The sequence below is a fragment of the candidate division KSB1 bacterium genome (assembly GCA_024655945.1).
Taxonomy (GTDB): Bacteria; Zhuqueibacterota; Zhuqueibacteria; order JANLFK01; family Oleimicrobiaceae; genus Oleimicrobium.
On the sequence record JANLFK010000004.1, the window covers coordinates 1 to 57,336 of the forward strand.

The window sequence follows — 57,336 nt, forward strand, 5'->3', positions numbered from 1 at the left end:
CCGGGGGGTGTTGCAGAGCCTGTGGCGACGATTGCAGCGAGGCAGCGGTTCAGTCGAGAGTCTCGCGCCAATACCCTGCAATTTTCCCAAAAAAACACTTGACAGAAATCGCTTTTTTTTACCTTACGGCCCAGACGGTGCGCCCCCGGGCCGCCAGTGGCGCTTTGCTCGTTTGGTATGCTTCTCGGGCTACGGACTGGGAGCCAGGTTACACTCGGGTGCAATGTTTTGGGCATTGTAAGGTCGCTCGAGGAAGAAACGCCTCCAGCCTAGTGTGCCAGAGCTTCAGGAGCTCGAGAACCGTATCGCCCAGTTGAGGAGCCGAGGTTGCCCCAGTGTCCCATTGCAAGCTCCCACTGCAATAGCTAGGGAGCGATGCCGATGACCTCACATGCGACGCGTGTGGTCTTCCGCACGGTGAACCGTGCGTTTCTTGCTCTCTGCGGCCTGGTTGCACTGGCAGTGGTTCTCGTCACGGGAATCTATGCACTGCGATCAAGGCCCTTGCGGCCGGTGAGCGATCTGCCGCAGCTGGGCATTGCCATCGGTTCGCACCTCCAGGCTGTAGGCATCGACGTGACGACGATGCCGGCACCGTATGGCGTGGTTGTGTTCCTCCAGCAGGGATCAGAGGCCCAGGTTCCCGGGCTCTCGGCTGCCCTGGACACGCTGAGCAGAAAAGGCCTGGCAGTGTATGTGGCGGCACCAAATGGCATAGCCGCAGACGGCGTCGCTACCCCAGGGGTGCATTTCCTTCGAAAGGTTCCCCTCCGGGCTCGCGAAGCTCTTGGCTTTTCCGCCGGTGAGAGCGGCTTTGTGGTTTTTCAGAGGACAGGGGCTCTGTGTTGGCAAGCTTTCAAGACGCGTGGAGTCGACTTGCTGCGCCGGCACCTCCTCCGTATCCATCCACCCTCGGCTTGGGGAGAGGAAACGGCACCTGATACAGGGTTGTGGCCAGCTTCCGAGGAAGAATTGGCCTCCTTCCCCTTCGACAGCCTCCTCCACAGTGCGCCTCGTGTTGACTTACACTTGGACCATGTGCCTAGGGGCAGATTGCGGGTGATCAGGACCTTGGGGGACAAAGACAAACCTCCGCCTGGAGAGCCGGTGTTCGCCCAACCGATGGCCGTAGTAGTTGACCCCCAGGGGCGGGTGTTGGTCCCTGACCCCCAACACCATTCGGTTTTTGTACTCTCACCCAACGGCGACCTGCTCAAGGTTCTGGGTGGCCCGGGAGAAGGGCGGGCGAAATGGGCAGCCCTGTTGGCGTGGGCATCCGTGCCGACGGCGGGGTCGTTGTCGCTGAAGTTTGCTGCCGCTTGCACGAGTTTACGCCACAACTGCGCTACCGGCGCACCTTCCACTGGCCCGTTGAAATTCTCCAGTTGAGTGGCAAACAGTTCGCTGTGATTGGGTCTGTGGCATTGGTAACACTACCCCCACTCCCTCCTGCCCGCACCGACGTGATCCACTTGTTCGCGTTGGCCAGTGCAGAGCCGCGTCCGGTTGGCTCGTTTCTGCCCTACGCCACACCCCGCAGGTCGTTCAAAGAGCCGAGCCTGCAGCGAGGAGCCGTCTCTTCGCGAAACATAGTGGTGTTTGCCACCCACGCCAACCGGTATGTTGCCCTCTCCAGGGCAGGTGAGCCGCAACTGGTATTCTTGGACCTCCAACAGAGGCGTGCACGCAGGTTTGTGCTTAGGGGAAAGGCTGTAGAGACTGTACCTAAGGGGGACACCCCTGGTCCTCCGTATGCAGTGGTCCAGGTGGTAAAGGATATTGCCTTTGACCCCGGAGGAAGAATATATGTGCTCGTGAGGCGATACGGGATCCTGATACTGGACCCTGGTACACTCGGGCGCGCATGGCTGTACACGCGCGCCGCCCCGACGGAACTCGACGCGCAGCTTGCGGACTACTATGGAGTGGCTGCTTCCAATGACCAGGTTTACCTCGTCTCCCCAGGCCTCGCCCAATTGGCCATTTGTTCTTGTGAGGGACTTGAGACCAAGGGCTAACCAATCCCGCAAGCGGAAGGAGGACAAACGCCATGATTCGCCGTTCAACTGCACGGGTTGTGCTGCCCATTGTGGTGGCTCTGTCCATCCTGGTCGGCCTGCTACTGCCCACCCCCAGAATGAGTTGGGGTCACGGCGGCGGTGTATGGACAGGCGTGAAGTTCTGTGAAGGGACTTCAATGCACAAGTGGGGGTGTCGAACCGGAGGGTGTGCCTGCGTCAGCTACATGGGGGAGTGTTTCTGTTTGGCCGGTTGCCATAGGTGCGGGTGCATCAGCCTTGAGATGGTCTGGGTCGACGAGTGCCCGGGTGCCCCGATCTATATGGCCTGATGGAGTCACTTTCATGCTTCGGTGCCAGGGGTGTAGCCTGCAAGGGTGCAGGCATGGGAGGGCGAGCACGGGGGTCGCTGCGCCATTTCTCGCACTAGCGGCGCGATGTTATCCTGGCTCCGGGTGTACGGCCAACCTTGCGGCACGGGAAGACGGCCACTGTGGCAGCGCGCATCCTTGTTGAACCCGCTGACCTGGCTCTTTGCCCTTGCCTTGCGCCGCCTTCGTCCGGTCTGCGGGTTCATTTGCCGCCGAACACTGCGATGACCTCCCAGGCCGGCCCTATAGCCCGAGGAGCTGGAGATGCGGCACGCAGAGGGGCGAGATAGGAGCGCATGACCGCCGCTAAGGAGGCCCCCTTGTGGCAACCAAAGCAGCCCTACCCTAACCAGCGAGTACGGGGCCAATGCTGTGCACGTCATTGTGGGGCGTGAGGCCGCGAGAGTTGTACACAAGGCACTCAGCCACACCTGTTCCTGCGCGAACTCCCGCCATGTCGCGGTCTTGCCGAATCCCGTCGAGCAGACTCGCGCCGAGCATTAGCGCATAGTGGGGCAGGAGGCTTGGTTCGCGCGGCGTGCTGCGGCGTAGACGAACATCGCCAAACAGGAGGCCTCAAGGTCAGAGTCTGGCTTGGCCGGCACCTCATGCCACAGGCCCTCGGCCCGCTGACAGCTGGTTACGGCGAGCTTGTGCCGCCAAGCCAAATAGAGCACCCTTTTGCGCCGCTGATGCCGTTGGAGTAGTTGGACCGCAGCCCCCACCGGCCCGGTAAGTGGCCGGCCGTTTGCCGCCAGTGGGTTGCACTGCAGCCCGTCGCCCCCCAGTCCTCCAGTTCTTCCGTGGTCAACAGCCGCCCGAAAGGGTACGTGCACGTCGCCTGTGTAGCAGGCCGACAACAAGACGGACCCGAGACCAGCCCGGGTCACCTCGCTCCGTAGGGCTGGTGTCGCGCGTTCGCTCCGAATCCCACTGAGCCCCGCCAAGGCGCGCACTACCTCTGCAGGTGTTTGCTGAAGAAGAGCAGGTGGTACTCAAGGGCGTTGCTCCAGTACGCCCACGTGTGGGCACCCGGCCGCTCGGTGTAGTCATGCGGGATCTTCAGCTCTATCATGCGGCTGTGCATTTGACGGTTGCTATCCAACAAGAAGTCGTCCATACCGCACTCCAGGAAGATGGCTTTGTTCCGGCCGGCCAGGCGACTGCAGAGGAACAGGGCGGAGTTTTCCTCCCACAGGCGTGGTGCCTGCTCGTATTCGCCCAACACATCGGCGAGGCCAGCGCGGCGGGCCGCAGGAGTGAGGGTCATGGCGCCGCTCAAGCATCCCGCTCCTGCGAAACGCTCGGGGTACTTTGCCAAAAGAGTGAAGGCCCCATGACCACCCATGCTCAGGCCGCAGAGGAACCTGCCGGTGGAATCGGCGATCGTGCGGTAGTGCGCGTCCACATGGTCGACGACCTCCTTGGCAATGTAGGTCTCGTATTGCGAGTCCTTGCGCAAGGGGCTGTCGAGATACCAGCTGGCGTAGCCCCCGTCCGGGCAGACCAGAATGAACTGGTAGCGGTCGGCCAACGGCTTCAGGTCAGCCTTGGTCGGCCAGTCGCGATAGGAGCCGCTCCACCCATGGAGGAGATAGACCACAGGGAATTTCTCCTGGCTCGTGAGATAGCGTTCCGGGAGAACGACCACCGCTTGCGCCGCTTTCGCCATGGCAGGACTGAAGATAGCCACCGTATCCACCTGCGCCGCCTCGACACGAACGGCGAGGCCGGCGAGCGCACAGGTGAGAAGTGCAGCCAGAAGCAGCGGAGCACGGGGACGGATGCTCATCATGTCTGCTGACCTCCTTATGGTTAGGATCAGGGATATTGGGAAAAGTGACAACTTTCCAGTCCTCGGGCGACTCCGGGCCGCTCTCCGGCCAGCGCACCGCACATCTTCGCCAAGGCACCAAAGGCCTGCTCACTACCCACGAGCGGGTTACCACGTCGAGCGCGATTCCCCACAACGCTTCTGGTTCTGTGAGCGCCGTGGGTTTTGGGCTCTCATCGAGGGTTGGTTTTGCATCGGGTGGTTCGGCCCAGTCCCTTCCCTCAGCGTACCTCCCCGCTGAGAGCGGCGGGATTCCAGCCGTCCCCTCCAGCCAGGACATTTTCCAGAGTGAAGGCCTTGGCCTCTGCGTCGCTGAGTTGACGTGCCCACGACACTCGTTGCCGGGGGTGCGCGCCGGGGCCGCTGCTTTGCCACTCGGCGAAGCGCACTGTACTCTCGCACTCTGGCTTGCCCCAGTTATGCCAGCCTTCGGGTCTCACCACCTCGGACATGCTCGTGTTCAGGAACGCCACAGCTGCGTGCGCTCGCCATGGTCGGCCGAGATAGGTCTGCACGCCAGGCTCGCCGCTGATGGTGCAGTGAGAGAAGACAAAGCCAAAGGGCTGAGCAGCCGGGGTGGAGGCTGCGGTTATGTAGCCATTGCCGCGACAGTGAATGTGGCAATGGTCGAACAAGGCGGTTCCCCCGCCGAAGACAAAGTCAACGTGTCCAGCGACGTAGCAGTCGCGGAAGTAGACGCGCCTTCGGTTGAGCAAGATAGTGTCCTGCCAACCGAGGAAGCGGCAGTTCCTGAATACTACTCTGTCCCCATCCACGCGAAGGGCCACGGCCTGGGCCACCGGGCCGGCTGCATTCTCGAACGTGATGTTCTCGGCCACAAAGTCGTCGCCATCCACCACCACCGTCGGGGTGCGAAACGTGCCGATCGGCTTGCCGTCGAGCCCGACCACCTTCGCGTGCAGGTCGTAGGTGATGACCGTCGACTCCGGAGCCGCCCCCACCAGCCGGATGCAGCCCCGTTCGCGCTGCACGTATACTAACTCGCGGTAGGTGCCGGCCTTGACAAGGACCACCCACCGGTTCTTGGGCGTGGTCGAGTGCGGCGCCGCCATGATGGCCTCCTGGATGGAGGTGAAATCCCCGCTGCCATCTGCGGCTACCACTGCATCAAAGCGAGGTGGAGACGTGGCCTCCCTGTCCACGTGCGCCTGGCGAGGACAGCAGCAGAGTGTTGTTACCGCCAGAGAAAGCGCGAAGAGAGAAATCAGCTTGCCATAATCCATGGCCTTACTCACTCATCACGCACGCGGGGCCCAAAAACGCCGGCCGGCTGTTGCTGGCAGCTCCCAGCAAAGGGCCGGAGAGCCGGAAAGAGCACCGGCTCCCTTGCCCGGCATCCACACCTACCTCGGCGCGTCCTTGCCAACGATTTGCCGGAAGTCCACCCTGGGCCGCCATGTCCACTTGGCAAAGTCCTTCAGTTGGGGCCAATGCCACCGGCGCAGCAACCCAAGAGGCACTGTCAGCAGCAGCCGCCACCTCAGCGCTTTTCCACATCTGTCTTGCCGACGAGAAACCGGTCATAGGCCACTAATCCTAGTATCGTCAGCACGCCGATGCCGCTGAACAGGAGCCACAGCGTGCGCGGCTGATGCAAGGTGTCGACAAAGTGCACATAGAGGTGCGCTCCCAAGATGGCGCCCACGCTGCTGCCGATTACCCCATAGAGGAAGATGTAGCCCATATACGTGGCCACGCGGTCTTTTGGGGCAGTCATGCCTACGTAGGAAAAGAACTTCGGGTGGGCGGTCATCTCGCCAATGGAGAAGATGATAATGCCCACGATAAAGACCCAAATGCTCGGCGAAATGGCCAGGATAGCCATCCCTACGGTGCCGAACAGTATGCCGGCCACCATCGTGGGCAGCGCACGAGTCTTCCTGACGATGGCCGAGACAATGAGTTGCAGTGCGATGATGGTGCCGGCGTTGATGACCGTCACATGTTCGACGTCGAAGAACCAGTTGATGCGCAGGCCGACTGCGTGGAGGGCGGCATTGACAACCCTGTTCAGGGGCGCGGCATTCACATAGTCGTTCACGTACCAGAGCACCGAGTCGAACATCTGGAAGTAGAGGATCCAAAATCCCGAGTAGATGAGGATCATCAGCAGGAAGCGCGCGTTGGCCCTGGCTCGCGCCATGTCCTGGTACTCGATGGTGAGCAGCGAAAAGACCGTGGCGTAGATGACGCTCACCACGATCCTGGTGAATAGGGACAGGCCGGGCAGGAGCCAAAACAGGACGCCAACAGCCGCGATGCCCGCAGGAACAAGCCGGGAGCGGCGGCCTCGCCACCGCACAGCCAGAATGGCCAAGCTAACCACCAAGAGGACTGCCACGAAGAGCAGGAAAACGCTCCCTGCGGTGACGAAGAGAGCTATCCCGCCGAGGACTATGAGCGAACCGATGGCCAATCCCACGGCGCCCGCAGCCCCCCTTTGCCGCAGGAGGTAGAACAACAGCACGAACGGGCTGAAGACGATTTCGAAGGCGTTGGCAAGCGTGGTGAGGAGATTGGTGGTCGACTTGGGTCGCGCGGGGTCGCGGTAGGCCAAGAGCGTGGGAATGAGCATCGAGCCGGTGGCCAGCGCCGAGGCCAAAATGACCGTGCGCGGGCCAAAGCTATTCTTGAGGTACGGCACCAGGATGAGGGGGAACAAGAACGCCCCCAAGTTAATGGACCAGTAGTAGATGCCGAATCCCAACGAGCTGGTGCTCTCGTCTGTGGTCCGGGCGATGGTGCCGGAGATAATCGGCTTGAACACGCCAGCGCCCAAGCCCATGACCACGAGGGAGGCAAAGACCGCAGTGTAGGAGGTTACCTGGCTGGTCAGAAAGTAGCCCGCTCCCAAGAGGCTGAAGGAGACGAGCAGCGTGCGCCTGTATCCGAAGCGATCGGCTACCGCGCCGCTGAGGATGGGAAGGAAGTAGAGCAGCGGCTGGATGGTTCCCTTGATGAGGCCCACGCTCTCTTTGGCAAAATGGAGCTGTCCTGTCAGGTAAACCGAGAGAAAGCTCATCATCCCGTAGTAGGCCCCTCTCTCAAAGAACTCGAAGACGATCGACACCCAAAACGTGCGCGAAAAGCCTGAGAGGCGACTCTTCTTCTGTTGGTCCATGCAGTCCTCGTTGTCTTTCGGAGCCCGCCTTCCTACTGCCGGCAACGGGCGCTCGGGAGATGCACGTTGTGGCCCCCCTCTTCTGCCCTCGTCCCGCATGCCCTGACCCCCACAAGGGCTCCTGCCTTCAGAGCCTGTTCAGGTTCTTTCTTGTGACCGAGATTTGTCTCCGCCTTCAGTCTTGAGCCAGGATCCACTTTCCCCATGGCCAGTGCCACTGCGGGCCCGAGAATGCCGGAGCATCGCCCAGAGGAGCCTGCGGGATCGGACCCCTGTAGCCGACTTCGGCAACCAGGGAAAAGGGAGCTGCGTGGAGCGAGGCAAACAGTGCAATGCGCGCAGAGCGGTGTCTTGGGCAACTATCTCACCACGCGCAGGTCCCCACGCTCCTTCCTGCTTTGCCAAGATGCCGGGCGCAGTGTCGCCGGGGATGGCCGCAGACGGCCGTTCCCACTATGCGTTCACCAATCCGGCCACCTCCGTAAAGGTGTTACGCAGCAGCGGGTAGAGGCTGCGATAGAGTCGATAGTACCGCTCGTACAGCGTAGCGACTTCGGCTCTGGGCTTGGTCGCGCTGACGACGCGAATGGTGGCCTGGCATGCCTCGGGGACGGATGCGTACAGGCCCGTTCCCACACCCGCCAGGAGCGCCACGCCGAACGCGGGCCCCTCCTCCACGTTGATGCTGGTCACGGGCGCGCCGAACACATCGGCTTGGATCTGACGCCACAGGGCGCTCCTCCCGCCGCCGCCAGATGCGCGGATCTGCTGGGCCTCGATGTGCTGCTCGCGCATGATCTCCAACGAGTCGCGCATGCCAAAGGTGACCCCCTCCAGCACCGCTCGTACCAGGTGCGCTTTGCTGTGTCGCAGGCTCAAGCCGATGAACACCCCCCGCGCGTTAGGATCGGGGTACGGTGTCCGCTCTCCCGCCAAGTAGGGGAGAAAGACCAGCCCCTCTGCCCCTGGCGGCACCGACGCCGCGGCCGCAGTGAGCAGCTCATACACCTCAACGCCCTGTTCGCGAGCCCGGGCTACTTCCTCCTGGCAGAGGGCATCCCGGAACCAGCGCAGGGAGCCGCCAGCGGAAAGCATAACCCCCATCATGTGCCACTTGCCGGGAACAGCGTGGCAGAAGGTGTGCAATCGCCCTTGTGGGTCCATTTCCGGCTTGTCGGCGAAGGCAAATACCACCCCGGAAGTGCCGAGAGTAGATGAGAGGATGCCCTTGCTCACCACGCCGGTGCCGACTGCTCCCGCGGCCTGGTCGCCACCTCCACCCACTACCGGCGTCCCTTCGCGCAGGCCGGTTTGCTCCGCGGCAATGCGGCTCACCTTGGCCGTCGCCACCGGCGACTCGGCACACTCCGGCAGGAACTCGCGGGGGATGTCCAGTATCTCCAGCAGTTCTTTGCACCACGTACGGTTCTTGACGTCAAAGAGGAGGGTCCCCGAAGCATCCGAAACCTCGGTGGCAAAGGTGCCGGTGAGGCGGAACCGCACATAGTCCTTGGGCAGCAGGATGGTGCGCACCCGTTCGTAGTGCTGCGGCTCGTTTTTGCGCAGCCAGAGGATCTTGGGGGCGGTGAAGCCGGTGAGCGCAGGGTTGCAGGCCAACTCCATGAGGCGCGCCGCGCCCACCCGTGAGGTAATCTCGGCACACTCCTCCCCGGTGCGCTGGTCGTTCCACAGGATAGCCGGGCGAATGACCTGGTGGTCCTCGTCAAGGAAAACGGCACCATGCATCTGCCCGGAAAGGCCGATGCCGGCAATCTGCGCGGCCGCACCTGGCACCTTGGCCAAGACGGCCCCTATGCTTGCACACACGGCCCGCCACCAGTCTTCTGGGTCCTGTTCAGACCAGTTGGGACGGGGCGTATGCAACGGGTATTCTTCGGTTGCCGAGGCCACCACCTTCCCGTCCTCCTGAATGAGCAGGGTCTTCGTTCCGGTGGTCCCGACGTCAATGCCGAGCAGGTATGCCATTGCTTCCCTCCTCGATGGTGGTTCTTCCCATCCCGAGTCTCAATCGTGCTGCGCCGGCAGGAGGTGAATGACCGTGAGCTCCGGCCGGCAAAACAGACGGAAGGGGACAAGAGCGTTCCCTATTCCCCGGTTCACGTACAGCTTGGTGTGGCCAAAGGAAAACATTCCTGATGCGTAGTGCCTGCCGAGATTCGTCTGGCTGAACAGAGCGCCGATTCCCGGCAGGCGAATCTGTCCGCCATGAGTATGGCCGGCCAGGACGAGGTCGATGCCCAGGTCTTCTGCCGGACGTACCATGTCCGGCGAGTGGGCCAAGAGCAGGCGGAAGGCCCCGTCTGGGATGCCGCTTGCTGCTACACGTATCCCCTCCCGTTCCAGCGCAAAATCCAACCAGCCCTCCGGATCTGGACTTTTGCCGCAGAACGGTTCGCTCAGCAAAACCGTGTCGCGAGAAATGCTCACCACGCACAGGTCGGCGAAGCGGCGGGTGCCTTGGCCATGACTCCAGAGCCCCACTGTGCCGCGAGTATGGCGCGCCCCAGAAGTGTCAACAAGTGTGAGTTGCCAACTCGCTGGCTCAAGACTGCCTTCTTCCCACACCTTGGCGTTGACCGTCGTACGATCGCTGTCCGACTGGGCCCTGATGCGAAACCGGTACCAGCAGTCCGCCTGGGCGGAGAGCGCCAGTTCCACGGGGGGCACAGGCGAACCGTGGGCGTCCAGGCGGAAACCGGACAGCCCTTGGCGCCAACGCAGGCGGTAAAAGCGGTCCTCGCCACTGCCGAACCCGGAGTAGACGGTGACCCCCATGCCGGCTTCTCCGGAGCCTGAGTAGCTCATGGCGCAGGTGTACTCATAGTCTTGCCAAGATGCGCTGCCAGGCCCCACAAAGTGGGAATAGGCATTGTCCATAGAGGACCCTGCCTGGAGGAAACATCTTCCCCCGCTCTTGGCAGTGGTAAAGTCGGCATAGAGGGCAGGGTGGAGGGAGAAAAAGTCCGCGCCAAGCAAGTAGAGCGAACTCCCCCCGAGATCGACGCGCTGGTGCTGGTTGCAGAGCACCGTGGCACCAGTGACGCGCAGTGCATCCAAAGCGGTGTTGTTGAGTTCTTTTTGCACCACCAGCTCATTGTTGCCCCGCACGATGAAGACGCCATGCCTTGCGCACAGCATGGCGATGAATTCGCGCACCGCGGCCAAGGCGGGCTGCAGCTGAGCCGACCGTTCCTCGGCTAACCAGTGCGAGGAGCCTATGAGGTCGCCGGTGATGACGATGAGGTCCGGTGCAAAGCTATTTGCCTCCTCTGCAACTCTGCGGTGGAAGTCGGTAAGAGCGCGCATGTGAAGGTCAGAAAGCAGCACGATGGTGACTGCCTCTGAGCCCGGCGGCAGCTTTTCGCTGGACAGAAAGAGGTGAGTGACCTGCAGGCGAGAGGGCTCGATCCAGCGGGCGTAGGCCAGAAGTGCTGCCAGCAGAAGAAAGCCGAAGAACAGGATGAGGCCGATCCGCGTCTGGGTGCGGTCGACCTCCGCAAGGGGGCTGAGCCTCCACGAGGCCGTGCTGGGGGCTTCCACTCTTCCTGGCTGCGAAGTCATGTCGAACCCTACTCCTGGTCGGCTGTGCACCTGTTTGGCTGGAAATTTACACACAAAGAGTAAAAGAGGCAATCTGTTTTTGCGCGCTTACCGCCCGGCTGGATTCTGGACTGCGGTGTCCTTGGGCACCGCACGGCGCCTGCGGCGGACGCTCTTGGTGCTCGGCTTTTGCCGTAGAGGCTGGGCCGGAGTGCAATGCCTTTATGCATTGCCGGGGCGGCACGTCTCCTCTCAGCCTCCACGGGACACCGGTTTTCCCCTTGTTTTGCTGTGGGAAATTTCATATATTTTCCCGCCTCAAAAACGAGGCCGCACGATGGTGAGCGTAGCTCAGCTGGATAGAGCACTAGGCTGTGGCCCTGGTGGTCGCGGGTTCGAGTCCCGTCGCTCACCCCACTGCTCTGGCGCGCAGCGCTGGCACCACCAGCAAAGGCGCCTGTCCACCTCCGTTGCGACGGCACGTCCCCTTCGTCTAGTGGTTAGGACTCAGGATTTTCGATCCTGCAACAGGGGTTCGACTCCCCTAGGGGACGCTCACTTAGACGGGCGAGAAAGCCTTGTGTGCGGCACGGTCTCTCGCCCGTTTTCCTTATCGCCAGGCGGCGCATGGCGCGGAGCAGACGGAGATCATCAAGCCCGGTGGAACAGGTTCTGCCGCTCTTGATCCTTGGCGAAGACGGGCAACGCCTGCGCCCCGGCGAGCCACCCAGCTGGGCAATCTGCGCCGATTCTGACCCTAACCCGAAGGTTCGGTGCGCCAAGGGCGTTCGGTTTCTTTGACGGCATAGCTGTGTGTAGTGCAACGAGCGCTCGAGCAGGCATGTGACCTGCAACCGAACAGGAGCCGACTGGAGAGATCCTTGACGACTCTGTGCCCACTCGACGCGTTGAGCCAAAAGTTCAGCTCGCTTTTCGGTGACCAGCCAGAAGTGTTGGTGCGATCTGCCGGGCGCGTCAACCTCATCGGAGAACACACCGACTACAACGAGGGCTTTGTCCTGCCGGCGGCCATTGACCGCCATATCTGCCTCCTTGCGCGGCGGCGGCCAGGACGCATCGTGCGCGCTTACGCCACCGAGTTCAACGACCTCGCCACTTTTCCGGTCCAAGAGAGCCCAGCGGAGCGGCACGGGCACTGGACGGTCTACCTGAGGGGTGTCATCGAGCTTCTGCAACGGCGCGGTGTGGAAATCGAGGGTTTCGATGTGCTCATCGCCGCCACGCTGCCGCGGGCTTCCGGACTGAGCTCGTCCGCTGCCCTGGAGGTCGGCACGGCCTCGCTGGTGCAGGCGCTTTTCCCTTTTGCCATGGACGAGTTGGAGCTCATCAAATTAGTGCAGCAGGCCGAGCACCAGTTCGCCGGTACCAAGTGTGGCATCATGGACATGTTCGTCTGCCGGCTGGGCCGCCAGGCGCACGCCCTTTTCTTAGACTGCCGCTCGTTGGAACACCGCCTGGTTCCCCTGGCGCTGGACCAGGTGGCGCTGGTTATCTGCGACACCAAGAAAAAGCGCGGTTTGGCAGGCTCTGCTTACAACGAGCGGCGCGCACAGTGCGAAGAGGGGGTGCGACTGTTGCGCCAGTGGCTGCCGGGCATCAGTGCCTTGCGCGATGTTGGCCTTGAACAGTTCATCTCTCTTGCCGACCGCCTCCCGCCAGTGGTACGACGCCGCTGCGGGCATGTGGTGGCCGAGAATGCCCGCGTGCTGGAGGCGGTGAGCGCCTTGGAAAGAGATGACCTCGCCCACTTGGGCAGGCTGATGCAGGCATCGCACGCCAGCCTGCGCGACCTGTACGAGGTGAGCTGCCCGGAGCTGGATACGCTGGTGGAGAGTGCATTGAGGGTGCAGGGCACGCTTGGGGCGCGCCTCACAGGGGCGGGCTTTGGTGGCTGCACCGTCAATTTGGTGCGGCGGGATGCGCTGGAGGAGTTCAAAGAGAAAGTGGGCGCCGACTATGTCCGGCGCTTTGGACAAGAGCCGGGCATCCTCGTCTGCAACGCTACCGATGGCGTACGGGTGCAATGGCTCTCCGCACCAGCTTGTTCAGAAGAGAGTTCGGATGGCTAACCGGCACCCACAGAGAATCGTCGTGGTCGGTAGCTCGAATACGGACCTCGTGGTTCGCTGTCAGAGAGCGCCTGCACCCGGCGAGACCGTGCTCGGCGACGAGTTTTTCACGGCTGCAGGCGGCAAAGGCGCCAACCAGGCAGTTGCTGCAGCCCGCCTGGGTGGCGAGGTCTGGTTCGTGGCAAAGGTGGGAGACGACGCTTTTGGGCGGCAGGCGGTCGCCGGGTTGCAGGCCGAAGGCGTGCACTGCGACTTTGTGAGCGTTGACCCTCGATACCCCTCAGGCGTGGCGCTCATTGTGGTAGAGGAGCAGGGGCAGAACCGTATCGTTGTGGCCCTCGGGGCCAATGAGCACTTGACCCCAGAGGATGTGCAGGCAGCCGCTGGGGTGATACGGGGCGCCGGAGCCCTCTTGGTGCAACTGGAGACGCCCTTGGAGACCGTGCGCCATGCGGTTGGCCTGGCCGCCGAGTGTGGCGTGCCGGTCATTCTCAATTCTGCACCGGGCAGACCTTTACCGACTGAGCTGCTGCGCGCGGTGGCCGTCATCACGCCTAATGAGAGCGAAGCAGAGCTCCTCACTGGCGTTAGGCCCAAGGATGCGCGGGCAAGGCGCGAGGTCGCCGAACTCCTGCACAGAGAGGGCGTGGGCACTGTGGTCATCACCCTCGGTGCCGAGGGAGCGTTTGTCTCTGAGGGGAGTGAGGCCTACCTTGTACCAGGCTTTCCGGTGAAAGCGGCGGATACGACCGCTGCGGGCGATGCGTTCAATGGCGCTTTCGCGGTGGCTTTCGTGCGCGGCCTGCAGCTTCGGCAGGCCGTCCGTTATGCCAACGCTGCCGCAGCTTTGGCGGTGCAAAAGCTGGGGGCGCAGCCTTCGTTGCCAACTGTGGCGGAGGTCGATTCGTTCCTTACGCAGGTTCAGGGCACGGTCATCTGAGAGAGGATGGAGATGAATCTTTTTCTCAACGCGGCGATGCTTTTCGTGTTGCGCGTCATCGATGTGAGCCTGGGCACCATCCGCATGATCTTCATCATCCAGGGGCGGCGGGTCATCGGGTCGCTTATTGGCTTTGTGGAGGTGACCATCTTCCTGGTGGCCATTTCCAAGGCCATCGCCGGCATGCACAATGTGGTGAGCGTCATCGCTTATTCTGGGGGTTTTGCCTGTGGCACCCTTCTCGGCATCACCATCGAGCACAAGCTCGCCTTGGGGTGGTCACACATCCGGGTCATCTCCCAGAGACATGCCCGAGAGATCGCCTCTGCCCTGCGGCATGCGGGATTCGGTGTGACGGTCGTGCCGGGGGAAGGAATGAAGGGGCCGGTGGAGCTTGTCTACACTACCGTGCGTCGCAAGCAGACCAGGCAGGTGATCAAGATTGTGGAGAGCATCGACCGCGAGGCGTTCATAACCTTGCACGATTTCCGGCACATTTTCCGCGGCCATGTGGCCCCGAATCTGAAGAAGTGAGGCACCTGTTCGGCAACCCGAGGTGTGAGGCGTTGCCCGTTGCGTAACTTGTACGCACTTAGCACGAAAGCATGAGAGGCAAGCGCACACGAAGGCGACACTGGCACGACACCTTTGCCCTCTGGGCACGTGGACTGCGCGCCGCTGCGGCAGTGGCCATCGTCATCTTTGTCATTTGCTACCTGCTTGGGGCTTTCGCCCATATCGGAAAGACCGGGAGCAGCTACCTGAAAGCAGGCCTCGTGGTGACGGTCACGTTGGGATGTGCCATTCTGGTGCGCTCGTTGGTCCGCGGGGGCCGCAGGCGACTCATGCGGGCGCTGCTCGCCTTGCCCGTCCTCTTTGCTGCAGGGGCAGTTGCGTATCACATCATCTGCCATCGCCATCTGTACTGGATTATCCTCACTCTACTGGCGGTGGCGGTGGCGCTCAACGTGTACGAGTTCGCCCTCAATCTGCGTGCCGTGTGGCGGCGGGAGATGGTTTCCCGCGAGAGCACGTTGGTGCAGTTCGTGTTCCTCTACGTCATGACGGTGCTTAGCTACACGCTTCTCTACACCATCCTGGATCCCCACATCCCGCATCGCCTCTTCAAGATGGAGAGCACCATTGACCCGCTCCTGGACTTTCTGTACTTGAGCGTGGTCACCGCGACCACGGTGGGTTATGGCGACATCGTGCCACTCACCGCGGGAGCAAAGGTACTGGTCATGTCCCAGACGGTGGTCTGCTACGTGTTCCTGTCCATCCTGATCGGCCTCATTGTGAGTTGGGCTGGGGGGCACGGCGGCCGGAGCACTGGTGGGGCAGGCAGGCGGCCTTGACGAAGGGAGCGCACGGGCTGGAATCGAGGGCGCATGTGCAGTACCGAGGGCGGCGCTGGCGTCTTGCGAGCGCCTTTTTTCATGCTTGATTATCACCCGGGTTTTGGCTAAATTCCATTGGCAGGAAGCGTGGAGGGGAAGAAGGAGCCATAGGTATTCGCCATGAGCCTTTTCGAACTCGAGCCCGAGGCAGAAGCTGTCCAGCCTGGTGCGCCGCTTGCGGATCGCGTCAGGCCGAGGACTCTCCAGGAGTTCGTGGGGCAATCTCATCTCGTGGGTGAGGGCAAGGTCCTCCGCCGGGCAATCGAGCGCGATGAGCTGATGTCTATGATCTTTTGGGGCCCTCCTGGGGTGGGCAAGACCACGTTAGCGCGCATCATTGCCCACGAGACGCACTGTACCTTCTACTCATTGAGCGCGGTGGCCTCCGGGGTTGCGGAGGTGCGCGCCGTCATCGACAAGGCCCGCCAGGCGCGGCGGAAGAGTGGCAGGCGCACCATCCTCTTTATCGACGAAATCCACCGTTTCAACAAAGCGCAGCAGGATGCCCTGTTGCACGCCGTGGAGGACGGCACCATTTTGCTCATCGGGGCAACTACAGAGAACCCCAGCTTTGAGGTCATTTCGCCCCTTCTCTCCCGCTGTCGGGTCTACAAGATGGAGCCACTGAGCGAAGAGGAGCTGGCGCGGGTCATCGACGGGGCTCTGCAACGAGACCAGGAACTTGCCAAACTGCGGATCATTTTCGCCGAGGGGGCTCGGCAGCTTTTGTTGCAGCTTTCTGCCGGCGATGCGCGCGTGGCCCTCAACGCCGTAGAGCTGGCGGTGCGACTTGCTCCGCCAGGGGAGGAAGTCACCATCACTCGCGCGCTGATCGAGGAGGCGATGCAGCGGCGCACGCCGCTTTACGACAAGAAGGGCGATTATCACTATGACACCATCTCGGCCTTCATCAAGAGTGTGCGGGGCTCGGATCCAGATGCGGCGCTCTACTGGCTGGCCCGCATGTTGGAAGGGGGGGAAGATCCCCTGTTCATCGCTCGCCGGCTGATTATCTTGGCTTCCGAGGACATCGGCAACGCCGACCCCCACGCCTTGATGGTTGCCACCGCAGCGTTCCAGGCAGTGGACGCCATCGGTATGCCCGAGGCGCGCATCGTGCTTGCCCAGGCCACCACCTATCTGGCATCTGCGCCCAAGAGCAATGCCTCTTACTTAGCCATCGAGGCGGCCACCGCCGATGTGCGCCAGGAACAGCCGGGGGCCGTGCCCTTGCACCTGCGCAATGCACCGACCCAGTTGATGCGCCAGTTTGGCTATGCGGCTGGCTACCGATACCCTCACGACCATGGCGGCTTTGTGGAGCAGGACTATTTCCCCAAAGAGCTGGGGCCGCGGGTCTATTACAAGCCCACCGACAATGGCGTGGAGAAGCGCATCAGGGAGCGCCTTGAACAGCTATGGCCGGGGCGCAGGCGGCCCAGGAGCGAGTAGGTGCCGATGTCCACGCTCGCGCCCACACGGGATGTGTCGCGCTTCCGCTGGCTCATCGCGCTGACTCTGTGCAGCCTGTGTGCTCATGGGTTGTTCGCCCTTCCGGGCTCCCCGGCTTCACCGCAGGACACGACCGTGGCCCCCCGTGCCCGCGCCGACCTTGACACGACCATCCACTACGAGGCGCTCGTCGTCGACAACCTCGTGGAAGGAAGGATCACCTACCTCGTGGGTGACGCAGTGGTCAAGTACCGAAACATGACCCTGCGCGCGGAGAAAATTACCGTTGACTGGGACAAGAACTTGCTCACTGCCGAAGGGGTGGCGGACACGCTTCTTGTGCCTTCCGAGAACCCGGGCGATTCGGTGCGCGTCGTGCGCTGGCGAGGGTTGCCCACGCTGGTGAGCGATGGCGAGACCATGACCGGGGTCAAGATGGTGTACAACACGGTCACAGACAAGGGCATCGTCGTGCGCGGGCGCACGGAGTTTGAGGGCGGCTTTTATGGCGGCCGGCAGATCAAGCGGGTGGGAGGGAGCGTCTACAACATCTCGCATGGGGAGTTTACTACCTGCAACCTGGAGCAAGACCCGCACTACCATTTCTACTGCCGCCGCATGAAGATGATACCGGACGACAAGGTGGTGACCCAGGGCCTGGTCATGTACCTGGGCCGCATTCCGGTGCTCGGTTTCCCCTTTGCGGTCTTTCCCCACCGTCGAGGGCGGCAGTCGGGGTTTCTTATGCCGCGCTACGGATACAGCGCGCGCGAAGGGAACTACCTGCGCGGCTTTGGCTACTACTGGGCGCCGAACGATCACTTCGACGCGCTGGGCACGGTGGACTATTTCGAGCGAAGCGGCTTCTTTTTCCAAGCGGGTATCAACTATGCGCTGCGCTACGTGATGCGGGGTTCGGTGAACGGTTCCATCACCCGCAAGGATTTTACCTACGGCGTGCACCAGCGGCGTTGGGACTTGCAGGTACACCATTCGCAGGAGTTTGACCCCACGCTGCGGATTTCCGCGGCAGGCTACTTTGTGAGCGACGGGTCTTTCTACCGCGACCTGAGTACCAATCTCGATGCGCGTCTCACCCGCCAACTGCGCTCCAACGCTACGCTCAGCAAGACCTGGAAGAATGGCAAGATCGGCCTCACGGTCAATGCTTCTCACGTCCGCGATCTGCAGACCGACGAGACGACGCTGAGCTTGCCGCAAGCGAGCCTCTACGTGGGGCAAGGCCAGTTCTTCCCCCCTGCGGCTACCCGGCGAGAACGACGGGGGGCAACTCGTCCGGCCAGCGAGGAGCTGCGCTGGTATCAGGCCATTTACTATTCCTACTCGTCGAACCTGCTGAACACGACGGTGACGCGCAAGTCTGAGCAGGGGGAACCGAAGACGACGACCAGACGTCTTGCCCACCAGGTGGGCCTGTCGATGAACAACCCGCGCAAGCTCTTCGGCTGGTTAGGGCTCAGTCAGTCCCTGAACATCAACGAGGACTGGTTCGACCGCACCATGGACTACTTCCTCGTGGATTCCACAAATGCCATCGGCTCGCGGGAGGTGCCAAGGTTTGCTGCCCGGCACTTGTTCAGCTATGCCCTCTCCGCGCACACCAAACTCTACGGTCTGTTTGCACCAAATGTGTTCGGAGTCAAAGCCGTGCGGCACGTGGTGACTCCGACGCTCTCTTTTTCCTACCAGCCGGACTTTTCCCAGGGCAAATGGGGATACTACGAAGCGGTGGTTGACACGAGCGGCCGTATGTACAAGCGGGATCGCTTTGGTGGCACCCCGATGGGTGGGCAGCAACGCCTTTCCCTTCGTGTCAACAACGTTTTTCAGATGAAGACCGGGGAAGGCGAAAAGGAGCGCAAGTTCGATCTGTTCACCATCGATCTAAGCACCGGTTTCAACTTCAAGGCGAAGGAATACAAGCTCTCCGACTTGTACAGCACCCTCACCGCCAATCCTCTGCGCAACCTGAGCATTTCGGCCAGTGCCACGCACAGCTTTTATCGCTACGACTATGCGCTGCGCAGGACAGTGAACGACTACTTGTTCGACGCGGGAGGGCTGTTGCGCGGCAAGCTTGCCTGGCTCACTGGCATACGCTTCAATGCCTCGCTACGGCTGCAGGGAAGTGGCAGAAAGAAGGCTGCGCCACCCCAGCCAATCGCTGCCCCCGAGGAAGGCCAAGAGGAAGTGCCTCCCCGGGGTGTGTTCGACGAGGAGTTGCGCACGGGAGGCAACCGTTTCGAGGGGTTGAGCACCTTCCAAGGCTTAGACATCCCGTGGTCGGTAAGCCTGTCATTCGGCTACGACAAGGAGCGGCGCAGCGACCCTGCGCACCCCCGAGAGCGCTACTACCTGGACGTGCGTGGACTGCAGATCCAGCTCACCAAGAACTGGCGCGTCGAGTATAGCGCGCATTTTGACCTGAAGGAGAAGCAAGTGGCCAGCCATCGCTGGGTCTTTTACCGCGACCTGCATTGCTGGGAGGCCAAGTTTGACTGGGTCCCCTCGGGGATTGCCAAGCGCTTCTATCTGTGCATCCAGGTCAAAGCACCGCAGCTCCGTGACCTCAAGTTGGAGGCGCGCGGCGGCAGAGCCGGGGTGTTCGGCTATTAGCTGGGTGTAAAAACGGGAGCGTTCCCCGGGGGCGAGAGCGCCGCGGAAAGTGGCCCTCTCCCCTCGCTAGCGGAGGAGCACCAGTTTGCGACAGCGCACCTGTCGGTGCCCTATTTGCAGCCGATAGAGGTAGACGCCGCTTCCTAATGACTTGCCCCAGTCATCGCGTGCATCCCAGACGATGCGGTAGTAGCCGACATCGTGCCATCCGCTTGCCAAGGTGCGCACCGCCTGGCCCGTGGCATTGATGAGAGTGAGGCTCACCTCCCCGGCTTGCGGGACAGCGTACTCAATGGTGGTTGCGGCATTGAAGGGATTGGGGTAGTTCTGGGCCAAGTGCCAGTCCTCGACGACGACCGGCTCCGGCCGGCGGCGCACGGTGAGGGACAAAGGTACCTCAGCCACGGGCATGGTCGTGTCGTTGGTGGTGATGGTGAGAAGACCGGGATAGTCGCCAGGAGCAAGCGTGGCTGCCGATACTTTGACGCCCAGATCGACCGAGCTGCTGGGTGCAATGACGCCCGCCGGACGCGCAAGGCTGAGCCATCCGGCGCTGCGCACGCCAAAGCCCACGCGGCGCATCGTCTCGATGTCCTCGCCGTGGTCGACGAACATGGTACGCTGCCCGTCGCTGACTAGGATTTCGTCCACGAAAAAGCCTACCAGCGTGGAGTCGTCCAGCGTGCAGAGGCCCATGTCGGAGGCAAAAGCGAAGCGAATCACCACGCTGTCTGCCTTGTAGGCTGCGAGGTCAAATTCCACGGGCCGCCAGCCGCCGCTCTTGCCGGTCCAGCCTGGGATACCCACGCCCATGTTCCAGCCCTGTTCGGCATTGCCAAAGCTCCACAGGCTACGACGGTCATAGGGGGGCGAGACAGGCTCGGCCACGCGGAAGGTGCGGCCGTTGTCGATGGAGACCCACACGTTGCATCCATCCCAGCCGTCCCAAGGGGCTTCGGCGCCGCCGGGGTCCTCCACCGCCCACATCCCCATCCAGCGCAGGCGGGGTGCCGAGGTGCGCGACAAGTTGAGGGGCGGCGTCTCCAAATACTGCAGCCAGTGATTCTCGTACCCCTTGATGGCCGGGTCGCCACACCACCAGCTCGACGAATCGTACGCCAGAAAGGGGCTGGGGTGGAACATGACCGGCAACTGATAGTCGATGGCTGAGTACTCAAGGGGAGTGGCGCCGAGGTTGCTCAGCGTTACGGTAGCGGTAGTGGAATCTCCCGGGTAGAGCGAAAGCTCCAGGCGTGCAGGTGCGATGGCCAAAGCGCCACCGGTGAGCGCATCCCAGATGAAAGGCATGTAACGGCCCATCCCGCAATTGCCCCGCTTGATGCAGAAATACCCTTTGTCTCCCCAAGAGGGTCCCCAGCTGTTCTTGCAAATCCAGCTCTGTTCATAGTCGTTCCACCCGACAATCAAGATGCCGTGACCACCGAGCTCTTTGCCCGACACGTGTTCATACACGCCGCCTGCGTACGCGGTAAAGTCTTCGTACACCGTGAAGTGGGCCGAGACGGGATGGCGGTAGACTGCCGCCTTGATGTTTGCGATGAGAGCTTCCTCAAAGGTGATGTACCCCCAGCCAGGGATCTTCACTGCCTGGGAGCGCCAGTCTTTGCAGGCCTCGGCACAGGGGACTTTGTCATCTGCTTTGTAGGGCATACATTTCTCCGGCGGGATTCCGGTGGTGCGGGCGAACTCGAGCACTGCACCAATGTCCCCTCCGGAACAGGAGCCGATCCCGGCGCAGGAGAGGACGAACTGCTCGGAGAGGTCCACGGGCGGTGTGAGCGTCTGGGTATGGATCATCCACCAGGACTCGATTTGCGCAACCGCCGAAAAGTCCCAGCAACTACCGCATGCCCCCTGATCGCGCACCCCACTGACCCAGTTGCCGTTGTTGGTGCGCCAGTCGAACACTGGCGGAAGCTGCGCTGGGCGTTGCAGTACCAGAAGGGTGGCGATGGTTGGATCGGGCGGCGCGAGCGAGGTGCCGCATAGCGCCTGCTGCTCTGCAAAGGAAAGCTCGCTCACCCAATTGCTTGCCGCGCGCCATTGCGCGCCGCGCTCGCCGATGGCCCGTTTCAGAGCGCTGAGCTCCTGTGCCCATGCGTGGGAGGCGACCAAGAAAAGGGGCAAGAACACTGCCCACGCGCCCCTTGCCCAGCACCTCCTTCCTGGCCGGAGGAGCCTCTGAGGCCCTGGCTTAGCGCAAGTCAGTGAAGACTGCATACGTCGCCTTGTCGTGATTGCCACGCCAGTACTCCAGGTTAAAGTCGCAGATCTCCAGCCAGCGATAGCAGGCCTGCTTGCCTTTTTCGACCTTCACGAGCAGCACCCCGTTTGTGCCCCAGTTGTTGATTTCACCAAACGGATTCGCGCCCAGGGGAAAGAGGCCCAGCCCGTCGGTCCGGCCGGCGAGGGCGGGCTTGGGTGCGATGCGCTTTTCGGTGTAGCCCAGTGGTTCGGCCCGAAATACGCTCACCAGCGCGTTGGGCAGTGGGCGATAATCAGCATCCAGCACCAGGAGTTCGTTCTCTGCCGGCAGATCGAGCAGGTACTCGCCGAAGTGGCCGCGGCGCACCCCTTTGTCGCGATTCAGGGAGGCAGCGGTGTGCTCGCAGAAGAAGTGCACTTCATCTTGGGGCAGGTAGATGCCTGTGTGCATGAGGCAGAGCCGGTATTTCGACCGATAGGCCTCATGGTTGACCAGATTCTGTTCGGCCGTGACGTCCAGGCAATAGAGGTCGATGCGCCCGAGCTGGTGCCCGAGCTCGTGAATCAGTGACCACTCGTGGGCAATTGCCCAAGGGTTCTTCTCGTAGAACTGGTCGGTCAGGTAGGTCGCCTTGAAGCCCCAACGCCCGTCCCACTCCAGGTCCTCCGGGGCATGCGTGCCCTCCGGGTCCAATTCTCCGTCCGGGTGGATGGTAATCATGTCCAGGCGCACGCGCTCTTCCACGCCGTGGGGAGTAGTGGGATAGACTGCGGCGCGAAACAGGTCGTTCATCAGTGCTATCTGGCTCTGGGCCCAGTCCTCCCACGAGTAGGTTCCCCATGAGTTCTTGACGGTGCGAAAATAGTCGTAGAGCGCGCGCTCCACATGGAAATGGAAAGAGAGCGCATCGGTGCGCTCGGTGAGTTGGTTGTTGCGCTGGCTGATTTCAGGGATCACATCTTGCGGGTCCACCTGGAACGAGACGGTGTGAGGGCCTTCTTGCCAGCGCCAGACCAGCTTAAAGACCGCTTCCTGCTCAGGAAGGAGCGGCTCCCCTTGCGGGGCCGCAACAATCCGCCCGTCGATCGTCCACAGAGAGCCAAAGCCGGGAGCCGGGGCCTCGCCGTGGTTTCGCACGTGAGCGATAAAGGTGACGGTGTCGCCTGGAGCCGGCCAGCGCTTCTTTGTTTGCTCCTCTGCCGTCAGGTAGGGTCGCACGTCACCTACCAGGCCATCCGCGCGCTCATGGTAGGAGACGACCAGCCGCGGATAGCGGGGGGTGCGGCTGATGAAGGTGACATCGAGATCGGGGAGGTCACTCGGCTTGCCGGTGGCAGGGAAGAGCTGCCCCGGCCAGGCGGCCGGCATTGCGATCAGCGCCAGCAGTAGCCATCTTTGCACGCCATCTCTCCTTGTTTGCCACGTCCCATGCCCCCGGTCGTTGTCCCCGTTTCTCATGGGGTCGACTGCGGTCTTGCCACTTGACGATAGACCTCTGCCTCCACGAACAGGCGGAAGAGTTCAGCATCGAGGAGGCCAGCCCGCACCTCGGCGGTAAGGATGTCCAGAGCCTTTTCGGGCGGCACCGCCTTCTTGTAGGGGCGATCCCACGCGGTAAGGGCGTCGTAGATATCGGCGATGGCCATCATCCTGGACTGCACGGGGATCTCCGGGGCGGAAAGACGGCGCGGGTAGCCGCTGCCGTCCAACTTCTCATGATGCGCGTAGGCGATCTCGGGCACCGGCTTCAGCTCCGAGGTCCAAGGGATCTTGCTCAAGAAGTTGTAGGTATGAGTGACGTGGGACTCGATTTCGGCGCGCTCCTCGTCGCTCAAACTCCCCTTGGCGATGGAGAGCAACTTGACCTCCTCCTCGTCCAGGTAGCGGATGCGTTCGCCGTCATCTTCGTACCAGAGCTGCGCAATCGCAAGAAGCTTGTCCAGACCACCTTGCTGCAGCACCGTCGGTTCGTTTGCCCGGATGATGAACTCCAGGTAATCGTCCAGCTCGCGCAGCCGGCGCGCGAACTCTTCGTCGAGGTAGGCGCACGCCCGCAAGGCTTCTTCGCGCGAGGTGGTCAGGAAGTACTTCACCTTTTCGGCCGTGTAGCGCTGCTGCAAAGCCCGCCTGAGGTAGCGAAACCTCCCTTTGATGATTTCCAGCTGCGCGGGGTAAAGCTTTTTCGCCTTCACCAGCACGTGCTCGCGCACGCCAATCTTGCCAAAGTCGTGCAGCAAGCCCGCGTACTTGATCTGCTGGATCTGGTCGCGGGTAAAGTGCACGGCGCGGTACGGCCCAGTCTCGACGCGGTCGACCACCTCAGCGATGCCCACCGACAGGGTTGCTACCCGCTCCGAGTGGCCGTAGGTGGTGGGATCTCGCTGTTCAATGGCCAGCACAGAGGCGCGCACGAAGCCTTCGAACAGCTCCCTTATCTCTTGGTACAGGCGTGTGTTCTCGATGGCCACTGCTGCCTGGCTGGCTAAGGACGACGCCAAGTGCACGCACTTGTCGTCGAAGGGCAGGATCTCCTGCTCGATGGCCTCTGGACCGGTCAGCTTGGCTTCCCAATGCCGCTTGCGGTTGATGAGCTGCAGCACGCCAATCACTTCCCCCTTGTGCGTGCGCATGGGGATGCCGAGGATGGACTTGGTGCGGTAGCCGGTGCTCAGGTCGAAGCTGCGGTTGTGGCTGAACTCGGCATCCTCTGGCAGGGCGTAGGCATCCTCGATGTTCAACGGCTCCCCGGTGAGGGCCACATAGCCGGCAATGCTCCGCTTTTCGATGGGCATGACGAACTCGTTGTAGCTGATCTGCAACGAGTCGTTATGGGAGAGCTTGAAGCGGAGCTGCTTGTTGGCAAAGGGGTTGCGCTCACCAACGGGCGCACCGGGGATCTGCTCCACGAGGTAAAGGCTGCCTGCGTCTGCCCAGGTGATCTCTCTGCTCTTGCGCAGAATCATCTCCAGAAGCACGTCCAAGTCGCGTTCCGAGGAGAGAGCAATGCCTATCTGGTTCAGCTCGTGGAGGTCTTGCGCCTGTTCTTCCAACTGGGAGGCGAGGGTGCGGAGCTCGCGGCGAAGCTGCAGGTGGGACTGGGCGTTTTGCACCAAGCGCACCAGGCGCAGCGGCGAAGCGTTCGGCTCCAACACGTCAAAGACAAGGCTCGGGTCGAGGCTGGCCGACACGCCATCTCCCAGGACCGCCAAGAGGAGGTGCTCCCCCTGCCAGCCTTTACGCACCGCCGCAGTCACCTCCTGTGCGGCAATCGCCTGCGGGTGCGCGATGAGGAGGCATGGGTGGTCGCCGTCGAGCCTTCGCAACAGCTCTGCATCGGAAAGTGCCACAAAGAAGTCGACTTCGCGCCCCAACAGTTGCCGCGCCTCGGCGAAAGGGAGGCCGGCCTCGTCCCCGCGAACGATCACCTGAAAGCTGTGCATGACCACCTGCCGGACAGTGATGTCTTCTATGCTTGCCGACGAAATATACCACGCGGCAAGCAGAATTTCAACCGCTTTCTCCCGTGCCGGACCCAGGGGCGGCACGCGCCGTTCCGGCGCGGGCAGTGAGGTAGACACCTGCCAAGATCACCATACCGCCAAGTGCCTTGGTAGCGGAAACGGTCTCGGCGAGGATGAAGTAGGCCAGTACCGTGGCCCCCACCGGTTCGCCCAGGACCAGCACAGACACCACCGAGGCCGGCAGGAAACGCAGACCATAGTTGAAGCTGGTGTGGCCGATCACCTGGGGTACCAGGCCGATCAGCAGAAGGAGGAGCAAGGTACTGGTCGGATATGGCCAGAGGCGTGCGCCGCTGAGCAGGGCGAGCGCCGTGAGCAGGATAGCGGCCGTGCTGTACACGACCGCGGCGTAGTGCAAGATGCCGATCGTCGCCCGCAGCCGCCTTCCCGCCAGCCAGTAGCCTGCTGCCCCCACCGCTCCGGCTAAGGCCAGAAGGTCCCCTCGCAGAGTGTCCACCCCTAAGCCCCAATCCTGGCCGGCGATGATAATGCCCCCGAGCATGGCCAAACCGATGCCCAGCCAGAGAAGAGGCGGCACACTCTCGCGGAGAAGGAGGCGCGAACCCAAGGCGACGAATATCGGCGCCGTTTGCACCAAGACCACAGAACTGGCAACCGAAGTGTAGCGCAGTGAGGTGATCCAGGTGGCGAAATGCAGGCAGAGGAAGGCACCGGAGGCAATTGCTATGCGGAGCTGCGGCGGCGAGAAGGGGCGGAGAGGCGACCAGCCCTTCACCAGCGTGGCGGCCACGAACACGAAAGCCGCAATGGTCAAGCGGTAGGCAGCGATTGCCAACGGCGGCGCAGCGCAGAGCTTGATGAGGATGGAGGCCAAAGACACCGCCAGCAGGCCGACGAGCACCAGGGCCCAGATCAAGCGCGCGCGCTGTTGGGAAGAAGAGGGCATACGCCTAATCTCGTTCCCGCAATGAAACAGTTACGCTCATCAGGTCTGAGGCGACCTCGGTTTGCGCGAATAGCGCCCGACTCTCACTGAGCAGCGGCGAACCATCGTCCACATAGCGCGCGCTGATATGGGTGAGAAAGAGGCGACGCGCGCCGGCTTGTGCCGCAATTTCCGCCGCCTGCTGCGCCGTGGAGTGGCCGGTCTCACGAGCACGATCGTCCTCGTCTTGGGCAAAAGTGCCGTCGTGGATGAGGAGGTCAGCCCGCTTCGCCAGCAAGGCGGCGGAAGCGCACGGCCTAGTATCCACACAGTAGGCAACCCTGCGCCCCCGACGAGGTGGCCCAACCACGGCCTCGGGTTTGACGAGCCTGCCATTGGAAAGGACGACCGGCTCGCCCCGTACCAATGCGGCTCGCTCTGGTCCCTCGGGGATGCCCAACCGCGTCGCCATCTCCGCATCGAATTTCCCCGGCAGGTCATTTTCCACGAAACAGAAGCCGAGGCAGAACGTGGTGTGCTCCAAAGCCCGCACCTCCAGCGTTGCTTTCGCCAGGCGCAGCGCCAGATAATCCTGCTGCGGCGTCACCTCCGTGATGTGCAGGTCAAACGACGGCCGGGTGCCGGTTAGTCGCTGAGTCGTGCGCAGGTACTCGCTCAGGCCCTGCGGCCCCACCAGTTGCAGGGGCGCCACACGAGACATCAGCGTCTGCGAGGCCAGAAGCCCGGGCAGACCGAAAAAGTGGTCACCGTGCAGGTGGGAAATGCAGATGCAGGCGATCTTGTGGGGCGACAAGCCGGCGCGCTGCAGCTGAAACTGCGTGCCCTCACCGCAGTCGAAGAGAGTGATGATCCCATTGTGGGAGAGGGCCACCGCCGGAAGCGCGCGCTTGGGCATGGGTAAAGAGGCGCCGGTGCCGAGAAAGGTGACTTGCACGTCTGGCTTCGGCCTCCCGTTACGACCTCAGCGCGCCGCCGGTGTCAGACTGCTTCGCCGCTCGCGCAGCCCGAGCGGCTATGTCCAAGGTCGCCCGGACCTGCGCTGACCCGCACGTTGGCTTCGCTGGTTCTTCGCTGGCTATTGGCATTGTCTTTCCACGTGGCACAGCAAGGCGGCTCTGCCTATTCGCGCGCTGCAGTCTGAGCATCTTGTCGCTTGCTCCCGAAGCGGTTCTCGGTGCCGGCCAGGAGCCTGCGGATGTTACTCCGATGGGCAAAAACGATGAGCGCCGCGACGAGCGCCGCGAACACCAACAAGTACGGATCCGCGGGCCAATGAAACGCTGCCCTGAAGAGGACGAGCAATGCGGGGAGGAGGGTCACTGCGGTGAGCGAGGCCAAGGAGACATAGCGAGTGGCGAAGGCCACCGCGAAAAACACCACTGCGCAGATGAGGGTAGCCAAAGGATAGAGCGCAAGCATTACGCCGGCACCGGTGCCGACCCCTTTGCCGCCGCGGAACCCCGCGAACACGGTGTAGATGTGGCCCACCACTGCGCTGGTCCCGGCCAAGATTTGCACAAGAGCAGGGTGACCGGGAATGGCTGCGAAAGCCAGCGGGGCGATGAATCGCGCTGCGACAAATCCCTTGCCCACGTCGACTATCATCACCAGCAGGGCAAGTCGCCAGCCCAACACGCGCAGCACATTTGTGGCGCCGGCGTTGCCACTGCCATAATCGCGAATGTCGATGCCCCGAAAGAGTCTGCTGACGATGATGCTGGTCGGGACGGATCCCGCCAAGTAGCTCAGCACCATCACGATGGGTAGGTTCAACATCGCCTTGGCCTCTCCTAACGTGCGAGCGGTTGGCCTCAGGGACCTTCCATACCCAGCACGGCGACTGCCGCGGCTCCAGGTCCTACATGCGCGCCGAGCACCGGGGCGGCATCGACGACCCAGATCCCTTGCTGGCCGGTGGCCGCCTCGAGGCGTGCAGCCAGCCAGTTCCCAAGCTCCGGAGCGTGCGAGTGCGCCACGGCAAAGCGGGGCGCGGCAAATCGTCGGGCATGGCGGAGCACCAGCTTGAGAATCTTCTCCAGAGCCATCTTCCCCCCAAAGGTCTTTGCCACCTCCACCGCCTGGCCCTGTTCGTCAAGGCTGATGACCGGTTTGATGCCGAGAAGGGTGCCGATGCCGGCCTTCAGCCAACTGACCCGGCCACTGCGCAGCAAGTAGCGCAGCGTCGGCACAGCTAAGAAGATGCGCACATTGTCCGCAGCCCGCTGCACGCGCTCCACAACCTCATCTACGTCAAGCCCCCGTCGGATGGCCTCCACCGCCTGCTCAACAACCAGGCCTAAGGCGATGGAAGCGCTTTTCCCGTCCACCACATGCAGCCTCTTCCTTGGGCACCGCTGCGCAGCAATCCTTGCGGCCTGCAGGGTACCGCTCAAGGCCCCGGCAAGGTGGATTGCCACCACGGACTGATGCTTCGCTAAGGCTTGGCGATAGATGGGCAGAATGTCTCCCGGTGCCGGCTGCGAGGTAGTTGGATGGACGGCCTCGGTGAGGAGTTTCTTATAGAAAGCATCCGGCTGCAGTTCCACCTTGTCCAGGTAAGACTGGGCGCCGAAGTGCACGGTGAGCGGCACCACCAGAATATTGTGTTGCTTCATGAACTCGTCGGGCAAATCGCAGGAACTGTCCGTAACCACCGCAATGCCCTTGCGCTTTGGTTGCGCCTTCGGGATGCGTTGTGCGCGCATGTCGTCAATCTTGACTGCGGAAACCTGGCCGTACCTCGCCAGGAGTTGCAATGCGGCTTGCGGGTCATCGGTGTGCAGGTGGATGCGCATTTTGGCGCTCCGACCGGCAACGATGAGCGAGTCGCCCAGTGGGCCCAGCAGCGAGGCCAGGCGGCGGCGCCCAGCGCGGGATTCCGACAGCAGACACTCCGTGCAAAACCGATACTTTGACTCTTCTGGTGATTCTGTGCGCGGCGGGCGGAAGCGGTGCGCGATGCGGCGTCGCAATGCTGCGCCGCGAATGCGACCGGTCTCGATAAAGTCGACAATCCCCTCCAGAAGGTGTACAAAACCTTGCGCTCCCGCGTCGACCACGCCTGCGCGTGCCAGCACGTCAAGCTTGCGAGGTGTCTCGGCCAGGGAGCGGCGTGCCTCGCCCAACGAGTCGCGGAGGAGCTCGGCAAAGTCACTCTTGCGCTCTGCGTGACGATGGAAATGAGCAGCCCAGTCGCGCATCACCGTGATGATGGTGCCCTCTCGCGGATTGGCGATGGCCTGGCGTGCACGCTCGGCCGCGCGCAACACTGCTCTGCCGAAGGCGCGGGTGGATACCCGCCACTTGCCGCGCAACTCTTGGCGCAGGCCCTCAAAGAACTGAGCGAGAATCGCCCCGGAGTTTCCTCGCGCCCCATTGAGGGCTGACTCAGCAGCTACCTTGCCGACATCGGCGATGGAACGTCCGTCGCACTGCGCCACAGCCTCAGCGACCGACGACATCGTGGTGGCCATGTTCGTGCCGGTGTCGGCATCGGCCACCGGGAAGACGTTGATCACGTCCAGTTCCCGCTGCGCGCGAATCACAAAATGAGAGCCGGCGACGATCGCCCGCTTCAGGCGCTGCCCGTCCAAATAGCGTATCTTTGTTTCCCTTGCTCTTGGTGCCGTTGTTAACGCCCTTTCTGCACAACGTTCGCCCGCAGGCAACTTGCTTCCTCTCGCCCCGATTGCGCGCCCCGCGCGTTTGATCTCTCCTCGCAGCGCGGTCCTTTGCCGCGCTGGCGTTCCCTAACAGCCGTTCTGCGGCCGCTTGCGATCAGTTGCGTCCCCGGCCCTGCTGCGAAAATGCTGTAGCCAGCGGGCAGCCATCTCGTCGCGGCCCGCCAGCAGGTCGCATGCCAGCACCGCCTTGATGACCTCGGGTCGCGTTGGGTCGACGATGGGGCAGTTGACGCCCATGGCAATGGCCATGACCAGCATGCTCAAGTTGAGCGCAGCGCGATCCGGCAGGCCGAAGGAGGTGTTGCTCACTCCTAAGGTCAGATTGGTGCCCAAATGCTCCCGGATCAACCGCGCCGTCTCCAGCGTGACTGCGGCAGCTCGCGTGTCGGTGCTCACGGGCAGAGCAAGCGGGTCGAGGATAACATCGGCCAGCGGGATGCCAAAGGCTACGGCCCGGTCGACGATCTTTTCGGCGACCTGCAGCCGGCGGCGCGGTTCGGAGCTAATCCCCTCCTCGTCATAGCACAGGCCAATCACCGCAGCGCCATGGCGCATAGCCAGAGGAAGGATGGTCTCCAAGGCCTGCCTCTCGCCGGTGGTGGAGTTGACGATTACCTTGCCAGTGCAGACCGCCAGCGCTGCCTCCACGGCCTTAACATTGCCGCTGTCCAGCGACAGCGGGAGGTCAGTGCACTCCATTGCCGCCTGCACGGCAGCGGGCAGCAGCTCCACTTCGTTGACCCCGTCTGTGCCGACGTTGATGTCGATGACCCCGGCCCCGGCAGCCGTCTGCTCTGCAGCCCAACGGCGCACGCTGGACAGGTCGCCGCGGCGCAGCTCCTCTGCAAACTGCTGCTTGCCCGTGGGGTTGATCTTCTCGCCGATGATTACCACCGGTTCTTGCCGACCGAGCACCACCGCGCGGCCTCCGGGGCGGCCGAGGACCGTGCGCAGGGGAGATCTAATGTCGCCGCTCCTTAGCACGTCACCCCTCGCCGTGTTCCTTGGCTCCCGGCAACCCTCCCATGAGGCGTCGCGACAAGGCGAAGATCTGGCCCCACAGGAAGGTGCGGCTCAGCCCCCGCGCGCACAGCGGGCTCACCCAACTGCCGCCAGGAAGCACCTGGCTGGCGATCTGCCCCGAGGCGCTGTACAGTGTTGGCTGAGTCCGCATAGAGAGCCCTGCCGATCAATCCTGAGGCGCCGCTGACCGCCATGTGCGTTGCCTCACGCATCCTCACCCTGTGGGCCACCATTGAGCACCAGATGCGCTTCCCGGGCGAAGGTTTCCTCCCCGCGCACTGCTTCGTCGGGGGGCACTGCCGCCCGTCGCAGGTACGAGCGCGGATTGATGGCAGGAAAGAACTTGCGGGTCGTCTTCATGTAGCTGCGGTACTTCTCTCCGAAGCGCTCGATGAGCAAAGCCTCTTCTTTCCTCAGGCGCAGGGTCATCAACGAAAGGATGATGGCCGTCCCCATCAGCCCAATCCCCGCATTTTCCGAGACCAGGAAAGCTGCCACGAAGAGCAGCAGGTATGACGAATACATGGGGTGCCTGACCCAGCGGTACGGGCCTGTCTGCACCAGGGTGTGATGCGCCTTGGGCACGACGGAGGTGGTGAAGTTATTTCCCAAGGCGTGGTGCACCGACCAGAGGGCCAACAGAGCCCCGAGGCCCAGCGCCAGCCCTGCCAGGCGTGCGGTCGCCGGCAGCGGAACGGTCATCCAGGATAGCCTCTGCGGGGCGAGGCAGTAGCACAGCGTCGCCAGAAGCAGCGGCACGCCGAAAAGGACTCGCACGACCGGTACCAGATTCCCCTCCGCTCGCAGAGGGGGCGGCTCTCTGAGCAGTCCCGCCCTCGCACGGTAGTAGAGGCGCATGACGCTGAGCAAGGTGAAGATGGTAAAGAAACCAACCCGGAAGAAGGAGGGTGAAGTCATATTCGGGACTCTGCGAGTGGATTGTGCACGTACCTGCGTCTCTTTTCACCGGTGGTGGCTGAGGTTGACGCGCACGGCAAGGCAGCGGCACGAGCCGATGTGCGCTCGCGGCGCGTCCGCACCAGAGCAGTCGCCGTGTGCGAGTTCATCAGGCGCGGCTGGGGGCTCTTGGCCACTCTCCGCATCTCCAACTCGGGGAGCACCTTGCTGTCTCTTTTGCGGCAGTCTATGCTCATGAGAATTGCGCTGTGGTCACGGTCCCCAGCAGGGTACCCGGTGCCGACCCAGTGTGGAGCCGTCCCTGCACGCCGGTGGCGTCGTGGTATTGGGCCAGGACGTTCTGAAGCACGTCTTCGGTGTTGGCCGCCGCGGCCACGGCCACGGTTCCCCCTGCCCGGCGTCCCGTTGCTCTGGCCCCGTACAGGCCTTGCACCGGCCCCCGCTCTTTGACCATGCTCACCAACAAGTCAGCTTCCCGGCTGGACAGGTTGCAGTCCCGGCGTGAGCTTTCGTGCGAGTCCAACATCAACCTGCCCACGCGTACCATGCGCTCGTCCAACTCGCCACCAGTGTCGCTCAGCAGGGCCAACATTTGCTCGGCGCGGCGATGCTCCATCAACAGGTGCCCGGTGCAACTGCGCACGCGGTATGTTGCTGAGGGACTTACTGCCAGACGAGCGTCGGGCAGCCTGCCGTGGGTGGCGCGGAACCGCTTGCCGGTGACCTTGGCCGGCAGCAGGCGTCGGTACGAGGCGAAATCGGTCACGGGTATGTTGCAAAGGTAGCCGTCAAATGCCTGAGGTAACTGCTTGGCTTTGCGGGCGTGATCAAGAATGATTTTGGTGCCCATGCAAGCCGCAACCTGGGCTCGCGCATAGTGTTCGTTCTCAGCCGAGCTTCCCACCATGGTATTGAGTCCCACAAAGCGAACCTCTTTCGGGATAGACACTCGCTTGATGATCTCCCCGGGCTGGCAGCGGATAGCCAGCACCTCGTGGCTGCTGCAAAGGCACACGGTGAGGTGGTCGGCGATGCTGGCGTCCATGCCCAACAGGCGCGTCTCCACGCGATGACACAGCGCGGGGACCTCTGCCGTGGGCATGTCGATATGAAAGAGGCGCATAATGCCCAAGGCAGCAGCACAGATCAGCGCCGAGGAAGAGCCGAGCGCCGCGCCCATGGGGATGGAACTCTGGATGCCGACGTTCACCCCGGCATCGAAACTCCCCAGCACCCGGCTGGAGACAAGCTCATAGAAGATGGCCGCGATGGCTGCGACCCATTCGCCGCGACGCTCTTTGGCAAACAGGGCGCGAACCGAACCCGGCCGGCTCTTCTCCGGCACACTCAATACCCGGTCCAAGTCCCATTCCACCGTCGAGGAGAGGCCGAACTCCTCTACCCCCAAGCTGCGCACCAGGACTCTCCGATCCAAGCGGCGTTGAACCCCCACCACGACGGCATCTGAGAGGGTGGTTTGCAGCACTACTGCGCCAAAGGCGGTAGTCAATCCCCCCATGAGCTCCAATCGCGCCGGGGCGTGGACGATGAATATGTCGCGGCGGGGCGCAAATATGCCCCCAAAGGAGCGCTTCATGGTCTCAATGAAGGCCTTCACCTCAACAGGGGGTTTCTGCTTTCCTAACATACGCTCCGCCGCGTGGCTATTCCCTTGCCTCTGACCCTATGTTCCAGGTTCCCCCTGGGCCAAGTTCGACTGCATGACTTTGCGCCTTCTGCCGCCGGCAAGCTATGCTGCCGCGCTGATACGTTGTCAACGCCTGTCTCTCTGCAGAGAAACAGGGAACGACAACCGGTTTGAGGACCTTCTCGCCGGTGCGGTTTTTTCCAGCATCGCTCACACCGGATTGGGCAAGTCGACGAACTCCACCTCCACGCCAAATTCTTGGGCGATTTGCTCACCGAGCACTTTGATCCCCAATCGCTCGGTGGCATAGTGGCCGGCTGCCACAAAGTGAATGCGGCTCTCTTTGGCCAAGTGCATGGCGGCCTCCACCGGCTCGCCAGTGATGAAGCAGTGCAAGTCCAAGTCGATCGCCTCCCGCAGATGCCGTGCGCCGCCGCCAGAGACTATGCCCACGGCCTCGACACTGGGTGGCCCGTAGTCGAAGATCAGCGGATTGCTTTCGTACAAGATCTTGACCTTGTTGAAAAGCACCCGCACATCCAGCGGTTCGGAGTACCTCCCCCAGTGGCCGACCGTGGCGAAACGCTCCAAGCACATGAGGCCTAAGGCGCGCGCGGCCAGCGCGTTGTTGCCAAAGCCTGGATGACCGTCCAAGGGCAGATGGTAGGCGACCAGCGAGATGTCGTTCGCCAGTAACACCGCCAGGCGCTTCTTCAGAAATCCTCTCACGGTTCTGCTGTCTTGGTCCCAGAAAAGTCCATGGTGGACGATGACCATGTCGGCCTGCTTGGCTTCAGCCTGGCGGAATAGCTCAAGCGAGGCGGACACCCCGGTGACGATCTTGTTGACGTGGGGTGTGCCCTCGACCTGCAGACCCTGAGGGCAAGAGTCCTCGTAGGAGGCTGGCTCAAGAAGCTGGTCGAGATAGGCTACGATACGATCTCGCGCGACCACCTTTGGTTCTCCTTAGCCAATGCGTTGCCTCGCTGGCGGAAGTGCCCGTGCAACATGGGTCAAGCCAATGTCCTTTTCATGCCGGCGGGCGAGCCGGCATGAACTGCTGCGCACGATGTGGCTCTGAGGTCTGCGGTCAGATTCGCGCTTGTCCTCTCAAAGGGTAGAAACCACCCGCAGCCAGCTCGCTTCACCACCTCCCTGTCCACAGCCCGTGATTTCTTGCCCGCATTGCTCCGGGTCCAGCCAGGTCAAGCGAGCAGCTCCTCTGGCTGCCGAGACAGTGCTCCGTTCAGTACCTGTTGTGGTGCATGACCTCCTGCAGTGCCCGCTTGGGCACGTGCAAGACTCCGTTCTCGTCGCGCCAGTACTTGACCGAGTCTTGGAGCAGCTCAACCTGCGGAGTTTCTGCCGGATAACCAAGGGCAAGCACGGAGTCGATCTCACAGTGCGCCGGAACGGCCAGTGCTTCGCGTACCCTCGGGCGGTCAACTGACCCGATCCAACAGGCACCTATGCCAAGCTCTAAGGCAGTCAAAATCATGCTCATGATGGCGGCACCCGCATCGTGTTCGCCGCCTTGCTGCCGGCGTTCGCGATTGAGAAGTACGACCACATATGCGGTCGGTCGTTGCCCCGGGGGAGGGGGTCCCTGCTCAGGCGGCAGGTAGCCTGCCCATTTGGTACACGAAAACAACAACTCCACAAGCTGGGGGTCATCCACAACCACAAACTCACAAGGCTGGAGGTTGGCTCCGCTCGGAGCCAAGCGGGCGGCGTCCACGATCCTCTCGAGTGCTGAGAAGGGCACCGGCTCTGGTTCGAAGCGCCGAATGGTGCGCCGGCGCACAATGAGTTCATAGACTCCCATTCCGTCCTCGATTGCTTGCCCTGAGTGAGCACGAACGGCACGACCGGAACTTCATGCTGTAATTTAAGAGATTTTGCGGAAAAATCAAGCGAAAAGCCACTGCAACGTGGCAACGACTCGGAGAGCAGGACTCGATGCGGAGTCCGAAAAAAAATTGCCTTGCGCCAAAAAAGTGCTTGACGGGGCGAGGCGTTGTTCATATAGTTATGCTCAAAAATGCATGAATGCATGAATCGAGGACCAAGCCATGGAGCCAATGTACGAGATGGCAGGGCGCCTGCTCAGCTCGCTGGCACATCCGAACCGCCTGATGATACTTGACCTTCTGCGGGACGGCCCCAAATGCGTCTGCGAGCTACAGGTTGCCCTGCGGATCGAGCAGTCGAACCTCTCCCGCCATCTCAAGGTCATGGCCCAGGAGGGGCTCATTGCTCCGCAGCGCGTGGGAACGCGGTCGTACTACCGCATTGCAGAGCCGCAGGTGTGGGCCTTGCGGAACACGGCCGCCGAAATCGTCAAGAGGCGGCTGGCTCGCTTGGCCAAGATGATTGAAGCCAAGTAGCCGGCAACCCCATTGTCTCTCAGCTCGGTTTGGAAAAGGTCAGGAGATGGAAGAGAGGAAGTCGATGGCCGGACTTCTCCCCTCGCGGCAGACGCTTGTCCAGGCGGCTCTGTTAGTCGTGCTCGCCGTCGTTGTTGGCCTGGCGTGGAATGTCCTGTGGCCAAAGGGGGTGGCGATTAGGCGCACCCGTCCGCGGCCGCCCATTGAGACGCCTGCCCCGGAGGGCGAGACCGTCCTGTCGGACATTGCTCTCGGCGGCGGCGAGCCAGGCAGTGCCGCAGGGCCTCGGTTGTACTATGTAACGCTGAGCCAGCTGGATACGCTGCGCGCGAAACCGGGCGTGGTGTTGCTTGATGCCCGGGCTGCGGAGAGCTTCGCGAGGGCGCACATCCCCGGCGCGGTCAGCCTGCCAGCGGACGAGGTGTGGCAACACTCTGCACAGGTCGCCAAGCTCGCCCAAGCGCAGCTGGCGCTGATTTACTGCGACGACCCCCGCTGCGACATGGCCGAACGCCTGGCAGATGAACTTCTGGCGCATGGCTTGAGAGCAATTGCCATCTATGGCGATGGCCTGCGTGGCTGGATGGGGGCCGGGCGGCCAGTGGCCCGCGGAGACCTGGCAGAGGGAGGGCGAGAATGAAGTGGTGGCTTCCGTATCTCGCAGTGCGCATCGTGCTGGGCATTATCTTCGTATATGCGGCGGTGGGCAAGATTGCCGATCCTGCGGAATTCGTCCGCGACGTGGACAACTACCGCTTACTGCCCTACCTTGCCGTGGCTCTGACTGCCGCGATTCTCCCCTGGCTGGAGCTCTTGTGTGGCATCGGCCTGATCATAGGGCGATGGACAAGGGGGAGCGCGTTCTTGGTGGCGGTGATGTTGGTGGTCTTCTTGGCCGGCCTGATTTCGGCTCTGGCGCGGGGCTTGGATATCGATTGCGGCTGCTTCAGCTTGGGGAGCGAAGCCAGCAAGGTGAGCCTGTACCGCGTCCTCGAGGACGTGCTCATGTTGGCTGCTGCTGTGTGGATCTGGCGCAGGGAGGAGAGTGCAGCTCCGGGTCGCGCGAGCGGGTAAGATGCATGACTGCCATTGCCGTAGGACTGTGGAGAATGAGGAATGGACTGGAAAAGAGAGTGGCGCACGTCGGTGCCTATTGTCGCAGGTTTCCTGGTCTGTTTTTACCTGCCTGTGGGGGCACCCCGCTTCGATAGGGCCATTAGCGAAGCGTTGCACCTGGTGAAGTGGTACGCGCGGGAACACGTCGTCCTCTGCTTGGTCCCTGCCTTCTTCATTGCCGGTGCCATCGCCGTGTTCGTGAGCAAGGAGTCGGTGATGCGTTACCTGGGGGCGCGGGCCAACAGGGTGCTGGCCTACGGTGTCGCCTCGGTGTCGGGGAGCATCCTGGCGGTGTGCTCCTGCACGGTGCTACCCTTATTTGCGGGGATCTATCGCATGGGCGCCGGTCTGGGTCCGGCAACCACTTTTCTCTACTCGGGGCCGGCCATCAACGTCCTGGCCATCGAGTTGACGGCACGCATTCTCGGCCTGCAACTGGGGATCGCCAGAGCGGTCGGCGCAGTGCTGTTCAGCATCGTCATCGGCCTGCTGATGCATCTCTTCTTCCGCAAGGAGGAGCTGGCGAAAGAAGAGGCGCAGATGCTGTTGCCAACGCCAGCAGCCAAACGCCCGCTGTGGCAAACAGCTCCCTTTTTCGCCTTGATGGTGGCGATTCTGGTGTTCGCCAACTGGGGCAAGCCGGTGCAGGCCGTTGGCTTTTGGGCGGGCATCTACGGCGTGAAGTGGCTCTTGACCGGACTTGCTGCAGCCGCGCTGACCGTGGTGTTGGTGACGTGGTTTTACCTCAGATGGTGGAAACTGCTGTTGGTAGCTGGCGCCACGGTGGCTGCCGCCTTTTCGGCGCCGCACACGCCGACGGTTCCTTTTGGCGTCGGCGTGGTGGGGCTGTCCATCCTGACCAGCCGCGACGATGGTGAGGCCGGCGAATGGTTCGCTTCCACGTGGGGCTATGCCAAGCAGATCCTGCCTCTCTTGTTCTTCGGGGTGCTCATTGCTGGGGGGCTGCTGGGCCGCCCTGGTCAAGAGAGGGGCTGATCCCGTCGCGATGGGTGAGCCAGCTGGTGGGCGGCAACTCCCTGGGTGCCAACTTGTTCGCCTCGGTGGTTGGAGCGTTCATGTACTTTGCCACGCTCACCGAGGTGCCCATCCTGCAGGGACTGATTGGCAACGGGATGGGCCAGGGGCCAGCATTAGCGCTGCTTCTGGCGGGGCCGGCGCTCTCGTTGCCAAGCATGCTCGTCATGCACAGCATCATGGGCACGAAGAAAACGGCGGCCTTCGTTCTCCTTGTGGTGGTCATGGCAACCATCACGGGCATGCTGTTCGGTGCCCTGGTGTAGGGCTGGGGAGGTTGAAAAGCCTCTCCCCAGGCTTCGCAGACAGAGCAGAGCGAAGAGCAGGCCGTGCCTGCGCCTAGCCGCAGGCTTGGGAAGCAGCCCACAGAAGTGGAGGCCGTGCCTTGACAGGGGAACAGACGGGGCGCATGCATGGTTTACTCTGTCAATTGGCTTGTTGTTTTTGTGTGGAACTAACCTTAGACAGAGGAAGACGCTATGAAGAAGGCGGTTTTGGTCTGTACGTGCAGCTTTGCCTGCCCGAGCATGAAGGACATCAACTTCGGCGAGCTGAGTGAGCGTATCCGCATGGAGCTGCCTCAGGACTATCTGGTGCTCTATCCCCGCATCTGCGAGGCGAACGGCGAGAGCTTGCTTGAAGACCTCCTCAAGCCTGGGGTGAAGTACATCACCCTCGCCTGCAAGGAAGAAAAGCAGAAGAAACTCTTGCGTGACGGATTTGCGCGCGCCGGGGTGCCCATGGACGACAACTGGAAACCGATCAGCATCTCCTTTAAGACGACTGAGCAGGCGCTGACGGAGCTGGCCAAGGCATTGGAAGAGGAGGAGAAGTGAGCCAAACCTACATGAACATCCCGCGGCAGGAGATCCCCTGGTATCCGACGATTGACCAGGAGGCTTGTACCGCATGCGGAAACTGCGTGGACTTTTGCGCGAACGGCGTTTTTGCGCAAAAAGAGGACTGCGTGGAAGTGGTCAATCCCTACAACTGCGTGGTGGGATGCGACGCCTGTGCCAAGGACTGCCCTTCTGGGGCCCTTCATTTTCCCAGCAAGGAGGAGCTGGTGCAGAAGCTGCGTGAGCTTCGTGAGGCCTACGCCGAGAAGGCGGGACGGTAGATGGCCTTTACGGCAGTGCCTCGGGGAACCACGGTGAGCGCGGACTTGCCCTCACCGTGTGTTCCCTTTGTCTGTCCGGGACTTCTTGCCACGTCAGCGTTCAGCTCAAGTCATGGGCAGGGCGGAGACAGAACTGGCTGGTCGCCACTCGGATATAGTTCGAGGAGCTGTAACAGACGAGCTGCTAAGGGCCGCACGGCTGGTGGCCAAGTCGTTTTGGGCACCCGCGGCCCGGCGTCGGTTTATCAGGCCAAAGGGCCTATGCGAGCATGAAGGGAGCTCTCGGCATGGGCAACTTGCTCGAGATACGTCAGCTGAACCTGGCCTTCGACGGGCGGCCGATTTTGCGTGACTTGACCCTCGACATCAGGAGGGGAGAAGTGCACAGCATTCTCGGCATGAACGGCACGGGCAAGTCTACCTTGGCCTACGCCATCATGGGACTGAGTGGCTACCGGCCGCAGTCCGGCACGATCGTCTTCGCAGGCGAGGAGATCACCCACCTGCCGGTGGCGGAGCGTGCGAAGCGAGGCATCACCTTGGCATGGCAGGAGCCGGCCCGCTTTGAGGGCCTCAGCGTGGCGGAATACTTGCGCATCAGTGGCCGGGCCAACAATGGCGCACTCGGCGCGGCAGAATGCGTGCGCATGGTCGGCTTGAACCCTGAGCGGTATCTGTCGCGGATGGTGGACAACACCTTGAGCGGCGGCGAGCGCAAGCGCATTGAGCTGGCCTCGGTATTGGCCATGCAGCCCAAACTGGTCATTCTGGACGAGCCCGATTCCGGCATCGACGCCCTGTCCATCGACTACATCGTGGATGACATTCGGGCCTTTGTGCGCCACGGGGCATCGGTTTTGCTCATCACCCACCACGAGGAGGTGGCGCGCATGGCGGACAGGGCCTCGTCTCTGTGCGGAGGCACCATCCTGAAGACCGGCCTCCCGGAAGAGGTGGCACGCTTTTTCCGCAATCACTGCCGCGAGTGTCCCCACGTGAACCAGCCGGAAGAGGAGATCTACCGCAATGATTGATCCCCGCCAGGAGTTTGAGCTCCTCGCTGAGGCGTACGACAAGAGCGGGGGGCAACTCGATGCCCTGAGGGATGCCCAGGTCGGCAGCCTGGTGGTCAGCCTGCACAAGATTCTTGCCAAAAATGAGATACCAGGCTTGCTCATTGAGGGCGAAGAAACCCCCACCGGCGTCCGAGCCAGGATCACGGTCAAGCAGGGCACCGTGATCGAACGTCCTGTGCACCTCTGTTTCGGGGTGCTGCCCAAAGAGGGTGTGCAGGAGATCGTGGGCGAATTCGCCATCGAAGACCAGGCAAAGGCCACCTTCGTGGCGCACTGCTCCTTTCCGAACGCCGTAAAGGTCAGGCACCTCATGCAAGGCACCGTCCGGGTGGGCAAGGGGGCCTTGATGACCTACAACGAAACCCACTTTCACGGTGACCGGGGGGGCGTCGAGGTGCTGCCCGTGATGCGCGTCGAGGTTGCGGAGGGTGGTGAATTTCGCAGCGAGTTCAAACTCACCCAAGGGAGGGCCGGCCGGGTGGAGATCGACTATGAGGTGCGGGTTGGCACCCACGGCCTCTGTGAGCTCTATGCCAAGGTTTATGGGAAGCAGGCCGACCGCATTCGCGTGAAAGAATCGATCTATCTGGACGGGGCAGGTGCCCGCGGGCTGGCCAAGAGCCGCATCGTGGTCAGCGATCGTGCAGAGAGCGAAGTGGTAGGCGAGATCGTGGGTAACGCACCCTTGTCGCGGGGGCACGTCGACTGCGTGGAGATCATTCAGGGCAAACAGGTGCGTGCCAGCGCCGTGCCCATGCTCCGCGTGGTCGACGAGACGGCCAAGCTGACCCACGAGGCCGCCATAGGCAGCGTGGACAAGAAGCAGGTGGAGACGCTGATGGCACGCGGGCTGACCGAGAACGAGGCCGTAGACGTGGTCGTCCAAGGCTTGCTGCGATAGCACGCTGCCGTTCTTCTTTCCGGGAACTTGCAGCCATGGGGGGTGCAGTTGTCAGCCACGTGCGCGGCTGAGAGAGTCGAGCCAAGAACGATTGACCCTGAGGTGATGCCAGAGTTTTTGCGCGGGTCGTCACAGTCTGTCCAGCGATGCTGCGAAACCAATGGATAGGACGCGAAAGGGAAGGAAACGATGTCGCCAGAAGAGGTCCTGAGGACAAGAAAGGTTTATGCTCTGATGGGGGCTTCGCAGGACATTCTCAAGTATAGCTACGAGCTGTTTCACACCCTTCTCCAGGCCGGTTACAAGGTCTACCCAGTCAATCCCAGGTACCAGGCGATTGATGGGCGACGGTGCTATGGCTCCCTGGCAGAGTTACCAGAGAAGCCAGAAGTGGTCATTGCGGCGCTGGCGCCAGCAAATACGGAAAGGGCGTTGGAGCAGGCGGTGGCTCTGGGGATAGAACTCGTGTGGATCCCCCCGGGCTCATCGTCGGATCAAGTGCTGCAAAAGGCTCGCACGCTGGGCTTGACTGTGCTTCATGGCGTGTGTCCTGTGGGTACGCTCAGACGGATGACACGCGAGGGCGGGGAGGATATTTCAGGGCCAGCTCGTCCGCAATAGGAGCTGGGCGCCGTGGCGCGATGGGCTTGCGGCACTGACGCTATCGTGAGGAGTGGAACATGCATGAATGGGCTTTGGCAGAGGGGGTGGTGGCAACGGCGATCAAAGTAGCTGAGAGGGAGGGGCTGAGAGAGATCACCGAGATCAGGGTCAAGATTGGGGAATTGCAGCAGACGGACATGGAGGTCTTTGAGTTCGCACTCAAGGAAATTGTCCGTCTGCAGAGCGCTTTGCTCAGGCGGGCGCGCTTTCTCTTCGAGCATGAGCCGGCTGTGCTCAAGTGCCGGGTGTGCGGCACGGAGTGGGCGTTCAAAGACGCGCTGAAGAAGCTGGACGAGGAACAGTCCGAGTCCATCCACTTCTTGCCAGAGACTGCTCACGTCTATGTGAGGTGCCCGAACTGCCATAGCCCGGATTTCGAGGTCACCAAGGGACGCGGCGTGTGGCTGGAATCGATCAGCGGAGAGAAGTGAGGCACTATGGACCCGAGGCTTAGCATCATCGAAGAAAGGCTGAAGGACGTCAAGAGGGTCATCGCGGTCGCAGGGGGCAAGGGGGGGATTGGCAAGAGCTCGGTTTCTGCCACCCTTGCCATAGTGCTGGCACGTGCCGGACACCGGGTGGGCCTGCTTGACCTGGATATCTGCGGGCCTTCTACCCACGTGATCTTGGGGATCAAGGGCGTCTATCCCACCGAGGACAAGGGAATTGTCCCGCCGCTCGTTCACGGCATCAGGTTCATGTCGATCATCTACTACGCCGGCGACAATCCCTCACCCATCAGGGGGGCCGACATCTCCAATCTCATCATCGAACTGCTCACCATCACCCGCTGGGGCTCGTTGGACTTTCTGGTCATCGACATGCCCCCGGGCATCGGCGACCCCACGCTGGATGTCATCCGCTTCATGAAACGGGTGGAGTTTCTGGTGGTAACCACCCCATCGAAGGTCGCCATAGAAACGGTGAGGAAGCTGGTCAAAATGCTCGCCGAGTTAGGCATTCCCATTACCGGCCTGGTGGAGAACATGAAGATGCCGTCCTCTCTGGGGATTGGGCAGTCGTTGGAGCCGCTCGGCGTGCCCCTCCTCGGTGGAATAGCCTTCGATGAGGGTCTGGAGCAGGCAGTAGGAGACGTGGAGAAACTGGCGGAGAGTTGCTTTGCGCAAGAACTGACGGCCGCTTTGCGGCGCATAATCGACGAGAGAGGAGGAGAGAGCCATGTGTAGACCTTTCGGACCTCACTTTCACGGCGGGCACCCGATGATGGGGTGCTGCTGCGGGCCATGGGGCTGGCATAGGCCCAGCAAAGAGGAACAGCTCGAGTGGCTAAAGTCCTACAAGGAGGAACTGGAAAGAGAGCTGTCTGAGCTGGAAAGAAGAATGGCACAGATGAGGGAAGAGAAGGAGTGAAGCCGGAGTGAGTTTCCTCGGAGAAGGACAAGAGTGAGCAACCAGGGCGAGCAAGCTGACGCGGAAGGTGAACCTTCAAGATCAAGAAAGGAGGTGCGCACCATGGCTTGGCGAAAGCTTGATGCCGTATGGACCAAGTGCCTGGTCGGATTCTTGGACGCGGGTGTCAAGAGCCCCGCATTGCGGCAAATGGCCTTGAGGAAGGCTGAGCAAAGCCTGTACCACCACTTTGTGATTCTCAATCCAGGCAACTCACCGCGGCGCTGTCAAGAGGACAAGTTTCAGCTCGTGAGCAATATGTTCGGCGCCATCGACCGGGCGCTCACGAGTGGCCGCATCTCACGACCGGTGCGCCACGCACTATTAAGAATCCTGGTCGGCAAGGTGCTGATGGGCGAGAAAACTCGACATGCCCTCTTTGTGGAGAAGTACGGCTTTGCCCCACCCGGCTTTGTCACCATCAGCCCGGCAAAGCAGTGTAATCTCTATTGCGAGGGGTGTTATGCCGGTAGTACCACCGCCAAAGTGAACCTCGACTATGACATCGTCAACCGCGTCGTGAATGAGACGCGCCAGAGCTGGGGCTCGCACTTTGTGGTCATCTCCGGTGGCGAGCCGCTGATGTGGCATAGCCGGGGCAAGGGCATCATGGACCTCCTTGAGGAAAACCCAGACACTTACTTCATGATGTACACTAACGCGACGCTCATCGATGAGAAAATGGCCGCTCGCATGGCGCAGACCGGCAACGTCACCCCGGCCATTTCCGTGGAAGGATTCGAAGCAGAGACCGACCGGCGGCGCGGGAAGGGCGTATTCGGCCGCATTCTCAACGCAATGGAAAATCTGCGGGAGGCCAGAGTGCCCTTCGGTATATCGGCCACAGCCACCAGGGAAAACGCCGAACTGCTGGTGAGCGACCGTTTCGTGGACTTTTACTTCGAGGAGCAAGGGGCCATTTACGGCTGGATTTTTCAGTATATGCCTATCGGCCGCAGTTACACCCTGGAGCGCATGATTACCCCGGAGCAGCGTCTCATGATGTACCAGCGAGAGCAGGCTCTGGTCTATGAGCGCAAACTCTTCCTGGCGGATTTCTGGAACAGCGGCCCGGTGGCCAACGGCTGCATTGCTGCAGCGCGCCCAGGCGGGTACTTGTACATCGATTGGAACGGCAAGGTCTCTCCCTGCGTCTTTTTCCCTTACTCCACGCATAACATCGTCGAGGTCTATGAGGCCGGAGGCGACTTGAATACGGTCATTACCTCGCCCTTTTTTGAGGCCATTCGCAAGTGGCAGCGGGGCTACGGCTACGGTCAACCGCCCGAGCGGGTGCAGAATGAGATCACGCCCTGCGCCATTCGCGACCACTACCGAGTGGCACGCGGCGTGGTGAAGCGCTTTGCCGCCAAGCCCATTGACGAGGATGCGGCCGAGGCGATACGGGACGAGCGATATTTTCAAGAACTGGTGGCTTATGGGGAGAAAGTGAACGAGCTCACAAGCCCCATCTGGGAGGCAGAATATGTGGGGCCTGAGCGGCGGCGTGTCGCCGCCTGAGGCCTGTGTGCACAACAGGGAGTTTCGACGGCGAGACCACGATGTGGTATCGGTGGGCAGGAGCGCGCGTCTGGGCTGACGATTTTTGGTACAGGCGTGAGAGCGGGCTTGCAGGCGTGGCGAGTCCGAATGGCGGACAAAATGTTTGCTTCCCGGAGCTGGACAGCTTGGCGCTGTGGCGAGATTCGGACGGGAACAAGGGTGCGAAGGCCTTTCGAGCCTCCCTTTCCCGGTGGCCATCCGATAATGGGGTGGTGCTGCGGCCCACGAGGCTAGCATAGCCCCAGCAAAGAGGAAGAACGGGAGTGGTTAGAGTCCTACAAGGAGGAGACGGAGAGCGAGCTGTCTGAGCTCGAACCAAGAATGGCAAAGGAGGAGAGAAGAAGTTAGGGTCATGACTCGCCTGGAGAACGTGGAAGGTGGGGAGTCACAGCGAGAGGGCTACGCGGAGGAGCTGGCTGTCAGTCCGTTGACCCCCGAGGGCAGCCGCGCCTAGTATCTGGACTTAAAGCGGGGGCCGCAGACAGGTGCCCCGCTCGCGTAGTGTGTCCAACAAGATAGGGGGAGGTGGAAATGGCAAGGAAAGAAGTCTGCTGAGAACTTTCGGCCCTGTTACGGCCGAAAACCTATCCCTTTGGGGTCAAGTTTTCTGATAACACCAGTGAACGTCCTCAAGGAACCATGCGGCCGAGACATCCGATGAATACCTGCCAGATTACAGCCATTGTGCGGTACTACGCCCGACCGATGTATTCTACGGCAGAAGATATGGCCTGCATTGTGGGTGGGGTTACTCTGGGGCTGATTCCTGAGACGGAAAACATGAAGAACGGGGAAATTGCCAAAATGCTGCATGCGGACCTGGAATCGGCGCGGGAATTCACCAGCAGAGTAGCCAAAATTCCTTACGGGAAGTTTAGGGCGGTGGCGGTGGCACCTATGTCAAAGTTGAACTTTGAACCGGATATTGTCGTCACGTATGGCAATACCGCGCAGGTGATGCGGGTCATCCAGGGCTATCTCTACAAACGTGGCGGTCGGGTTGCATTTTCCACTGGGGGGAGTGGAGCCTGTGTGCCGATAGTATCGCGCAGGCTTATGTCGATGATGATATTGCCTTGGGTCTGCCGTGTTTCGGCGACCGCAAAACCGCACTGGCCCACGAAGATGAGGTCACCGTCGCTTTCCCCTATCACTTGTACGAGGAGATACTGGACGGGATGAAGGCCACCGCCGAGGTGGCTGCCGGTTTGCGCCAAAGAAGCCGAGAATCTAGACATTATCCTGGCCTGCGATGGGGCGGCCAGTGTGGGCCAGGTGGGGCACGCGGTGGCCGTTGAACTAACCAATTCCAAGGAAGCGGCTCGTATGTGCTGCATCACGGCCGTAGCCGCCGAGTCGAAGGCACACGTTGATGTCGCCAGGCGGGCCAGGAAGCTCGTCGTCATCAACGGCTGCGCCAATCGCTGTGCCAGCAAGGTGCTGGAGAGGCTGGACATCCCTTACGATTACGAGACGGTCATTGCCAAGGAGGGAGTAAGCAAGGTGCCGACCCTTGACTTCGACAAGAAGGACGTGCAACGCATTGCGGAGAAGATCGCCAAGGAGGCGCTCGGCTAACGGGCTGTGGGAAAGCGGTCTTGTTCGAGGAAGCACTGGGGACACGATGTGGCTTCAAGATTCCTTATGGGAGTAAAGAGAAGGAGAAGAACAGAATGAAAATCGCCGCCGTCTCTGAAGATGGCGTGACCATCAGCCAGCACTTTGGTCGGGCGCCGTTCTACGTGGTTGTTACCGTGGAGAACGGCCAGATCGTGGGCCGGGAGACACGCGACAAGATGGGTCATGCCCAATTTGCCAGAGAGCCACATACGCGAGGGGCCCATGGGAGCGACTCGCACGGCCACGGCTTTGACGCGGCCGCTCAGAGCCGTCACGCCCGCATGGCCGCCGCCATTGCCGATTGCGACATCCTGCTGGCGCGCGGCGTGGGCGCCGGCGCCTACGAGAACATGAAGCAGGCCGGCGTTCGCCCCATTGTCACCGACATTGCAAAAATCGAAGCGGCCGCCCTTGCCGCCCGCGGCGAGTTGATCGACCACGCAGAGCGCCTGCATTGAGCGGCAAGCCCAGCATCAAAGTCCTCGGCGCGAACTGCGGCGCCTGCCGCGCGGTGAGCATAGGCTCGATGGTATAAACGAAACAAGATTTGTTCTTGAGGCTACCCCGGGCGGGCTGCATCCCGTGTGCATTGGCATTGCCGCTGTGAAGGCTACGGCCGGCTCCATTGTTGGCTCGAAACTAAGGGAGACGAAGCTGCCGAGCGGGCAGCTCAAGAGGGCCATCGGCGTTTTGCGGTGGCTGATCGTCGCCAAGATGATTTTCGATTTGCTGAAACAAGAGGTGCAAAGTGCTCAAGGCATTGCAGAAAACCGCAAAGGTGGTCGAAGGCAACCTGGTGGTGTTCGTGTTGCTCGCCATCGTGGCAGGCGTGGCCTTCGGCTGGAAGTTCCCGGCTGCGGCCAAGGGACTCAAATCGTACACCACGCTGACCCTCTTCATCATGCTCTACCCGATGATGATCGGCCTGCGCATCGAAGAGGTGGGCAAGGCAGTGATGAACCTGAAACTGATCAGCCTGTTCATGCTGTTGAACTTTCTTCTCGCCTCTGCTGGCGGCGGGACTGGCGTATCTGTTCCTGCATAGCCGCCCCGATTTCGCCGTCGGCCTGATCCTGACCGGCACCGTTCCCTGCGCGGACATGGTTGCCGGTTGGACGGGCTACGCCAAAGGCAACGTGGCGCTGGCGCTGGCGACCATCTTCTTCGGCCCGCTGACGGTGCTGGTGCTGGCGCTCAAGCCGGTCATCCAGATCACCTTCATGGCCACCTTCCTGCGGATTTCAGGCCGGCTGACGAAGTGGTTTGCCCCCACGCCGCAGCTGCATAAAATGGCGGTGGAAGCGAAGTAATCCCTCGCGGTCTGGAAAAATCACAAAATTGCGAAAGGAGATGCAATGAAATCTGAAACCCCAAACGAAATCGGCGAAAGCCTGACTGCCTTTGCAGAAGAATTCGGCAAGGTGTTGGACCCGGTCGCTTTCTTGCAAGAGCGGAACCCGGCGCTGTGCGCTGCTTTCCTGCGCCTGCACGAGCTGACGCTGAACGATGGCGCGGTCTCGAAGAAACACAAGTTCCTGATCCACGCCGCGATCACTGCGGCCCAGCACGATCGTGAGGCGACCGTCATGCATATCACCGGCGCGCAGGAGTTGCTGGAGACGGCCTTTACCATCATCCCGGTGGCCGGGATGCCGGCTTTTGCCGTTTTCCTGAGCGCCTGGAAACAGGCACGGCAAAGTTAAGGAGAAAACGCAGGTGACTACAGAAAAGCAGATCATAGAAGCATTGGCCGGGGTCCTGGACCCCGAATTGCACCGCAGCCTGGTGGAGCTGGGCATGGTGCGCGACGTACGCGTGCAGGCCGACGAGGTGTCCTTCACCCTGGCGTTGACCGTTCCCGAATGTCCGCTGAAAGACCAGATCGTGGCCGAAGCCAGGGCGGCCGTGCTGGCCCTGGACGGCGTCCAGGAGGTGCAAATTGACCTGACCGAGATGGCCCCCGAGGAAAAGCAAACGATCGGCCTCGGAGGAGCAGGGCAGGCGGGTACGGCGGAACGGTTCAACCACATCCGGCATGTCGTGGCGGTGGTGAGCGGCAAGGGCGGCGTCGGCAAGTCGTTCGTCAGCGCGCTGCTGGCCGTGGCCCTTCGGCGAGACGGCCAGACGGTCGGCGTGCTGGACGCCGACGTCACCGGTCCCAGCATCCCCAAGATGTTCGGGCTTCACGGCGCGCCGCCGATGAGCCCCCTCGGCATCCTGCCCGCCCAGACCCAGACCGGCATCAAGGTCATGTCCATCAACCTGCTCCTGCCCAGCGAGGACGAGGCTGTCATCTGGCGCGGACCGCTCATCAGTTCCGCCATCAAGCAGTTCTGGGGCGAGGTCGTCTGGGGCAACCTGGACTGGCTGGTGGTAGACCTGCCGCCCGGCACCTCCGACGCCGCGCTGACGGTGATGCAATCGTTGCCGCTCTCCGGGGTGTTGTTGGTCAGTTCGCCCCAGGACCTGGCCGAGATGGTGGTGCGCAAGGCGGCCCGCATGGCGCGGACGATGCAGGTTCCTCTACTGGGGTTGGTTGAGAACATGAGCTACTTCGTCTGTCCGGAGGGCGGCCGACGATACGAGGTCTTCGGCCCCAGCCACGGCGAGGAGATGGCCCGTCGGCTGGGAGTGCCCTTCCTGGGCCGGCTGCCCCTGGACCCGCGTATTGCCGCGTTGTGCGATGCGGGAAAGGCCGAGGAATATCCGGCAGAGGCATTTGCCCCAATCGCTCACCAGCTACAGGAGGCAGCGACTGAACCCCGCCGGTCCCCCATGCAACCGAAGTGATCGAGAGGTGGGCAAAATGGAGCCACAGAAGGAGAAAGCACCGTTGCCCAAAGTGGGGCTCTTCGCCCGCTCCAGCGGCGGCTCCAACACTGGCTCGCTGACCGGCCTGGCGGCCCTGGAGGTGGTGCGACGCCTGGGCAGCGAGACGGTCGGCATCTGCTCATTGCCGGCGACCCAGAATGACGTGCCCCGGCAATCCGCCCTGGTGAGCAAGATCGAAAAGATCGTCGTGATAGACGGTTGCCACAACGAGTGTGTCCGTCAGTTGCTGGCCGGGGTCGGCATCCAGCCCGACGTGTACCTGAACCTGGAAACGGAGCCGAATCTGACCAAGCAAGGGCCTTTCAGCAGTCTGGCGTTCACCGATGATCCAGTGAAGCGGGTGGCCCAAAGGATCATCGGCTGTGTCCAACACGTGCTTAAGTCGGGCAATTCTTTGTGAGAAGGCAAGCAACGGGCAAAGTAGCCATGGAGGACGCGATATGCCAACCTATGAATTCAAATGTCTGGATTGTGGGCACCAGTTTGAGGTTTTTGCCCCGATCAGCCAGAAGGAAAGGGGCCTGGAACTACACTGCCCCAAATGCGGTAGCGAAAAGATGGGCGAGATCTTCGGTAGCCTTATCTTTGTGCACAAGACCGGCGACGTCGTGCCATCCGGCGGCAGCTGCTGCTCACGGCGATGAGATGACGCCAAGCTGGCCAGTTTGCTGAGGGTGTCCTGGCACAGCGAAAAGCGATGGCCTGGTGGAGGTACCAGGGAGTGGACACGTGCACTGAGCCGAGGAGGTATCGAAGGGAGCGGAAAAAACTCTTGGCTTCATCGGTGGCGGACGGGTGACCCGGCTAGTGCTGGAGGGTCTGTGCCGGGCCGAGGGCCTGCCAAAACAACTCCTGGTCTACGACCCGGAAGCGAACAATCTCGAAAGACTATCGACCATCGTAGGCGACCGCCCGACCGAAGCGGACTTGCATCGGGCCGTCGCCGAGGTGGCCGATCTGATGTTTCTGGCCGTGCACCCACCGGTGGCGGTTGAGGTGTGCGAGCAGATCAAACCCGCGTTGAAAAGAGACGCGACCATCATCTCGTTGATCCCCACCATCACGCTCCGCCGCCTATCCGAGATGCTCAACGGCTTCAATCGCATCGTGCGCATGACCCCAACGCGCCGTCGGTGACCGGCAGGGGTTACAATCCGGTTGTCTATTCGGATTCTCTCACGGCGGCTGACCGCTCATCGCTCGTGAGCCTGTGCCGGTGCTGGGGCCAATCGCCTGAAGTGCGCGAGGAGCACCTGGAGGCCTACGCTATCCTCACCGGCATGGGGCCCACCTACTTCTGGTTCCAGTGGCCGGAGCTGGAGCGATTAGGGAGGGAGTTCGGTTTGAGGCAGTCCGAAGCTCTGCAGGCAGTGGCGGCCATGCTGCATGGCGCGCTGGATGCGCTGTTTCACTCCGGACTGCCGGCCGAACAAGTGCTGGATTTGATTCCCGTTTACCCGTTGAAAAACGATGAAGAAGCCATCCGGCATATCTTCCGAGATCGGTTAGTCGCTCTGTACCAGAAGCTGAAGGCAGCGACTCGGTGACATCCTTTGCGAAAAGAGGGGTCCACAGGAGAGGAGGAAATTGGACAAGGCGACTGGGTTCGGTGTGCACCAGGGTGCAGTTGGCCCCTGTTGACTGCAAGACAGTAATGGTTCCTCTTGCGAATCGATTCTCCAATTACCGAGGAGGCCATAATGAGACTTGCGCAAACGTCTTTCTGGAGGAATTATCTTCCCACCATCGTCTTGCTGTTTGTTCTCCTGGCCTTGTTCATTGGGCTCTTGCCCAGCGACAAGCTGCGCAGTGAGAACTTGCCAACGCTGAATGTTGGTCATGGCAGCTTCTTGGTCGTCATTGGCCTGTTGGCTGGTTTGCTTGGCGGTTTGATTGGTACCGGCGGCTGCAGCGTGATGTTTTGCCAGCCATTCATTTCTGGTTGGGTTATCTAGCCACCACTGCAGTTGGCACCACGCTCTTTGCCGTGGTTCTTACCGCCATCTCTGGCGGCTACGGCCATCTCATCCGCAAGAACCTGGATGTGCGAGCCACGCTGTGGGTTGGCATTTCCGGTATCGTCGGTGTCATCATTGGTTCCTACCTCTTCAAACTGCTCACGGCACGCACGGCGCTGCTGGGATTGATCTTGGGATTGGCGTTTCTTTGGCCTGCCATCCGCATGATCTGGGAAGGGCTGTTGCAGACCAAGAAGCCTCAGGCCATGGGTGAGTCGATTCCTGGGCCCACATGGGGTTGGGTGATCATGGGACTGCTCATTGGCATCTTGACGGGCGTGGTCGGCTTGGGCGGAGGTTATGCGTTGGTGCCTGGTTTCATCTACTTGTTTGGTGCGCCGGTCTACGTCACCATGGGCACGTCGCTGGCAACCATGATCCCGCTTGCTGTGGTGGGTGGCGGAATCAAACTGCTACAGGGATTCGTGGCGCTGGGGGCGGGTTTGCTCTTGGCTATTGGGACCGTCATCGGCGCCCAAATAGGTGCTGCCATCATCAAGAAATTCAAGCCGACCAGATTGAAATTCATCTTCGGCCTGTATTTCCTCTATGTATCCGTGAAATTTGTCACGGCGTTTTTGGGGGTAACAATCTGGTAGCCCGTGAAATGATCTTGCCATCTCCTTAGGCGAGCGGCTGAAGGAGCGAGCGCTGGTACCGCCGCGAGCCCTTGGATGACAGAAGTCATCGCGCCGTGTGCCCCACCGGGATGGCAGGGTGGGGGTGGGTTGCCGTGTGTGTGTGGGCGCGATAGCAACCGTCACCACCTGGAGCTCCAAGGCTATTTGGGCATATTTGGCGGGGCCTGCGCGGCGCTCTAACCTTTGGCGAGCATGGGCGTCAGCCGCAGGAAAGGGCAGAGCATCACGTTCCCCTGCTTCGGGCAGCGGCTCGGGCCAGCCGGTCCGGTGCGTCGTGACGAGACTTCTTCCCAAGAGGCCAAACAACAGAATGAGGAGAAGAACATGGAACAGCGAATCTCTATCAGGATGTCAGCACTGCTGTTGGTTGTCACTTCTGCTCTGATGGTCTGCGAGGCTGCTCCCCTTTTGGCACACACCAGCCAGCCCGCCAAGGCCTCGGCGGAACTGCAACAATTCGATACCGTGGTCCTGGAAACCCGTCAGCAAATGCGACAGTACTGCGCGCTCGTCTAGGAATTGATTAAACAGGCGGATGCCCAAAAGCAAGCGGCTGGACTGCAGCACATCCGCCAATCCATGGTTCTGTGGGAAAAAGTCCGGCAGAATTTTCAGAACAACCCGCCGGAAGAATACCGCCAGGATGAAAAATTCAGTTCGCGCCTCCTTGACATCTATCAGGGCATGCAGAACATGGAAAGACAACTTGCAGATGGCGACTTCAACGAAGCCCTGCAAACTTGCAGTAAGACCTGCGGTTTGTTTGTCAGGATGCATGAAGAGAATGGATTGATCTGCGCCGCAGACCGATTGTTCCACCTGCGGAAACAGGCGAAGAAGATGGTCGATGAGGCGCAACAATCCGATATTGAGCCGCTCAAGGAGATGATCGGCGAGCTGCTGAAGCTGCGGGACAACGTTTTATGCGCTCCTTGCCCTGCGCCGGAAGACTCTCTGCGCTGCCAAAACTATCGAGAGGCTCTCAAGACTCTCTCCGCCCAGATCGACGAACTGACGATCCAATTGGTGAACGGAAAGCACATAGAAGCCCAGGCGGCACTCAAGAGTCTGCTTGCGGCTATCAATCTTGCCTACGGGATTGCCTTGTAGGTCACGAGCAAAGCCTCAGACTTTGGGAGAATCAGAATGGCACTCTCGCGTACGCAAATCCTGCAAGAGAAAGGTCGCCTCGGCTCACTGTATGGGCATTTCATGAAGCAAGTTAAGCTTGCTCTGTTCATCTGCGCCTTCTTTCCTGGGCTGCTGCGCGCCCAGGGGGTGGCGCAAGATACCGTCGCCCTCTCCCTGTCGGCCGCGCTGAAGGAAGCATTGTCCAACAATGAACTGCTGAAAAAATCCGCGGCGCGCACCAAAGCGGGTCAAGCATCGCTGCAGCAGGCCGAGGGCGAGTTGCTGCCGAAAGTGGATGCCAACTTCAGTTATGGCTATCTGGATATTGTGCCGGGCTTTAAAAGAGTCGTGCTCGGCAACATCGAACACGACCTGTTTCCGAATATCGCCGTCAGCCAACCGCTGTACACCGGCGGCAGATTGAAACATGCCAAACAGGCTGCTGCGGCCGAGGTGCAGTCGCTGGAGCAGGCGTTTCTCTCGGATCAATTGAATTTGAAATTGGCGGTTACCCTCGATTATTACCAGCTGCAGTCGCTAAGAAACCAGCGGCAGATTTTGCTGGAAAACCGAAGGCAGTTGGAGGTGCAACAGCGCTACGCCCGCCTGCTGGTGGAGGCCGGGCCCATGTCCCAACTGGAGCTGGACCGTATTGGGGTTGCGGTTGCCACCACCGACGGCAATTTGCTCAAAATTCAGGACGATTATCAGGCGGTGTCGTATGAACTCTGCCTGCTGTTGGGAAGAGAGCGCTCCCAGCTTCCTCTGCCGCAGGATTCTCTGCAGGTGATTCCGTTTGAACAGAGCTTCGAAGCATTGGTGCCGACGGCGCTGGAACGGAATCCGATCTGGAAACAATTAGAGTACGATCTGCGCAAGGCTGAGGCAAAGGTCAAGGTCCAGCAAGCGGCTCGTCTGCCACAGATTTCAGCGCAAGCATATTGCGGGTATGAATTTGGCTTGGAGTCCTTTTGGTTCGATCGGAATAAACGCAATTTTTGGGGATTGAACGCGAAGATGCCGCTCTACGAAGGCAACGTGATTGGGGCGAAGATCGACGAGGCCAGAGCCAATCTGGAGCAGATCCAATGGCAGAGGGAATACTTCAGGAAGAATCTGGCCACGCAGGTGCAGAACAGCTATGCCCGGCTGAAAGAAAAAGAGCAGCAGCTCGCCATCCAGCAGCAGGCTGTGGAACTGGCGCGGCAGAGTTATCGGCTGGCTATGATCGAATACCATGCGGGAAGGCGCTCCAATACCGGTCTGCTGGATATTCAGAAGAGTCTGCTGAATGCTCAGCTGACCCTGAATCAGGCAGCACTGGACTACGCCATTGCTCGCGTCCGCCTACTGGCGGTGATGGGGATTTTGTGAGCGTGTCGACGGCGAAACCAGGTGAAATGGAAATGCCTCGGCCGGGCGACTCTCGTGGCGGTGTCGAACAGCGCCCGGTGGAGATGGGTTTCTCGGGGCGTGATGGGCAGCGAGTGGAAGCGCCCTTGCACAATAGGAATTGGAAAACGGAGTGTTCCATGCCAATGGCAACCCCGGTTCTACGGTCAAGATGTCAAGACAGAAGGGGACTTGCCGAATACCGGGGCATGTTGTTCGCAGCCGCCTGCAACGGGGAAAAGGCTGCTATCTTCTCCACTTAATCTGGAGGTCCAGTCATGATGGTTTTTGACTTGAATACCTTGAAAGCCTATCCCTACAAAGAGCGGGATAAGAACGTATTCTTTCGCGCGCCGGAATTCAAGGCCCGGATCATCGAATTACCTGCAGGTGGCGAAATGCAATCGTATGTCGTATTCTTGGTCATTCGAGGGTCGGCAGAGGCGATGGTCAATCAAGAAGAAACGCAGCTCGAGGCGGGTCAGTGCCTGAGCACCGGACCGGCTACACTCTCGCTCAAGTCGGACGGAGGCGTGCGCATTCTGGGGCTCCAAGTGAGCAAGCGGATCTGACATGTAGTAGACCTTTGACGTCACATGAGGGAGAGCAGAGATGAACAAGACAGCAACTTTCTTCTTCGCATTGCTTCTGTTGGCGTGGGGTCTGTCTGGGTGCGGGTCAAAGCAGGACAACACCGGAGAGGCCAAGAAGACAGAAGCAAAGTTGATAAAGGTGCAGCCTGTGGGCAGGCATAGATTGGTGGAAAGGCTCCAGCTGCCGGCAACCCTGCGCGCCGAGAATGTCGCCAACATCCTGTCTACCTCTGAGGGCAAAATCTCCCAGCTGCTGGTGCGTGAGGGAGATCGAGTAGAGGCCGACGCTGTTGTCGCCACGATCAGCCCGCTGGTGCGCGAAGACATAATCAATTCCGCGCGCCTCTGGGTCGAGGCCAAAAAGGGGACACTGAGCAATGACCCACACAACCCGGTTCTGCAGAGAGAATACGAACAGGCCCGGCAAGACTATCAATTCGCCTTGCAGCAGTACAAAGAGATCCACATTACCTCTCCCATCGCAGGCGTGGTGTCGCGGCGATGGGTTGACGTAGGCGACATGGTGCAGGCTAAGGTGAAGCTGTTCGAGATTCAGAGTAGTGGAAAACTGCTGGCGGAAGTGCCAGTTTCAGAACTGGACATTGGTAAACTGCGCCTTGGTCAGACGGGTGACATTTTCGCGGACGCCTGCCCATCAAAGCAATTCACAGGCGTCGTACAACGCATCTACCGGCAGGCCGAGGCAAAGACCAGGAACGGAATAGTAGAGATGCGGGTTATCGACCCCTGCCCGAATCTCAAGCCTGGCATGTTTGTCAGGGTCACTTTCGTGACGCGCACCCTGGAGAACGCTGTGGCGATTCCGAGCCAGGCGGTAATTGAACGTCCGCAGAAACAAACCTGCTTTGTGGTGGAGGAAAGCAAGGCGAAGGAAGTGGTGCTGCGAACCGGCCTCGAGGTGGAAGGCTGGGTAGAGGTCCTCGAAGGACCTGCGCCGGGGGATATGCTTGTGGTCGAGGGCCAGGAGCAGTTGAAAAGCGGTAGTGCGGTGAAGGTCCAGGCCCCGCTGGTAAGGTGAGCGGCCAGGCAGGAGAGAGACGATGAAGCTTACTACGATTTCCATTCGCCGGCCCGTGGCCACGCTGGTGCTGATGGCAACCGCCGTGGTCCTCGGCATCTATGGTTATTTTCAATTGCCGACCGACTTTCTGCCGGATATCACCTACCCTATGATCAAAGTGTACGTCTACTGGCGCGGGGCTACACCGGAGGAAATCAACGACAACATCGCGGAGCCGATTGAAAGAACCTTAGCCACGGTGGACAATCTCGATTATCTCGAAGGCTCGTGCATCGAAGGCATGTACCAACTGCTCGTGAATTTTGAGTTCGGCACCGATGTGGATGTGGCGTATCAGGACGTGGTGGCCAAAATGGGTCTGGCGACCCGCAAGCTGCCGCCGGATGTGGATCCGCCCATCATGTTCAAAGCCGATCCCTCGCAACTGCCGGTGGTGCAACTCATCGTCATGTCCGACGGTCGGGATCTGGTCAAGCTGCGCACCTGGGTGGAAAATGTGCTGCAGGATCAATTTTTAGCAGTGAAAGGCGTGGCTGGAACCGAGATCGTGGGTGGTCTAAGACGGGAAATTCGCGTTCATCTCGACGCAGAACGGTTGGCAGCATACGATTTAACATTAAACCAAGTCATCAAACGCTTCCAGGAGGAAAACATCGAGCGGCTCGCGGGTCGGGTGACCGAAGGCGGAAGGGAATTTATTCTGCGTACCAATGCTGAGTTCCGCAACCTGGACGATATCCGCAACGTGGTCGTGCTTAACGACGGAAAATCCATGGTGCGGCTGAAGGATCTGGCAACGGTCGAAGACAGCCATGAAGAGCAGCGGGTGATTACCCGGTTCAACGGCAAACCGGCGATTAAGGTGAATATTTTGAAACAGGCCGATGCCAATACCGTTGAGATCGCCCATCGGGTGAATGAACTGATTCGGAAGGTGGAAGATACGGTGCCGCCGGATATCAAATTCGGCACGATTGAGAATCAGGCGGATTACATCAAAGGCGCCATCGCCGGGGTGAGGGATTCAGCCATCGTCGCCGTATTGTTGGTCATTCTGGTGATCTTTTTATTTCTCGGCCATTGGCGTCAGGTCGTGGTGATGCTGATCGCCCTGCCGATTACCATTTTGCTTAATTTTTTCCTAATGAAAATCCTCGGTTTTTCCATCAACATTTTTTCGCTGGGCGGAATGGTCGTGGCCATGGGCGTGGTGCTGGATAGTTCCATCGTGGTGATCGAAAACATCACCCGGTTGCATCTGGAAAAAGGGAGCCGAAGCGATACGGTAGCGGACACTGCCACCAGCGAAGTGGCGCTGGCCGTGGTGGCATCCACGTTGACCTTCCTTGCGCTGTTCATGCCGTTTCTGCTGATTCCGGGGCTGACCTCCCTGCTATTCAGAGAGTTGATCCTGACCATTGCCG

57 protein-coding genes, 2 tRNA genes and 1 pseudogene (1 of these 60 only partly in view) are annotated in these 57,336 nt (G+C 61.1%); 40 read left to right on the forward strand and 20 right to left on the reverse strand.

The annotated features are described in order from the left end of the window. The first annotated feature begins 1,250 nt into the window (after positions 1–1,250). A complete protein-coding gene (locus NUW13_06450) occupies positions 1,251–2,018 on the forward strand; it encodes a hypothetical protein (GenBank protein ID MCR4438670.1) in 768 nt (255 codons plus the stop codon). Between the two features lie 871 nt (positions 2,019–2,889). Here NUW13_06450 and NUW13_06455 read toward each other — a convergent pair. From NUW13_06455 to NUW13_06480, 6 genes are all read right to left on the reverse strand, one after another. Continuing rightward, complete coding sequence (locus NUW13_06455) at positions 2,890–3,114, reverse strand: glycoside hydrolase family 88 protein (GenBank protein ID MCR4438671.1); 225 nt, start codon at positions 3,112–3,114, stop codon at positions 2,890–2,892. A gap of 230 nt (positions 3,115–3,344) precedes the next feature. Next, positions 3,345–4,184, reverse strand: a complete 840-nt coding sequence (locus NUW13_06460; GenBank protein MCR4438672.1) for an esterase family protein — start codon at positions 4,182–4,184, stop codon at positions 3,345–3,347. 260 nt (positions 4,185–4,444) lie between these two features. Further along, entirely contained in the window at positions 4,445–5,467 is a 1,023-nt protein-coding gene (locus NUW13_06465; GenBank protein ID MCR4438673.1) for a pectinesterase family protein, read from the reverse strand. A gap of 257 nt (positions 5,468–5,724) precedes the next feature. Further along, the gene (locus tag NUW13_06470; GenBank protein ID MCR4438674.1) at positions 5,725–7,365 is read right to left on the reverse strand and encodes an MFS transporter; all 1,641 of its coding nucleotides are present in this window, start codon (positions 7,363–7,365) and stop codon (positions 5,725–5,727) included. Positions 7,366–7,818: 453 nt separating this feature from the next. After that, on the reverse strand, positions 7,819–9,351 hold the full coding sequence (xylB, locus tag NUW13_06475) for a xylulokinase (GenBank protein ID MCR4438675.1): 1,533 nt from the start codon (positions 9,349–9,351) through the stop codon (positions 7,819–7,821). Positions 9,352–9,390: 39 nt separating this feature from the next. Continuing rightward, complete coding sequence (locus tag NUW13_06480) at positions 9,391–10,947, reverse strand: metallophosphoesterase (GenBank protein ID MCR4438676.1); 1,557 nt, start codon at positions 10,945–10,947, stop codon at positions 9,391–9,393. 319 nt (positions 10,948–11,266) lie between these two features. Here NUW13_06480 and NUW13_06485 point away from each other — a divergent pair. From NUW13_06485 to NUW13_06520, 8 genes are all read left to right on the forward strand, one after another. Beyond that, positions 11,267–11,343: transfer RNA gene (locus NUW13_06485), tRNA-His, on the forward strand. Between the two features lie 65 nt (positions 11,344–11,408). Next, positions 11,409–11,480, forward strand: a tRNA-Glu gene (locus NUW13_06490). A gap of 327 nt (positions 11,481–11,807) precedes the next feature. Then, positions 11,808–13,016 (forward strand): galactokinase, encoded by a 1,209-nt coding sequence (locus NUW13_06495; GenBank protein ID MCR4438677.1) that lies wholly within the window; start codon positions 11,808–11,810, stop codon positions 13,014–13,016. Continuing rightward, positions 13,009–13,956: a ribokinase gene (gene rbsK, locus NUW13_06500; GenBank protein ID MCR4438678.1), complete on the forward strand. Its 948-nt coding sequence runs from the start codon at positions 13,009–13,011 to the stop codon at positions 13,954–13,956. The genes NUW13_06495 and rbsK overlap by 8 nt, the downstream gene beginning before the upstream one ends. Before the next feature lie 12 nt (positions 13,957–13,968). Next, the gene (locus NUW13_06505) at positions 13,969–14,490 is read left to right on the forward strand and encodes a DUF5698 domain-containing protein (GenBank protein MCR4438679.1); all 522 of its coding nucleotides are present in this window, start codon (positions 13,969–13,971) and stop codon (positions 14,488–14,490) included. Positions 14,491–14,561: 71 nt separating this feature from the next. Next, the gene (locus tag NUW13_06510; protein ID MCR4438680.1) at positions 14,562–15,314 is read left to right on the forward strand and encodes an ion channel; all 753 of its coding nucleotides are present in this window, start codon (positions 14,562–14,564) and stop codon (positions 15,312–15,314) included. Positions 15,315–15,476: 162 nt separating this feature from the next. Next, positions 15,477–16,808 (forward strand): replication-associated recombination protein A, encoded by a 1,332-nt coding sequence (locus NUW13_06515; GenBank protein ID MCR4438681.1) that lies wholly within the window; start codon positions 15,477–15,479, stop codon positions 16,806–16,808. 6 nt (positions 16,809–16,814) lie between these two features. After that, positions 16,815–19,445, forward strand: coding sequence for a putative LPS assembly protein LptD (locus NUW13_06520; protein MCR4438682.1), 2,631 nt, complete (start codon positions 16,815–16,817; stop codon positions 19,443–19,445). A gap of 66 nt (positions 19,446–19,511) precedes the next feature. Here the strand turns inward: NUW13_06520 and NUW13_06525 are convergent, their stop codons facing one another. The 13 genes from NUW13_06525 to NUW13_06585 form a co-directional block, all read right to left on the reverse strand. Continuing rightward, positions 19,512–21,599 (reverse strand): T9SS type A sorting domain-containing protein, encoded by a 2,088-nt coding sequence (locus NUW13_06525; protein ID MCR4438683.1) that lies wholly within the window; start codon positions 21,597–21,599, stop codon positions 19,512–19,514. A 61-nt stretch (positions 21,600–21,660) separates the two neighbouring features. Next, complete coding sequence (locus NUW13_06530) at positions 21,661–23,073, reverse strand: hypothetical protein (GenBank protein ID MCR4438684.1); 1,413 nt, start codon at positions 23,071–23,073, stop codon at positions 21,661–21,663. A 53-nt stretch (positions 23,074–23,126) separates the two neighbouring features. Further along, on the reverse strand, positions 23,127–25,112 hold the full coding sequence (locus NUW13_06535; protein MCR4438685.1) for a GAF domain-containing protein: 1,986 nt from the start codon (positions 25,110–25,112) through the stop codon (positions 23,127–23,129). A 67-nt stretch (positions 25,113–25,179) separates the two neighbouring features. Beyond that, the gene (locus tag NUW13_06540; protein ID MCR4438686.1) at positions 25,180–26,100 is read right to left on the reverse strand and encodes a DMT family transporter; all 921 of its coding nucleotides are present in this window, start codon (positions 26,098–26,100) and stop codon (positions 25,180–25,182) included. Between the two features lie 4 nt (positions 26,101–26,104). Next, positions 26,105–27,034, reverse strand: a complete 930-nt coding sequence (gene rnz, locus NUW13_06545) for a ribonuclease Z (GenBank protein MCR4438687.1) — start codon at positions 27,032–27,034, stop codon at positions 26,105–26,107. 185 nt (positions 27,035–27,219) lie between these two features. Further along, positions 27,220–27,876, reverse strand: coding sequence for a glycerol-3-phosphate 1-O-acyltransferase PlsY (gene plsY, locus NUW13_06550; GenBank protein ID MCR4438688.1), 657 nt, complete (start codon positions 27,874–27,876; stop codon positions 27,220–27,222). Between the two features lie 35 nt (positions 27,877–27,911). Next, positions 27,912–29,693 (reverse strand): DegV family EDD domain-containing protein, encoded by a 1,782-nt coding sequence (locus NUW13_06555; protein ID MCR4438689.1) that lies wholly within the window; start codon positions 29,691–29,693, stop codon positions 27,912–27,914. Between the two features lie 156 nt (positions 29,694–29,849). Continuing rightward, positions 29,850–30,767 (reverse strand): dihydropteroate synthase, encoded by a 918-nt coding sequence (locus tag NUW13_06560; protein ID MCR4438690.1) that lies wholly within the window; start codon positions 30,765–30,767, stop codon positions 29,850–29,852. Between the two features lies 1 nt (position 30,768). Further along, positions 30,769–30,957: a hypothetical protein gene (locus NUW13_06565; protein ID MCR4438691.1), complete on the reverse strand. Its 189-nt coding sequence runs from the start codon at positions 30,955–30,957 to the stop codon at positions 30,769–30,771. Between the two features lie 53 nt (positions 30,958–31,010). Beyond that, positions 31,011–31,724, reverse strand: a complete 714-nt coding sequence (locus NUW13_06570) for an isoprenylcysteine carboxylmethyltransferase family protein (protein MCR4438692.1) — start codon at positions 31,722–31,724, stop codon at positions 31,011–31,013. 232 nt (positions 31,725–31,956) lie between these two features. After that, entirely contained in the window at positions 31,957–33,372 is a 1,416-nt protein-coding gene (locus NUW13_06575; GenBank protein ID MCR4438693.1) for a hypothetical protein, read from the reverse strand. A 210-nt stretch (positions 33,373–33,582) separates the two neighbouring features. Beyond that, complete coding sequence (locus tag NUW13_06580) at positions 33,583–34,326, reverse strand: Nif3-like dinuclear metal center hexameric protein (GenBank protein MCR4438694.1); 744 nt, start codon at positions 34,324–34,326, stop codon at positions 33,583–33,585. A gap of 292 nt (positions 34,327–34,618) precedes the next feature. After that, positions 34,619–35,197, reverse strand: a complete 579-nt coding sequence (locus NUW13_06585; GenBank protein MCR4438695.1) for a nitroreductase family protein — start codon at positions 35,195–35,197, stop codon at positions 34,619–34,621. A gap of 247 nt (positions 35,198–35,444) precedes the next feature. Between NUW13_06585 and NUW13_06590 the strand changes: the two genes are divergently transcribed. The 13 genes and pseudogenes from NUW13_06590 (at position 35,445) to NUW13_06650 (ending at position 44,601) form a co-directional block, all read left to right on the forward strand. Continuing rightward, complete coding sequence (locus tag NUW13_06590; protein ID MCR4438696.1) at positions 35,445–35,759, forward strand: metalloregulator ArsR/SmtB family transcription factor; 315 nt, start codon at positions 35,445–35,447, stop codon at positions 35,757–35,759. Between the two features lie 46 nt (positions 35,760–35,805). Continuing rightward, entirely contained in the window at positions 35,806–36,399 is a 594-nt protein-coding gene (locus NUW13_06595; GenBank protein ID MCR4438697.1) for a rhodanese-like domain-containing protein, read from the forward strand. After that, positions 36,396–36,833 carry a DoxX family membrane protein gene (locus NUW13_06600; protein MCR4438698.1) on the forward strand — a complete coding sequence of 146 codons (438 nt, stop codon included), beginning with the start codon at positions 36,396–36,398 and terminating at the stop codon, positions 36,831–36,833. The genes NUW13_06595 and NUW13_06600 overlap by 4 nt, the downstream gene beginning before the upstream one ends. A gap of 42 nt (positions 36,834–36,875) precedes the next feature. Then, a pseudogene (locus tag NUW13_06605) lies at positions 36,876–38,176 on the forward strand (permease). A 213-nt stretch (positions 38,177–38,389) separates the two neighbouring features. Beyond that, a complete protein-coding gene (locus NUW13_06610; protein ID MCR4438699.1) occupies positions 38,390–38,746 on the forward strand; it encodes a hypothetical protein in 357 nt (118 codons plus the stop codon). Continuing rightward, complete coding sequence (locus tag NUW13_06615; GenBank protein MCR4438700.1) at positions 38,743–39,030, forward strand: ferredoxin family protein; 288 nt, start codon at positions 38,743–38,745, stop codon at positions 39,028–39,030. Before NUW13_06610 ends, NUW13_06615 begins: the two co-directional genes overlap by 4 nt. A 287-nt stretch (positions 39,031–39,317) precedes the next feature. Then, positions 39,318–40,064 carry an ABC transporter ATP-binding protein gene (locus tag NUW13_06620; GenBank protein MCR4438701.1) on the forward strand — a complete coding sequence of 249 codons (747 nt, stop codon included), beginning with the start codon at positions 39,318–39,320 and terminating at the stop codon, positions 40,062–40,064. Beyond that, a complete protein-coding gene (locus tag NUW13_06625; GenBank protein ID MCR4438702.1) occupies positions 40,057–41,007 on the forward strand; it encodes a SufD family Fe-S cluster assembly protein in 951 nt (316 codons plus the stop codon). Before NUW13_06620 ends, NUW13_06625 begins: the two co-directional genes overlap by 8 nt. 189 nt (positions 41,008–41,196) lie before the next feature. Then, complete coding sequence (locus tag NUW13_06630) at positions 41,197–41,628, forward strand: CoA-binding protein (GenBank protein MCR4438703.1); 432 nt, start codon at positions 41,197–41,199, stop codon at positions 41,626–41,628. A gap of 59 nt (positions 41,629–41,687) precedes the next feature. Then, positions 41,688–42,101, forward strand: a complete 414-nt coding sequence (hypA, locus tag NUW13_06635; protein ID MCR4438704.1) for a hydrogenase nickel incorporation protein HypA — start codon at positions 41,688–41,690, stop codon at positions 42,099–42,101. Positions 42,102–42,107: 6 nt separating this feature from the next. Then, positions 42,108–42,857 (forward strand): P-loop NTPase, encoded by a 750-nt coding sequence (locus NUW13_06640; GenBank protein MCR4438705.1) that lies wholly within the window; start codon positions 42,108–42,110, stop codon positions 42,855–42,857. Next, a complete protein-coding gene (locus NUW13_06645) occupies positions 42,850–43,041 on the forward strand; it encodes a hypothetical protein (protein ID MCR4438706.1) in 192 nt (63 codons plus the stop codon). The genes NUW13_06640 and NUW13_06645 overlap by 8 nt, the downstream gene beginning before the upstream one ends. Before the next feature lie 102 nt (positions 43,042–43,143). Beyond that, positions 43,144–44,601 carry a radical SAM protein gene (locus NUW13_06650; protein ID MCR4438707.1) on the forward strand — a complete coding sequence of 486 codons (1,458 nt, stop codon included), beginning with the start codon at positions 43,144–43,146 and terminating at the stop codon, positions 44,599–44,601. A gap of 1,022 nt (positions 44,602–45,623) precedes the next feature. Here the strand turns inward: NUW13_06650 and NUW13_06655 are convergent. Then, positions 45,624–45,881 carry a hypothetical protein gene (locus NUW13_06655; protein MCR4438708.1) on the reverse strand — a complete coding sequence of 86 codons (258 nt, stop codon included), beginning with the start codon at positions 45,879–45,881 and terminating at the stop codon, positions 45,624–45,626. Positions 45,882–45,930: 49 nt separating this feature from the next. On the opposite strand from NUW13_06655, the gene NUW13_06660 reads away from it, so the two are divergent. The 18 genes from NUW13_06660 to NUW13_06745 form a co-directional block, all read left to right on the forward strand. After that, positions 45,931–46,221 carry a putative zinc-binding protein gene (locus NUW13_06660; protein MCR4438709.1) on the forward strand — a complete coding sequence of 97 codons (291 nt, stop codon included), beginning with the start codon at positions 45,931–45,933 and terminating at the stop codon, positions 46,219–46,221. 95 nt (positions 46,222–46,316) lie between these two features. Further along, a complete protein-coding gene (locus tag NUW13_06665) occupies positions 46,317–46,721 on the forward strand; it encodes a NifB/NifX family molybdenum-iron cluster-binding protein (protein ID MCR4438710.1) in 405 nt (134 codons plus the stop codon). Positions 46,722–47,011: 290 nt separating this feature from the next. Continuing rightward, entirely contained in the window at positions 47,012–47,308 is a 297-nt protein-coding gene (locus tag NUW13_06670) for a hypothetical protein (protein ID MCR4438711.1), read from the forward strand. Continuing rightward, positions 47,301–47,573 carry a hypothetical protein gene (locus NUW13_06675; protein ID MCR4438712.1) on the forward strand — a complete coding sequence of 91 codons (273 nt, stop codon included), beginning with the start codon at positions 47,301–47,303 and terminating at the stop codon, positions 47,571–47,573. The genes NUW13_06670 and NUW13_06675 overlap by 8 nt, the downstream gene beginning before the upstream one ends. Positions 47,574–47,618: 45 nt before the next feature. After that, positions 47,619–47,966: a hypothetical protein gene (locus NUW13_06680; GenBank protein MCR4438713.1), complete on the forward strand. Its 348-nt coding sequence runs from the start codon at positions 47,619–47,621 to the stop codon at positions 47,964–47,966. A gap of 13 nt (positions 47,967–47,979) precedes the next feature. Next, positions 47,980–49,053 carry an Mrp/NBP35 family ATP-binding protein gene (locus tag NUW13_06685; GenBank protein MCR4438714.1) on the forward strand — a complete coding sequence of 358 codons (1,074 nt, stop codon included), beginning with the start codon at positions 47,980–47,982 and terminating at the stop codon, positions 49,051–49,053. A gap of 16 nt (positions 49,054–49,069) precedes the next feature. Next, positions 49,070–49,495, forward strand: coding sequence for a putative zinc-binding protein (locus tag NUW13_06690; GenBank protein ID MCR4438715.1), 426 nt, complete (start codon positions 49,070–49,072; stop codon positions 49,493–49,495). A gap of 40 nt (positions 49,496–49,535) precedes the next feature. Next, positions 49,536–49,739 carry a zinc ribbon domain-containing protein gene (locus tag NUW13_06695; GenBank protein MCR4438716.1) on the forward strand — a complete coding sequence of 68 codons (204 nt, stop codon included), beginning with the start codon at positions 49,536–49,538 and terminating at the stop codon, positions 49,737–49,739. Positions 49,740–49,875: 136 nt separating this feature from the next. Beyond that, positions 49,876–50,232: an NAD(P)-binding domain-containing protein gene (locus NUW13_06700; GenBank protein ID MCR4438717.1), complete on the forward strand. Its 357-nt coding sequence runs from the start codon at positions 49,876–49,878 to the stop codon at positions 50,230–50,232. Next, positions 50,229–50,642 carry a hypothetical protein gene (locus tag NUW13_06705; protein MCR4438718.1) on the forward strand — a complete coding sequence of 138 codons (414 nt, stop codon included), beginning with the start codon at positions 50,229–50,231 and terminating at the stop codon, positions 50,640–50,642. The genes NUW13_06700 and NUW13_06705 overlap by 4 nt, the downstream gene beginning before the upstream one ends. A 153-nt stretch (positions 50,643–50,795) precedes the next feature. Beyond that, positions 50,796–51,050, forward strand: a complete 255-nt coding sequence (locus tag NUW13_06710; protein ID MCR4438719.1) for a hypothetical protein — start codon at positions 50,796–50,798, stop codon at positions 51,048–51,050. After that, positions 51,017–51,712, forward strand: a complete 696-nt coding sequence (locus NUW13_06715; protein ID MCR4438720.1) for a sulfite exporter TauE/SafE family protein — start codon at positions 51,017–51,019, stop codon at positions 51,710–51,712. Before NUW13_06710 ends, NUW13_06715 begins: the two co-directional genes overlap by 34 nt. A 366-nt stretch (positions 51,713–52,078) precedes the next feature. Continuing rightward, entirely contained in the window at positions 52,079–52,270 is a 192-nt protein-coding gene (locus NUW13_06720; protein ID MCR4438721.1) for a hypothetical protein, read from the forward strand. A 3-nt stretch (positions 52,271–52,273) separates the two neighbouring features. Continuing rightward, positions 52,274–52,864: a hypothetical protein gene (locus NUW13_06725; GenBank protein ID MCR4438722.1), complete on the forward strand. Its 591-nt coding sequence runs from the start codon at positions 52,274–52,276 to the stop codon at positions 52,862–52,864. A gap of 36 nt (positions 52,865–52,900) precedes the next feature. After that, complete coding sequence (locus NUW13_06730; GenBank protein MCR4438723.1) at positions 52,901–54,259, forward strand: TolC family protein; 1,359 nt, start codon at positions 52,901–52,903, stop codon at positions 54,257–54,259. Between the two features lie 296 nt (positions 54,260–54,555). After that, complete coding sequence (locus NUW13_06735) at positions 54,556–54,849, forward strand: hypothetical protein (protein ID MCR4438724.1); 294 nt, start codon at positions 54,556–54,558, stop codon at positions 54,847–54,849. A gap of 40 nt (positions 54,850–54,889) precedes the next feature. Further along, positions 54,890–55,909: an efflux RND transporter periplasmic adaptor subunit gene (locus tag NUW13_06740; GenBank protein ID MCR4438725.1), complete on the forward strand. Its 1,020-nt coding sequence runs from the start codon at positions 54,890–54,892 to the stop codon at positions 55,907–55,909. Positions 55,910–55,931: 22 nt separating this feature from the next. Then, positions 55,932–57,336 carry the 5' portion of an efflux RND transporter permease subunit gene (locus NUW13_06745; protein ID MCR4438726.1) on the forward strand. 482 nt of this gene lie beyond the right edge of the window, so 1,405 of the gene's 1,887 nt are visible here — the first part of the coding sequence; the start codon lies at positions 55,932–55,934; its stop codon lies off the right edge, out of view.

Coding starts and splice junctions, on each gene's coding strand:
- NUW13_06510 (MCR4438680.1), top strand. CDS start 14,562: ATGAGAGGCAAGCGCACACGAAGGCGACACTGGCACGACACCTTTGCC.
- NUW13_06740 (MCR4438725.1), top strand. CDS start 54,890: ATGAACAAGACAGCAACTTTCTTCTTCGCATTGCTTCTGTTGGCGTGG.
- NUW13_06535 (MCR4438685.1), bottom strand. CDS start 25,112: ATGCACAGCTTTCAGGTGATCGTTCGCGGGGACGAGGCCGGCCTCCCT.
- NUW13_06465 (MCR4438673.1), bottom strand. CDS start 5,467: ATGGATTATGGCAAGCTGATTTCTCTCTTCGCGCTTTCTCTGGCGGTA.
- NUW13_06470 (MCR4438674.1), bottom strand. CDS start 7,365: ATGGACCAACAGAAGAAGAGTCGCCTCTCAGGCTTTTCGCGCACGTTT.
- NUW13_06585 (MCR4438695.1), bottom strand. CDS start 35,197: ATGGGAGTCTATGAACTCATTGTGCGCCGGCGCACCATTCGGCGCTTC.
- xylB (MCR4438675.1), bottom strand. CDS start 9,351: ATGGCATACCTGCTCGGCATTGACGTCGGGACCACCGGAACGAAGACC.
- NUW13_06710 (MCR4438719.1), top strand. CDS start 50,796: ATGAGACTTGCGCAAACGTCTTTCTGGAGGAATTATCTTCCCACCATC.
- NUW13_06730 (MCR4438723.1), top strand. CDS start 52,901: ATGGCACTCTCGCGTACGCAAATCCTGCAAGAGAAAGGTCGCCTCGGC.
- hypA (MCR4438704.1), top strand. CDS start 41,688: ATGCATGAATGGGCTTTGGCAGAGGGGGTGGTGGCAACGGCGATCAAA.
- NUW13_06505 (MCR4438679.1), top strand. CDS start 13,969: ATGAATCTTTTTCTCAACGCGGCGATGCTTTTCGTGTTGCGCGTCATC.
- NUW13_06630 (MCR4438703.1), top strand. CDS start 41,197: ATGTCGCCAGAAGAGGTCCTGAGGACAAGAAAGGTTTATGCTCTGATG.
- rbsK (MCR4438678.1), top strand. CDS start 13,009: ATGGCTAACCGGCACCCACAGAGAATCGTCGTGGTCGGTAGCTCGAAT.
- NUW13_06595 (MCR4438697.1), top strand. CDS start 35,806: ATGGAAGAGAGGAAGTCGATGGCCGGACTTCTCCCCTCGCGGCAGACG.
- NUW13_06575 (MCR4438693.1), bottom strand. CDS start 33,372: ATGTTAGGAAAGCAGAAACCCCCTGTTGAGGTGAAGGCCTTCATTGAG.
- NUW13_06655 (MCR4438708.1), bottom strand. CDS start 45,881: ATGTCTAGATTCTCGGCTTCTTTGGCGCAAACCGGCAGCCACCTCGGC.
- NUW13_06695 (MCR4438716.1), top strand. CDS start 49,536: ATGCCAACCTATGAATTCAAATGTCTGGATTGTGGGCACCAGTTTGAG.
- NUW13_06735 (MCR4438724.1), top strand. CDS start 54,556: ATGATGGTTTTTGACTTGAATACCTTGAAAGCCTATCCCTACAAAGAG.
- NUW13_06625 (MCR4438702.1), top strand. CDS start 40,057: ATGATTGATCCCCGCCAGGAGTTTGAGCTCCTCGCTGAGGCGTACGAC.
- NUW13_06680 (MCR4438713.1), top strand. CDS start 47,619: ATGAAATCTGAAACCCCAAACGAAATCGGCGAAAGCCTGACTGCCTTT.
- NUW13_06590 (MCR4438696.1), top strand. CDS start 35,445: ATGGAGCCAATGTACGAGATGGCAGGGCGCCTGCTCAGCTCGCTGGCA.
- NUW13_06520 (MCR4438682.1), top strand. CDS start 16,815: ATGTCCACGCTCGCGCCCACACGGGATGTGTCGCGCTTCCGCTGGCTC.
- NUW13_06720 (MCR4438721.1), top strand. CDS start 52,079: ATGGAACAGCGAATCTCTATCAGGATGTCAGCACTGCTGTTGGTTGTC.
- NUW13_06565 (MCR4438691.1), bottom strand. CDS start 30,957: ATGCGGACTCAGCCAACACTGTACAGCGCCTCGGGGCAGATCGCCAGC.
- NUW13_06540 (MCR4438686.1), bottom strand. CDS start 26,100: ATGCCCTCTTCTTCCCAACAGCGCGCGCGCTTGATCTGGGCCCTGGTG.
- NUW13_06480 (MCR4438676.1), bottom strand. CDS start 10,947: ATGACTTCGCAGCCAGGAAGAGTGGAAGCCCCCAGCACGGCCTCGTGG.
- NUW13_06690 (MCR4438715.1), top strand. CDS start 49,070: ATGGAGCCACAGAAGGAGAAAGCACCGTTGCCCAAAGTGGGGCTCTTC.
- NUW13_06645 (MCR4438706.1), top strand. CDS start 42,850: ATGTGTAGACCTTTCGGACCTCACTTTCACGGCGGGCACCCGATGATG.
- NUW13_06600 (MCR4438698.1), top strand. CDS start 36,396: ATGAAGTGGTGGCTTCCGTATCTCGCAGTGCGCATCGTGCTGGGCATT.
- NUW13_06620 (MCR4438701.1), top strand. CDS start 39,318: ATGGGCAACTTGCTCGAGATACGTCAGCTGAACCTGGCCTTCGACGGG.
- NUW13_06570 (MCR4438692.1), bottom strand. CDS start 31,724: ATGACTTCACCCTCCTTCTTCCGGGTTGGTTTCTTTACCATCTTCACC.
- NUW13_06460 (MCR4438672.1), bottom strand. CDS start 4,184: ATGATGAGCATCCGTCCCCGTGCTCCGCTGCTTCTGGCTGCACTTCTC.
- NUW13_06610 (MCR4438699.1), top strand. CDS start 38,390: ATGAAGAAGGCGGTTTTGGTCTGTACGTGCAGCTTTGCCTGCCCGAGC.
- plsY (MCR4438688.1), bottom strand. CDS start 27,876: ATGTTGAACCTACCCATCGTGATGGTGCTGAGCTACTTGGCGGGATCC.
- NUW13_06640 (MCR4438705.1), top strand. CDS start 42,108: ATGGACCCGAGGCTTAGCATCATCGAAGAAAGGCTGAAGGACGTCAAG.
- NUW13_06450 (MCR4438670.1), top strand. CDS start 1,251: ATGGGCAGCCCTGTTGGCGTGGGCATCCGTGCCGACGGCGGGGTCGTT.
- NUW13_06650 (MCR4438707.1), top strand. CDS start 43,144: ATGGCTTGGCGAAAGCTTGATGCCGTATGGACCAAGTGCCTGGTCGGA.
- NUW13_06665 (MCR4438710.1), top strand. CDS start 46,317: ATGAAAATCGCCGCCGTCTCTGAAGATGGCGTGACCATCAGCCAGCAC.
- NUW13_06515 (MCR4438681.1), top strand. CDS start 15,477: ATGAGCCTTTTCGAACTCGAGCCCGAGGCAGAAGCTGTCCAGCCTGGT.